The following is a 57,671-nucleotide window of genomic DNA, read 5'->3' on the forward strand; positions in this document are numbered from 1 at the left end:
GCGGGTACGACACTTGAATCGATACGATTTGATTGGCACCTTACAAAAAGCTTATTCCGAAAATGGTATTCATTTTTCGGGAAAGAATAAGAAGAACTTGAGAGAAAAAGCGAATATTCGTGTGGTTAAATTCTTTAAGCTTGAAGAGATTTCATCGGGAATTTTCTTGGATAAGAAAGAACGGTTTCATGCGTATATTGAATTACCTGAACATTTTGAATGGGAAGCCTTTGATGATTTAAGCAACCGGGTGAAGTACAACTGGGAAGGCAGTAAGTTTGATGCAGCAGTAGGAGCTTTCTATCATCAGGGACGGTTGCGCGAATTTGTGCGTATTTACAGTAACAAGTTGTCCTTGGATTACTTGGAACAGATCAAAAAGCTGTATTATGAGAAAATGAAATAATTGAGTGATTCGATAACTATAAGCGGAAGTGTTTCTTCCGCTTTTTTTTGACTCTTTTTATCCATACTGTCCTGTCCCGTGCTGAAAATGATGTGTACGCGCACATTCTCCTTCAGAAGTTTAATTTTTACGGTCTTTTTTCCCTATCTTGGTCCTCTTTAAAGCCTGAATGTTTTTGCAGGATAGGTAGTTGGATGTTTTAAGTCATTTGCATTATACTCCATAAGTACTGAACAAGTTTATTGAACAAAGGTGGGCAAGGAGTCGCGCGAATGTCTGAAATAAAGGCTTCCTGTTTATGTGGGCGCCAACATATTTGGTGACGAGCAGGAAATTGGATTTTGGGAAATTAGAAATGTAGCGTTAAGCTAGTTTAGTTTTAAAGATATTGGGATTTTCCTGCCTGTGAGGTAGGTATTGAATGCAAACGAAATAAATAATTTTAATGAGATGAAGAAGGTATTGAGTCTTTTTATGGTTACCCTTGTTTGTCTTTCTTCTTTGAAAGCACAAGATCTAGGAGTACATCAGCAATCGAAAACTTATGAGTGGCCAGCTAATCCTGAAGTTCGGGAAAAGTTGGATCAATGGCAAGATCAGAAATTTGGAATGATCATTCACTGGGGCTTGTATGCTGTTCCAGGGATTATTGAATCTTGGGGCTTGTGTTCTGAAGATTGGATCAACCGCCCAGACAGTATGACTTACAATGGCTATAAAAGCTGGTACTGGGGACTGAAAGATGAGTTCAATCCAGTTAACTTTGATCCGGAGAAATGGGCCGAGGCTGCTGATCAGGCGGGGATGAAGTACTTGGTTTTTACCACCAAGCATCATGATGGTTTCAGTATGTTCGACACCAAACAGACCGATTTTAAAATTACAGCCGGACCTTTTGCCAATCATCCTAAAGCTAATGTGGCAAAGTATGTTTTTGAAGCTTTTCGCAATAAAGGTTTTATGATTGGTGCTTACTTTTCGAAGCCGGACTGGCATTCTCAGGATTTTTGGTGGGATAAGTATGCCACGGCAAACCGGAATGTGAACTATGATATTCGAAAACATCCTGAACGTTGGAACAGCTTTAAGCAATTTACGTTTAACCAGATTAGTGAATTGATGCATGATTATGGCAAAATTGATATTCTTTGGTTAGATGGTGGTTGGGTGCGTCCGCGCGAAACAGTTAATGAAGAAGTACTTTCCTGGGGAGCACCCATTCCGGAATGGGACCAAAAAGTTGATATGCCAGCGATTGCAGCTATGGCCCGTAAAGCTCAGCCAGGAATTTTAATGGTTGATCGTACGGTTCATGGGCCATACGAAAACTATCAAACTCCTGAGCGAAGTATTCCTCAGACTCAGTTGCCTTACCCATGGGAAAGCTGTATTACTCTGGGAAACAATTGGGGACATGTACCGAATGAGCGATTAAAATCACCCGATCGAGTGGTTCATGATTTGATTGAAATTGTGGCTAAAGGTGGAAGCTTGCTGTTAGGCGTTGGCCCAAAACCTGATGGAACAATTGACGCCGAAGTGGTAAAGCGTCTTCAAGCTGTTGGTGAATGGATGAATCAGAACGGAAAAGCGATTTATGGAACCCGGATAACCGAGCACTACCAGGATGGAGAAGTATTCTTCACTAAAGGAAAAAAGGGCGAACACTATGCTTTGGCCCGTATTGCAGAAGGTGAAGCTTTGCCAGAAACGGTAAGCTGGACCGGTAATCTTCCTGCTAAAGGAACAAAGATGACCTTGGTGGCTACCGGACAGCGCGTGAGATGGAAGAAGGATGGCGACCAAGTGGTTGTGAGTGTTCCTAAAGCTTTCCGGAAGAAACACAAAACATATCCGGCCTTGGCTTTTTCTTTTCAGTCTAACGACTAAATTTTTACGACTACTTAATAACTACGAATAAAGAATGATGAAGAAGTATTTGGTGACCATTTTGTTGTTGGTTGCATCGGTTGGCGTATTTGGTCAATCGATTTGGGAAGGCTATGAGCATCTTTTTACTCCGGCTCGCCATTATGTGGTGTATAAAGCAAAAAGTCCAATTGTAATTGACGGGAAAGCGGATGAACGAAGCTGGGTAAAAGCAGAATGGAGTGCTGATTTTGCAGATATTGAAGGAGACAAGAAGCCGCTGCCTTTGCATGAAACACGATTGAAAATGTTATGGGATGAGAATTACCTATACATTTTTGTAGAATTGGAAGAACCTCATGTTTGGGCTTATTACAATGAACGGGACCTGATTGTGTATCATGAAAATGATTTCGAGGTGTTTATTGATCCGGATGGCAATGCGCATGACTATTTTGAATTTGAAGTTAATGCAGCCAATACGTTGTTTGATCTGTTCATGCCAAAGTCGTACCGTAACGGAGGAAGACCTTTTGTAATCTATGATGCATTAGGCTTTGAAAGCCAGGTTTCTATTGAGGGAACGTTGAACAAGCCTGATGATGTTGATCAGAAATGGAGTGTTGAAATGAAAATTCCTTTTGCTGACCTAAGAACTGGGGTGACCACGGATGTCCCAACGGAAGGAAAGCAATGGCGGATTAATTTTTCCCGGGTACAGTGGCAAACCAAATTAGTTGATGGAAAGTACACTCGCTTGGTGGACGAATCGACCGGACGTTTGGTGCCCGAGTATAATTGGGTTTGGAGTCCGCAGGGAATTATTAGCATGCACGCTCCTGAAAGGTATGGTTTTATCCAGTTTACCGAAAAGGCAGCCGGAAGTCGCAAAGTAGACTTTCTGCCAGAAGTGGATCAGTTGCTGGTAGATTATACCTGGTTGATTTACTACAAACAAAAAACGTTTAAACAAAAGCACGGGCGCTATGCATCAAGCCCAGAGGAACTCGGCTTGAAAGCTGAATTGCCTGACGGAAAGAGTGGAACTGCGAAAGTGGAAGTTTGGTCAACTGTACATCAGTTTTCTGCGAAGGTTACGGGAAGCAAGGGGCAGTCTTTTTTCGTAAATGACAACGGTCTTTTTCAACGTAAAAATCCGTAACTTGATCGACCAAAGGGGTTTTGAATCATTATAAAACAGGGATACATGAAGAAAAGAGAGTTTATCAAATCATCATTACTTGCAGGAGCAGGAATTCTGAGCTACACAGGTTCTTCGGCATTATCTGTGAAAAAAGAGCAAAAGCAGACTGGTTATAAGCATTGGGTATGGGAACGCCCAAGAAAAGATGACGATGAGCAAATGCTTCTGAAGAAATACCAAGGCTTTTTCGACGCTGGCGTTCGGGGTATGTTCTTCGAACAGGATAGCGAGAAGCATTTTAAAATGGCCAAAAAGGCAGGGTTGGAAGCTCATCGTTGGATGTGGACCACCAATAGAGGTGAGAAATCCTTACTTGACGCTCATCCTGAATGGTATGCGATTAGCCGGACGGGCGAATCGTGCGCGACAAATCCTCCTTATGTGAACTATTATCGTTGGCTTTGTCCTTCGAAAAAAGAGGTTCAGGAGTATTTAAAAGAGCAGGTGAAAGACATTCTGAATAAGGATTATGTAGATGGAATTCACCTGGACTACGTGCGTTATTGCGATGTGATTTTGCCTGTTAATCTGTGGAAAAATTACGATATCGTTCAGCAGAAAGAGTTGCCTGAATATGATTTCTGCTACTGCGAAACTTGCCGTTCGAACTATAAAGCTGCTCATGGAGTTGATCCGCTTGATATTGAATATCCAGACCAAAGTTTATCGTGGCGGAATTATCGTTATGAGCAGATCAATAATTTGGTGAATCAATTGGCTGAAGTGGCCAATAAGCATCGGAAACCAATTACTGCAGCCGTATTCCCAACACCGGAAGTGGCCCGTCGCATCGTACGTCAGGACTGGACCAATTGGAATCTCAACGGGATTTGCCCAATGATTTATCATGGGTTTTACAAGGAAAATGTTTCTTGGATTGGTGAGGCCGTGAAGGAAGGTGTTCACTTCTTATGCGGACGGTTCCCGCTTTATGCTGGCCTATTTCTACCTGATTTTAAAGATAAGAAAGAGCTCCGTGAAGGAATTCAATACGCTTTGGATAATGGGGCTGAAGGAGTCTCATTATTTGGAAATATCGATGAAGAAACGCTGGCAGTTTTGAAAGGCTTTCGAAAATAGAAGTCGAATCAATTAGAATTGTATGAACCTTAGATAGAAGAGAGTACTCCTTGGTGAGTGCTCTCTTTTTTGCTTAATGGTCTTGGTATTGAATGTCTGATGGTCTGAAATTCCAACGATTTGTAATTAACAGTTGAGTTAATAAATCCGGTCGGTTAACGTACAGACTTTTTTGAATTGCTTAGCTGAGCCATCCGGATGATGGAGTTCGAGCAAAACAATGTACAGGCCAATGGGTGAGCGGCTGCCGTTGGCTTGTTTCCCATCCCAGATCCATTGGCCTTGAATGGCGGCAGGTTCGTTACGCAGAAGGTGATTGATCGGTAGACCATTTGAATCAAAAATCCGCAGGTTAGCCAGGTAGCCTACTTTATCCAATTGATAGTTAATTTGTAATAAGTCATTGTAGCCATCTTCATTGGGAGAGAATGCTTTTGGTTCCAACTGAAACGTCGTGGTTTTCACCGGAGAATTAGCAGACATGGCATTTTCAAAGCCGGGAGAAGCCAGCTGATGGCCATTCTTTCCCGATGTCCAGTTGCTTGGTTCTAAGGCGGATTCTTCAAATGAAATACGCTCGAGTGAGATTCCTTCTTCTTCAATGAGCAGTGGATGATGCATCTTTTCGGTGTAGTGCATTTCATCAAGCACCTGCATGGAGTCATTGAGAAGAACCACTTCTCCTGAGCTGTTATTTAGGGCCGGCATTTTGGTGACATCCAGAAAGCAAGAAACGCAAGTGGTTGAATAAAAGTTGAGAACCTGTTCTTGGTTTTCGCTGACAGCCAAGTAGGTATTGGGTGGAAATAATATGGGTTCCGAGCTGAGTTGTACGATCGTTTTTAGATTTTGCTGATCATCCCGATTGGCGATAAATAAATGGTCAAGCCGGATTTCTTTAGACGATTGATTGTAAAGTTCAACAAAATCAACACCTTCATCAAAAGGATTAGAAAGGACTTCATTGATTAGGAGATCTCCGGTTTCGGCCAGCTGATTCGGATCAACTTTTTCTGGTTCGTCACTCCAGACCCGAATGGCGTCTACAATAACTTTGTCGGAGGCATAGCTACTGTTGAGATGAATAATTAGCCGGATTGAATCTCCTTGAAGCTGGCTTTGGCTGACTACAGATTCTCCCCAATTCCCCTGGCTTAGACCATTGTTTTCAAAAAGCTTCTTTTCTCCTTGATCTAGCTGGTAAAAGGCCTCGACATATTTACGTTCGGGGTTATTGCCACTTCCTGTCTCTTTCGCTATCAATTCGCAGTTGACTGCTGTATAGCTGGCAATCGAAATCCAAGGTGATTGCCAAACTGCTTCGCCATCGCAGTCCAAAGCTTCTAATCGTCCGCCCGAAGTGCCAACTGTTTTGACATAATCCTTCTCGGATGTAAAGCTACATGCTTCTGCATCAAGCTGCCATTCAGTTGTTGGTGGCAGATGACTATGGATTGTAATGCCATCAGAGTCTCCCCAGAATCCAATTCCAGGGGTATTAAATTCTTCTTCCCAGATGGTTGTCCCTGGATTGTTAATTGTTAAGAAATTCAAAAGCAAAAAAAGAAAAACGCTATTTAGACCCCACATTGTGTGAAAAATTAAAAGCAAACTACTAATTTTGCGGACTTTATAGTATGTTCTGAGAGAATGTATTTAGTGTATTGAAATTAACAAAATTAATTAAATTATGAAAGTTGCAGTTGTTGGTGCAAGTGGTGCTGTAGGTCAAGAGTTTCTACAGGTCTTGGCTGAGCGTAATTTCCCACTCGATGAGTTAGTTTTATTTGGATCGGCACGTAGTGCCGGTAAAGAGTTCGAATTTAAAGGAAAGAAACTGACTGTAAAGGAACTGAAACACAATGATGACTTTAAAGATATTGATATTGCTTTAACATCGGCTGGTGGTTCTATTTCTAAGGAGTTTGCAGCAACAATCACAAAATATGGTGCTGTGATGATTGATAATTCCAGTGCTTTCCGTTATGATGATGATGTGCCTTTGGTAGTTCCTGAAGTAAATGCTGAAGACTCAAAAAATCGTCCGCGTAACATCATTGCCAATCCAAACTGTTCTACGATTCAGATGGTTGTTGCTTTGAAGCCGATTGAGAACCTGTCGAAGATTACCAAAGTACAGGTAGCTACTTATCAGGCAGCCAGTGGGGCTGGAGCACAGGGAATTGCAGAATTGGAGGAGCAAACCCGTCAGCTTGCAAATAACGAAGATCCAACTGTGGATAAGTTTCAGTATCAGTTGGCTATGAATGTCATTCCTCATATTGATGTATTTCTGGATAATGACTATACTAAAGAGGAAATGAAAATGAACTGGGAAACCAAGAAGATTATGCATACAGATACCGAAGTTAGTGCTACCTGTGTGCGTGTGCCTGTTGCCCGTTCACACTCTGAAGCGATTTGGCTCGAAACCGAAGATGAGTTAACGATCGAGCAAGTCCGAAAAGCGTTCAATGATTTTGATGGTTTGACGGTGATCGATAACCCTCAAAACAAAGAATATCCAATGCCATTGTTTGTTTCTGGAAAAGATGATGTTTATGTTGGACGTTTGCGTAAAGATCTAACAAATCCAAAAGGAATTACGTTTTGGTGCGTTGGCGATCAAATCAAAAAAGGTGCTGCCTTGAATGCTGTTCAGATTGCTGAGTGGTTGATTGCCAATGGTGAAGTTAAAAAATAGTACGCCCCACCATATCAACAAAAACGAAAAATCCCGAGGCAGTTGTCTCGGGATTTTTTTATACGAGTTAAAGGCTATTCTTCTTCATCATCTGGCTTGGTCCAGTCAATGTCGTATAAGAAATCGTTGTATGGAAAGCGAGTTACATGGATTTGTTTCACCTCTTCATACAAGGTCTTTTTGAACTCTTCAACATTGTCTTTTTCTGTAGCCGAAATGAATAGTGAAGGAGTATTGTTTTTGCCCATCCAGCTATTCTTTAATTCCTCAAGCGAAAGGTTCTCTCGCGTTCTGGGACTTAAATCATCATCATCTTTTTTGATGTATTGGAAGGCATCAATCTTGTTAAATACGTAGATGGTTGGCTTTTCGCCGGTCTCAATTTCAGAAAGCGTGGCATTTACGGTTTCAATTTGTTCTTCAAAGCCTGGATGTGAAATATCAACCACATGAACCAGGACATCAGCTTCGCGCACCTCATCAAGTGTCGATTTGAATGACTCAACAAGTCCGTGTGGTAGCTTTCGAATAAAACCAACTGTGTCGGCCAACAGGAATGGAAGGTTGCCAATGACCATTTTCCGGACAGTGGTATCCAGTGTGGCAAAAAGCTTGTTTTCAGCAAAAACTTCTGATTTTGCCAGCATATTCATAATCGTTGATTTGCCTACGTTGGTATAACCTACCAAGGCAACACGAACGAGTTTTCCTCTGTTTTTTCGTTGTGTGGCTTTCTGTTTGTCAATCTTTTGAAGCTGAATTTTAAGTCGAGCAATCTTATCTAAAATAATCCGACGGTCCGTTTCAATCTGGGTTTCCCCCGGACCACGCATACCAATTCCTCCTCGCTGTCGTTCCAGGTGGGTCCACATTCTGGTCAGGCGAGGTAACATGTATTGGTATTGTGCAAGTTCAACCTGAGTTTTTGCGTGAGCTGTTTTAGCTCGTTTGGCAAAAATATCTAGGATGAGGTTGGTTCGGTCAAGCACTTTGCACTCCAAACTTCGTTCAATGTTTCGGAGTTGCGTTGGGCTTAACTCATCGTCAAAAATCACTGTGTCAACTTCATGAACTTTAATGAAATTTTGAATTTCAATCAACTTTCCAGATCCCACAAAAGTGGCAGGATTAGGAACATCAAGTCGTTGGAAAAAGTGTTTTTTAACTTTGGCGCCAGCAGTATCAGCCAGAAATTCCAGCTCATCCAGATACTCTTGGGCTTGCCGTTCATCTTGCTCCTGGTTGATTAGTCCTACTAAAACAGCGGTTTCTTGTACTTTGGCGGTTTCTATCATTCAGTTTTTCAAGTTAATCCATAAAAAAACCTGGCCCCGAAGAAACGGAACCAGGAATTTTGGTCTATTAAAAATCGTTATTGTAATACAAAGCTAATTGGAACCGTGTAAGATACTCTTACTGGTTTTCCTCTTTGTTTTCCAGGTTTCCATTTTGGAAGGTTGTTTACGACTCGAAGGGCTTCTTTGTCCAACGAAGCATCAACACCACGAGCAATACGTGCATTTTGTACACTTCCGTCTTTATCTACAACGAAATTTACGTATACTTTTCCTTGGATACCATTTTCCTGAGCAATTACAGGATATTTAATGGCGTTGGCAATAAATTTACGCAAAGCTAATTCACCACCAGGGAATTCAGGCATGTCTTCTACAATAAAGAAAACTTGTCCTTCTTCTTCCTCCTCTTCTTCTTCTTGAATTACAGGAGCTACGTCAATAACAGTCTCATCGTCTGCTTCCGTATCTTGAATTTCCAGTTCGTCCTCGATCTCAACATCATCTTCAACGATGTTAAGCACCTCAACAACCTTTGGTGGTGGTGGCGGTGGTGGTGGTTTTACTTCTTCTTGACGGGTAATAGGGATAATCTCATCTTCCACTTCCTGCTCAGCCACAGTACCTAATGACGCGGCTTGTTCTACTTTCGTAGTCCATTCAAAGGCAAGCAAGCAAAGACCTAGAGCTACCACTAACCCTATCTGAACAAAAATATTTCTTTTGCTCTCAAGATCGGCTTTCGGTGATTTCTTTAGTTCCATAATTCAGTTTTAGAAGTTTTATTCTGTCCAAAAACAATTTTTTCATTTGAGGGCTTAAAGATAGAAAATAATCTTCAAAATCAAGAGTTGAAATCTTAAATTATTCTTGGCCCGTTATGAAATAGCGTTTATTGTAAAACAAAGCTGATTGGTACGTTGTAGGATACGCGAACCGCCTTACCTCCTTGTTTACCAGGCCGCCAATGGGGCATCTTGTTAACCACGCGCAATGCTTCTTTATCGAGCGCTGGGTCAACCCCTCGAACCACGCGTGCGTCGCTTACTTGGCCATTTGAGTTGACAATAAAATTGACAAAGACTTTTCCTTGTATGCCATTTTCTTGGGCAACAACAGGATAGTTTACGGTGTTTCCAAGAAACTTTACCAAGGCTTCCATGCCTCCCGGGAATTCAGGCCATTCGTCCGGGAAAAAGATGACCGGATCAGCTTCAGTATGCTTATCATCTTCCCGGTTCGCAATTAGTTCGTCGACATTAATACCTTCATCTGTTACTTCTGTATCAAAAATATCAAGGTCCTCATCTTCTATTTCAGTATTGTTGTCAACGACATCAAATTCCAAAACAGTTTGGATGGGAGGGGGAAGTTCTTTTTTTTCTTCCTTGGTTAGTGGGATAATGATTTCATTAGGAACTTCCCATTGGACTTCGGCAAGCTCTTCGACTGGCTTGACATGCGTTTTCCACGAAAAGGCAAACAAGACTGAACTAAGGGCTAAGACCAGCCCAAAACTTAGAAATAATGAACGTTTGTTTTCCAGATTGGCTTTTTCTGTTTTTTTAGTTTCCATGACTTTAAGTTTAAAAAGTGAATGATTAATTCAATGGCTAAACCTTGAAACACAAAAACTAAACCAAAAAAGGAGAGCAAGATGTTAAATGAAATAGAAAGAGAGACTATACAATTGTATTGCTACTGTATTAATATTGTCTGAAAGCTAGGACATCCGTAGAAATGAACCGGTTTTTATACCTTATTAATTAGCGTTGATTTTTTACAAAATTACTGGGTGTTTCTCCGGTGACTTCTTTAAAAACCCGGTAAAAAGTTGATCGGCCTTTAAAACCGGAATCAACGCCAACCGATTCAAGTGAGTAGCTTGATGGAAGTTCTTCGAGAAGTTTGATGCTATGATTGATACGATGACGGTTGACAAAGTCATAGAAATTTTTGTAGCCGGCATTTTTTATGATCGAAGTAATTTTGTACTTCGCAATTCCAAGTTCGTCGGATAGCTTTTGAAGGGTAAGGTCCTTTTCTAAATAGAGTTGCCGCTGGTTGAACTGTTCTAAAAAGCGATCGTTTTTCGGCAAACAGTCTTCGGGGGCTAATTCATTTTGCTCATTGCGAACTGTTTTCTTTTGGATAGACGACAGGCTTTCTCCAATAAATGAAATATCGGGTTGAATAAGCGAGTGGACAAAGAAGTAAAAACCGAAAAAGATTAAATAGAGAAATGATATAATAAACATGAGCTGGTTGGTGTATAGCCCAAAAAGGTCAATTCCGGCAAAGATGCACTCAATCCCAAAAATTACGGCAGTTTGTCCAATCCATTTAAGGTTTCGGTTATTAATTTCGGAAACCTCGTTACGCATGGCAACCGAATACTGTTTGTAGAGGAAATAGATTAGAAAGGTGTAAACAAATGCCTGGGTAAATCCAATGATCCGGGCACTAACCGATAGTAAATTGTAATAGAAATTGTTTTCAATAAACATCTCCATGTAACGGGTGCTCTCATAATCAATTCCGTACATAATTTCTTTGGAATGATTAGGAGCCACAGCTAAACTAAGAATAAGTTCTGCGAGTGTCGGAAGCAGATGCAAATACTCACTTTTTTTAAGCCTCTTGTCCGGATCTCGGAGTTTTTTGAGGTATAAATAATAGAGTGGAAGCAGGGAAACTTTTAATGGCGCGGTAATATAGGCAGCATAAGTAATATCTAAATGAAAGAAAAAGAGGACTGGGGGTAAAACATGTGCGGCCTTAATCATGAAGTTGATATACAAGTAAGAAAGGCCTTTCTTCTTAAGCTTTTTGGAGACGTAAAATAGAATGATTGAAAAAGAAAAATAGAGAATGAATATGATGAAAAGTATCGCTGTTTGAGCGTTCATTTAAGTTTGTTTTTGTCAGGTTTGGTCGCATATTCCTTCCTTTTGCTTAAGGAATATGCCAAAAATAATTATAAAGACAGTTAATCAAGGTGGTAAAGGGCTATAGTTATAAACAAAAGGCTTGTGAATACTGCACTAGATCGCTTTTCATTTCTTGACTAAGAGTTCTATCCCGCTATTGCGATCCAGTCTTTATTTCGATGTAGTGAACAAAAAATTGATGAAATCAGGATGTCTTTCGATTTAGTGAGACTAGCTTAATGAACTTAGGGTCACGAGATAATTAGAATTAGTCTTTCCTTTACAATAAGTAATCACAAGGGGTATGGTTTGCATGCTCAAAAGTCTAATTTATCAGTTTGCTATGGAAAATTTAGGGAAAAGAACGTTTATGAAAAATGCTGAAAAGTTATTTTTCTACTTGCTTTTAGTTGTTGTTTTAGCTCCTTCTTGTAAGGAGGAAGATGAGCCTACCGAAACTAAGCCACAACTAAAATTCATTTCGGAAGAATATAAACCATTTAATTATATCGAAAACTCGCTTCCTGCAGGATTGGCTCCGGAACTATTAAATGAGATTTGCAGTCAATTGAACCTGGATTGCGAAATCAATTTCATGAGTTGGGAAGAAGGCTATCGCGAAACATTACAGACTGATAATGCCGTGCTCTTTTCAACAGCTTTAAATGCTAAGCGTAAAGATCAGTTTAAATGGGCTGGTCCAATCGCATCGCTCGACTGGAACTTTTATGCTGCAGTGCCAAATTCCATTAGCATAAGCAATCTGGAAGAGGCTAAGTCAGTCAGCACAATTGGAGTTATTGCCGATTATGCCATCGAAGAGTATTTGGTTGAGCAAGGATTTACGAACCTGCAATATTGTGTCGATATAAATGAGGCAATCGAAAAATTATTGAGTGGGGAGATTAATCTCTTTCCATCCAACACTTATGCAATTAATTCTGCATTGGAAAAAGCGGGGGAGTCGGTTTATGCGGTCACCTCAGAGTTTACGATACAAACAGAGTTGCTCTATTTTGCTTTTAATAAAGGTGTTTCGGATAATATGGTTTACAATTTTCAGGATGCGATTAACCGCTGTAAACTGAATGGCGTACTGAAAAACCTAAGTCAAAAGTATTTAAATAAGTCTGAATTCCCTGATTTTGTGCAGGTTTATACCGAGGCATATCCTCCACTTACCTTCATGGATAAGAATGGTGAAGTTACAGGTTATGGAACGGATATCGTGAAAGAGATTATGAAACGAAATGGCGTGAACTTTCCGATTAAATTAACATCGTGGAGAAATGGTTATCAACTGGCTCTTAATAATCCTTGGGTGTGTTTGTTTACAATGGACCGAACACCGACTCGAGAAAATAGCTTTCAATGGGTAGGACCAATAGGAACCAACACGACCTGGATTTATACGAAGGATGGTGCTAACCTAACAATTGAGTCCCTTGAGGATGCCAGAAAATTAGAGGCGCTAGGAACAGTTAGCTCTTGGTTTTCCACCCAACATTTGCAAGAACAGGGATTTACAAACTTGGTTTACGAAAGCGATCCAAAGGTGTTAACAGAGAAGTTGATGAGTGGACAGATCGATGCTTTTGTATGCACTGATATTACTTTCCCGGATATTCTGAAGGACTTGGGCTACACTTACGAAGATGTTAGACCAAGCTTTTCTGTAATGGCTTCTGATTTTTACGTTACCTTCTCCAATGGTACTCCTCCGGTAATTGCTCAGCAAGCGCAGGCAACTTTCGAAGCAATGAAAGCTGATGGCACTTACCAAGCGATTCAACAAAAATGGTTTTCCGAAATCAATAACGACTGAGTTAGATGACTAATTTAATACCCAGAGAAATGAGACGTTTTATAGAAGTTTGGTTGGTGATGGTTGCTGTTGTTTTTCTTTTTTCTGCATGTGAGAAAGATGATGAAGATCTTAGTAAAACCAATAGAATTGAAGAGCAGCTAACAGCCAATGAAAATATGACTGCAGATGATTTGGGGGAGTTGGGTGTTAGTTTGCTTAAGTTGCATGATGGCGTTGATCCTAAATCAGTGACTGCCGAAACCGATGCGTTTGACTTTATTGAAACAGTTGCTGTTGATCCGGATGGGGTGTTCACTTTTAGTGATTTGCCCAATGGCAATTATATGATCGCATTAACTGAAGGGTTTGTTTTTCCAGATGAAGGCTTGGTTTCTCTTTCTTTAACAGGGGGGATGGTTGCTGAGCTTGAAAGTCGTGACAGGCTCCATTGTTAAGCTTTTTGATGAAGATATTCGTGATTATATCGAAGACTTTTCACAAGGGGCCTTTATTCCGGGAAGTTTCTATCGCTCGATGGAAGAAGGGAAAGCAGCTTTCTTAAGGAATGAAGAAGTCATGACGGGCAAAAAGGTGTCAACTACTTTGTTGAATGTGGCAATAGAAAAAGAAAAGGCTTATTGGGAAAACAAAGAGTAGTCATGCAAAAACCGTATCGATTTTAAAAGAATGGAGGTTGAAAGCAAGACTTTCTTCAATCGAATTTGAAAATTGTGTATTGGCATTGCTTTGTGGATTAAAAATATTTATATATTTGCCATCGCTTATGGGGGATTAGCTCAGTTGGCTAGAGCGCTTGACTGGCAGTCAAGAGGTCACCAGTTCGACTCTGGTATTCTCCACAAGATTTGAAGCTGTACTCTTTAGTGCAGCTTTTTTTATTACTCTCTTTTAAAACAACTACCGCTTAAGTTTGCCGTTGGCTGTTCTGGGTAACTGATCAATAAAGCGAACCAGCTTTGGTTGTTCGTACTTGGAAAGGTGTTGCTCACAAGTTTTTTTGATGGCTTGCTCCAATAGCGAATCAGCTTTCCCTTCAATCATGAGAATGAGTTGCTGTCCCAAAATTTCATGAGGAAGCGAGGAAATAAAAAAGGGCTGAGAGATAAAAGGCTCGAGTTTCTTTTCCAGCTGTTCTGGCGAGAACTTGATGCCTCCTGAAATGATAACATGATCTGCTCGTCCTAGAATCCGAAAAGATTTGTTGTCTTTTAGCTCTGCCAGATCTGTCGTTTGCAGAAATTTGTGCTCCAACCCGGGCATGTGTATTTGTAAACAAGCTTGTTCCGATAAAGCGACAGATATTCCTTCAAGACAATAGTAATAAGACGAAAGTGTATTACCATTGAGTTTGCGCAGTGCGATGTGGGTGGCTGTTTCCGTCATGGCATAGCTGGAATAGCATGCTGTATTTATAGTTTGCAGCTTTTCTTCCAGTTCCTGGGGAACGGCCGAACCTCCAATTAACAAATAATCCAGGTGCCAACTTTCTCGCGGGAGTTGCAAGACTTTATGCACTTGGTTAACTACCATGGCTGCAAACTTAAATTTTGTATTTTGAAGGATGCTGAAATCGCTGGCTGGATCAATTGCAATAAGGTCTAGTTTCCCGAGCAAGGCTCGTACTAGCATCAACTTGCCGGCGATATAGCGACTCGGTAAGCAGTGAAGCACTTGGTCCCCTTCTTGTAAATTGAAGAAATGAATGGTGCGCAGTGCACTGGCCGCCACAAACTCTTTCTTTAACTGAATAGATTTTGGAGTTCCCGTACTTCCTGATGTTTGGACCTTGATTACGGAAGATGAATTGTACCATTCTTTTATAAACTCAAGCCATTCTGCCTCCCAACTTTCGTTTTTTGAAGAAGTTGTCAGCAACGAATCAATACTTGTTCGCTGACCATTGAGTGTGATATGACTTGGGAAGAGTTCCACTTTACTTGGTTTGTGAATTTTGATTGGCTGTAAAAGAACCTGCTTCTGATGGTTTGGCAACAACTTTATTCGGATTAAAGAAAAGTTTCTCGCCCCAGATGAAGAGCGGTGAATCGATGTTGTTGGTGAAAAGTTGTCCGGTCCCCAAACCCTGGTGGGTGCTGACTTTTTTGGAAAAAGTCCATTGGGCGATGGCATTCAGTCCAACGTTTGATTCTAGGTAGGAGGTAATCCACCAACCAACATTGGCTTTTTTTGCCAGTTCAATCCACTCGTCACATCCCGAAAAGCCGCCGTGGAGCGATGGTTTTAGAATGATGAATTGGGGCCGAATGGTTTCCAGCAGTGTTTTTTTCTGCTCAATTTGATTGATCCCAATCAAATCCTCATCAAGTGCAATGGGGATGGGCGTCTTTTGGCAAAGCTCAGCCATTCGATCCCATTGTCCGGCAGCAATTGGTTGTTCTATGGAGTGAAGCTTTTGTTGCGCAAGTTGTTCCAAGTAGTCGAGGGCATTACTGAAGGGGAAAGCCCCATTCGCATCAACCCTTAAGGTTAGTGATTGAGGAGCATGTTGTTCCCGAATTGCCTTAATAAGCTCCAATTCCTGGTTGAAGTTAAGTGCTCCAATTTTTAGTTTGATGCAACGAAAGCCCGCTTGCAGTTTCTCCTGAATCTGTGTTTGCATGAACGAAAGATCTCCCATCCAAATCAAGCCATTGATGGGGATTCCCTGTTCTCCGCGAGTAAATTCAGAAGGAAACAAGAGCTGTTTGCCGCCCGTTTGCATGTCCAGTAAAGCCGTCTCGAATGCAAACCGAACTGACGGAAGTTCAGTCAATAACTCGGGATGGCGTTGATAGTGTTCGGGAGCCTTACAAATTTCATTTAAAATAGTTTCTACTTCCTCAGGCGTTTCTTTGCTTAAGCCGGGAAGTGGCGCACATTCGCCAATGCCAGTCGAGTGGGCATTTTTCAAAAAGAGATACCAAACGGGGCGGGTTTTATAAACGCCTCGTGAGGTTCCGGCTGGCCGTTTAAACTGAAGTTGATATTGAATGTAGCTGGCGATCATGATACTGCAAGTATGAGTCCGAGGCAAAAAAGCAGGGTGAAGGCGAGCGTTGATAAAGACAGCCGTTTTAGAAACGGGTCAAGTGCACGCGCTTCTTTTATTTTGAGAATTTTATTCAAATCGATAACGAAAAATGGCAGTGCAAGCAAAAACAACCATTGCCAGATTGATTGTTGTTGGTGAATGGTAAAAATGATCACTGTTAGCCAGCCCCATAAAATCATTGCGAGATGATAAATCCGGCTGTTACGAACTCCCATTCGTACGGGCAGCGTAATTTTTCCAGATTGCCGGTCATTCTCAATATCACGCATGTTGTTGAGATTGAGGACACCCGTGCTGAAAAAGCCCATGCTGATCGCTGGGAGTAACGTAGCGGTTTCAAAATAACTGGCATTGAGGTAAAAAACGCCAATAACAGGCAACAGTCCGAAAAAGAGAAATACGGCTAAATCGCCGAGGCCAACATAACCGTATGATTTTTTCCCAGCTGTGTAGAAGTAGGCAGCAACAAGGGAAAGCACGCCTAGACCAATGAAAACGACAAAGGCTGTTTTGGACTGCTGCCAGGTTCCGAAATAAACCAGCAAGAGTCCTAGAATAAAGCTCAGTCCGCCAATAAGTAGCATGCCTGATTTCATCTCTTTTTGGGTGATTTCGCCACTTTGCATGGTGCGGGTTGGACCCAGTCGGAATTCGTTGTCAGTTCCACGCTGGTTATCTCCGTAATCATTTGCAAAGTTGGAGAACACCTGGATCAGTGTTGCCGTTAGGATGGCCAGTACGGCTACTACCGTATTGAATGCACCGTAAAACCAAGCCAAGCCGCATCCCATTAAAATACCTGCCAGAGCTAGTGGTAGCGTTCGGGGGCGGGCTGCTTTGATCCAACTTTTTGTTGTTGCCATAATCAGAGTTCAAAGTTCGGAATGGTCTGAGAATCTATACGTCCGAAAAAATTGTACAATGTTAGATAATCCAAATAGGCTTACCGAAACGTGAAATACTTCTCGGTAAGCTTATCCGTCCTTAAAATCAAGGGAATTTGGGGTATTTGCCAAAGTCTGGTTTGCGTTTTTCAAGGAAGGCATGTTTGCCCTCTTGCGCTTCTTCGGTTAAATAATAAAGCAGGGTCGCATTTCCTGCAAATTCCTGAATTCCAATTTGTCCATCCAGTTCAGCATTAAGCCCTAACTTAAGCATCCGCAGAGCTAGCGGGCTGTGCTCTTGCATTTTTTGTGCCCAGGCAACAACTTCGTCTTCCAATTGGTCAAATGGAACAACCTTGTTGACCAAGCCCATTTCTAAGGCTTCCTGTGCAGAGTACTGACGACACATGAACCAAATCTCGCGAGCTTTTTTCTGCCCGACAATGCTAGCCAGGTAAGATGATCCCAGACCGGCATCGAAACTACCTACTTTGGGGCCGGTTTGACCGAAGATGGCATTTTCGCTGGCGATGCTAATATCGCATACCACATGCAAAACATGACCTCCACCAATTGCAAAGCCATTGACCATTGCAATAACAGGTTTAGGCATGCTGCGGATTTGTTTTTGAACTTCCAAAATGTTGAGGCGTGGAATTCCATTTTCATCGATATACCCGCCAGTGCCTTTTACATTTTGATCGCCACCGGAGCAAAATGCTTTATCGCCTGCACCTGTCAGTACAATCACATTGATGCGGTTGTCTTCCCGGCAAATGTTCAGTGCATCGCTAATGTTGTTCACCGTAGTTGGGCGAAAGGCATTACGCACCTGTTCGCGGTTGATGGTGATCTTCCCGATTCCATCGTAGTAATCGAAGAAAATGTCTTCATATTCTTTAATGGTTTCCCATTGTCTTGTTGTGCTCATCGTATTTCGTTTTAGTTATTTCTTTTTATAATGAAAATGAACCGCTTTTGTTTATCTCCAATCAGAGACTGTCGTTTCATCCTTTATGGTGGCTATTGCTTTACCGCCTGAAACAATGCTCTGAACGTTTGGCTGTTTTTTTCTGAATCAGTAAAAATCTCCAGTAAAACAGCTTGTTGTTGATTGGGAGCATAGAGTTCTGTTAAAGCTTGAGTCACTTCTATTTCGTTTTCTGCGCGCAGGTAGTTTAAGCCGAAAGCCTGTGCAATTCCTTTGGCTTCAAAGGAATGTTCAGTCAGAAAATGTTCTTTGAAAGCAGGTGAATGATCAGGGCCTTTGATCAAACCAAAAATATTTCCCCCTCGATTGTTGATAACAATTATTCGTAAGTTGTTCGAAATGTATTTGTTCCAGAGTGCATTGGAATCGTAGAAGAACGACAGATCGCCCAGAATGACCGTATTCAATTGATTGGTGGTTGAGGCAAATCCAACAGCTGTTGATAAGGAGCCATCGATACCGCTGGTACCACGATTTCCAAAAAAGAATGCATCGGTAGGCGCTTGACAAATGAGGGCATAGCGCACGGGTGAGCTATTCCCCAAGTGGACATACGAATTGGGCGGGATAAACTGCCGAATTTGATCAAATACTCTCAGATCGGTATAATCAGTTTGGTTGATAAATTGATCCCGAATTTGATTGACCTGTTTCTCTTTTTCTTGCCAACGAAGCTGATAGCTGTTTGACTTTTCCGATACTGTCGGAGTCAATTGCTCTAAAAAATCAGAGGCATCAAGCGGTAACACCTGTGTAAGCGATTGGTACGTATCGAAATGATCTGTGTTTAGACTTAAATGCCAATGCTCCTGAGGTTTATTGTTTCGTAAGAACTGTTTTAAGGATTTGGAAACAAATTGTCCGCCAAAGCTGATGAGCAAGTCTGGTTGAAAATCAGCAGTATTCTCATTTAGCAAACCAGTCATGAGTAAATCGATGCTGCTGCAAAAAGCTGGATCATTCAAATTGGCAAGGTGCTCTTTCAGAACGACGGCTCCTGTCTTTTTTGCCAATTCGCTAAGCTGGTTTTCAAGCCCGGGATTGGGAGTCTGTTGCCCTGCAAGTATCAGAATCTTTTTGGCTTGATTGAATGAATTGGCGAGCTTTTCGATCGCTTGGTCCGCAAGCCTTAGATTCATTAAAGGAAGCTCAATTGGCTTGACCGATGGCAGAGGTTCGTCTTCCAGATCATGCAAAGGTTCTTCCAAAGGCACATTAATATGCACTGGAGCAGGCGTTCCCTGAATGGCCACATTCAGGTATTCATTGATCTCGCGAGCGGCATACCACAATTCGTTATCCGATTCGCCCAGCGGCAAGCTGATGGATTTCCGGGTAAAATTCTGGTAAATATTTTCCTGGCGAATACACTGACTTTCGGCTTGATCAATCCAATAATCGGGACGATCGGCTGTTAGCACAACGAGTGGAACCTGTAGGTAAAAGGCTTCAGCAATGGCTGGAGCATAGTTCAAAGTTGCGGTTCCCGAGCTGCAAACAAGGGCTACTGGTTTTTGCAAGGCCTGAGACAGGCCTAGTGCAAAGTAAGCCGCACTGCGTTCGTCAACGATGTTGCGGCAATTGAATAAGCCGCAGCCAACCAAGGTGTGGGTGATTGGTCCATTGCGCGATCCGGGAGAGATGACAATGTCATTAACTCCTTTCTCATTAAGCAGGCTGACCAATTGTTGAATATGCTTTTTGGTAGAGATCATTTTTTTTGAACAGCTTCAATGGCCGATAGTAAAGTACCAGCTTTGTTGATGGTTTCTTCCCATTCATCTTCCGGAACTGAGCGGGAAGTAATTCCTCCCCCTGAGTAGAGAACATAGTTCTCGGGAGTGATTTCCATGCAGCGCAAATTTACAAATAATCTGACGGATTCGTTCAATCGCCAAGGGCCTAAATAACCGGTATAGTAGCGGCGGTCGTGCTGCTCAATCTTCGAAATAAATTTGTCGGCTCTACTTTTTGGATAACCGCAAACAGCCGGTGTTGGGTGCAGGTCAGCAACAAAATCACCGAGCTTATGGGCCAACTTTTTGGCTGCAAAACGAAAGCTGGTCATTAAGTGAGCAACCTTCCCACTTTCTAAGGTTTCGGGACCTTGAGTGGTGTAAGGGTGAATGTTGAAACGATAGAAAACATCCAGCAAGTAGCGCGAAACAAAAGCTTGTTCTTCAATTTCTTTGGTGTGCCAGCTGTAGTCTGAATCTGATCTTCGAGATTGGGTTCCTGCCAGCGAAACCGTTTCAATTGTTTTACCCTCCGATTTTAGCAGAACTTCAGGAGTTGCTCCCATCCAAAGACCGGCCTGTGGCAGGTTTACCAAATAGACCATGGCATTAGGCGTTTGCTGGAGCAGCTGCATGTAAAGGCTTCCGAGCGATTCATCACCCCGGGCGTGAGGGATGAGCCGAGAAACAATAACTTTGGAGAGCTTGCTGGTGCTAATGGTTTCAATGGTCGTTTCAATCGACTTCAGGTAATCATCCTTTTGAATGATTATGTGTTTGGGCTGTGTTTGTTGAGCTGTTTTTTGCATTGTTAGCTGATCCACATCGATGCTTAGAATGGACTCTACGCCTTTCTGATAAATTCCCGGTTTCAACAAAACCAAGGGCTTATCTTCTTCAATGTGGTAAGGGGCAAAAACAAAACCCTCCTGCCCGTTTAATTTGTTTAACTGACTTGGATAAATCATGTCTTCCTGGTCAGTCAGTAATATTTCAGGAGTGTTACTTCCGGGTAGTGCCCATACGGCAAACGAGCAATTTTTAGCAAGGAGTTTGTCCAGAAGATGGGCAAGTTTTTCAGTATCAGTCATTCCGCTTTACAATCATATTCGTCACTCTGGCTGTCGAAATCAGCCTTCCTTCTTCATTGGTTATATCAACATTCCAAACATGCGTCTGGTTGCCTTCATGAATGATTTTTGCAACGCCTAAAGCTTTTCCTTTTTTCAAACTTCCGGTATGGCTGCCCGTAACTTGAATTCCCCGAACATCATAGCTTTTAAAATCAACAAGCAACATACTTCCCAATCCGGCTAGTGTTTCGGCCAGTGCCAGGTTCGCTCCTCCATGAAGCAGCCCATCGGGACGGCAATTTTTTTCGCTTAGTTCCATGGTGCCTTCAATGGTTCGAGGCTCAATCTTGGTGAATTCAATGCCCAAGCTTCCCAGTAAGCTATTCTGTGTGGTTTGGTTGATTAGTTCAAGTGGTGTTTCCGCAGTAAGTAAGCTAAAATCCATAACGTATGTATCCTAAAAAGTAAAACCTTAAAAATAGGATTTACTTTTGAATAAACAGCTCAATTTTGCTTTCCATTTCAAAGGGCCCTGGTTTGAGCTTTCCAGCTACAACTTATCCCTTCAAGCTGATGGCTATGTGTTTTGTCGGCGATACGCTTTTTTCATTCGTAGGCCGCTAATGGATAAATCTTCAGGTGGTGCATCGTTTCCCGGACTCAAGTAAAATAAGCGGGATTCGTGTTTTTGAAGTGTAATTGTCATTTGACTTAAATTCCCGAGTCCGCGACTTTCACCCAAATCCCATTCAAATACCCAAATGTTGTTTTCCTCGTTGATCTCAGAAAAAGAGAAGGTTTCAGTAACAGTTTCGTCTGTATCATTAAAAATAAGTAGTCCCCAAGCCTTGGGAGAACGGTAGCGACGGAGGGCTACCTTGCATGTTTTATCTTTGCCCCAATAAGGGAAAGTTGCACTTTGCGGGCGTTCCTGTGGAAGTAACAGACGCCAGGTTTCCAGCTGTTTTTCAGAGAGTGTCGAAAAACGGTCGGATGTGCTAACGACACCTCCTAAAATACCAATCCATTGGGCAAGGCTTTGTTGTTCAGTGCTGGTAAGTTCGCAATTTACATCGCGCAATGAAATAACGTCGGGATCGTTTTGCCAAAAGACATTGTTGAAATATTGCGAGTTATAGCTTTCCTGAAGTAGATTGCCCACGCCTGAATCGGTCCATTCGCAGTTGATACTGCTGGCAATTCGCATACCATCAACATAGCCAATCATTGGCGCATAAGGAGCTGTTCCTGTCAGCCAGAAACTGCCGGCACCAATTTCTTCGCGGATAATGTTCAGCACCTCAGTAAATATTTGTACGGAGGTTTTGGTCTTGTCATAACGATCAATTCCAACCGTTGGCTTCAGTCCCCAGTCCATAAACTCTGTTTTGTAGAAAGTGAAGCCCATCTTACGGAACGAGCGAAAGACTTTTTGAATGTATCGTTGTACATCGGGGTGACTGCCGTCAAGTGCATAATGCTTGCCTTCGGGGAAGGTCCATTCCGGAATTGGATTGCCTTCCATATCGCGGATCAGCCAGTTTTTATGTCGTTTAAAAAGTTTACTTTCTTCACTCACCATAAAGGGGGCGACCAAAATCCCGGCGCGGTAGCGACGTTGAAAAATTTCTCGGGCTGCCGCTTCCATCCCTTTGGGCCATTTGTCGTTGGCATCCAGCCAATCGCCATGAATACAATAACCATCATTGATCAGGATGGTGTCCAATAATATGGTTGGTTCAATGGTATCCAACGAGGTTAGCAGCTCGGTGAGCTTTTCGTGGCTGAAGTCGTGTTGGTATTCGTTGTATGAATCCCAATGATAACTGGTCTTTGAATCTTTTCGGGCTTCCAAACTTTCCGAAATATTCCAGGCAAGGTGCTGCAAGGTTTCGTATGACTTGTTGCCGTAAAAAACATAGATGTCCGGAAGTTTGATGAAATCGTCCTTTAGCGGGATGTTTTCAGTGACAAAACCGGTTTCAAATAAGACGGGTTCAACATCGGCATAGCGATCCATCAATCCCCGGCGGTGAGGACGGTTGTAAACCGTACTTTTTTGAATGAAGTCGCGGTGTTCATAGGCGCCAAAAGCGAGGGTGTCATTGGTGTCCGAAATCAGAGCGGTGGTCAGGTAGGAATCGTAGGACCAAGCCTGTTCTCCTAAATTATTCCCATACTCTTCGAATCGAGGTTTTTGAAATTCATACAAGCCTGATGGGCCACCAAAACCTTGTCCTTGACGGAAGAAATGCTTCACCCCGTTGATCACGGCTTCACCTAGCGGACAGAAAGAATAGGGCGCTTGTTGCATCCCTGAAAGTTCAGATCCAATTGAGATTGAGCCTGAGTTAACCTTCAAGTCCAGCATAACGAATCCTCGGTCTAATTCATAAATGATTCGTTTTCCTTTTGGCGAATCACCCATGAAGGTATTTCGCACAAAAATGCTTTGTCCGTCAATTGTTGGTCGACAATTTTTTAGGTGAATACTTCCGGCGATCAAATCAAACGTACCATCGTTGTGGAGAATCCATTGTGGTTTCCCAATCTTAAAGCGATTTCGATCAGCAGAGCTGGGGAACTCCTGTGCTGTTGATAAATAGGGAATTGTTAATAATGAGCCAATGCCTGTACCCACCAATTTTAGAAAATCCCTTCTTTCAATGGTTCTCTTGCTCATAGATGTAGTTATTGATTAGATAGATTGGGTGTAAATTTAACAAGTTTTAACAATTTTCAGGCGAAATACTTAAAAACTTCATTTTCGCTAATAAATTGTCTGGTAGCCTATTGAAATGTGATGTGTTGTACAATAGGCTTCTGATTAATATTTCGACTGCCAATTATAGCTTAAAAGCAATTAGTCCATGATTTGGTTTAGCTGTTTGATCACTTTTAGCTGTTTTTTTTCGGGCAGTAGCCGAATCCGGGTTTTGTGATCACCATTTTCCAGAATGATTTTGTGGTTGTTACCTCTTTTTCGGATCGCTGCACCACTTGCAGTCCAAGGATCATGCTCTCCATAGATGAGCCAGATATTTTGGGCTTTATGTTTCAGGAAATCTGCTAATTCATTAGAGCTTTTGGCTGAATAGACTGGCTTGCTTCCAGGGGGAATCATGTACTGATTGACGTAATTGGCTGTGGACTGAATCACTAACCAATCTTTTAATGCAGAGGTGTCGTAACCGTAGTAGCCCAATTCGGCTGCTGCTTGATAAAAGAATGCCCGAAAAGAAGCAGCTCCTTCATGAGAGAAATAGCTAGGGGGGCTAATGTTGGTTAGGTAATTAAAGAGGTCTTCAGCAGAAGCATCGGCCGGTGGAATGTCAGAGCAGGAGCTGCCCCATTGCCAAAATGAAAAGGCATACTCAAGTACCAAATAGTCCAGTACTTCATTCAAATTCATGGGGAAGGTAAACTGATGGGCTTTGGCATAATTATTTAAGAGTGGAATGATCTGTTTCCTCTTTTGCAAAACCTGTCGTTGGAATGCATGAATTCGCTGGCGGCATGAATCTGGCCCCACTTCTTGTAAAAAGGGTTCGTGGCGACCATCTTCTACTCCGAAGTTGAGCGGAGCAACATAGGCTACGGTAGCATCAACATCATTTGGAAAGAAGGCCCGATGAAAAAGAGCTGTTTGCCCTCCTTTACTAATCCCGGTATTTAGCCATTTGCCTGCATAAAACTTCTTAAAGAGCTGAACGATGTGATGATGATCATTTGCTGCATTTTCAACCGTCAAAAATTGCCAGTTGATCGGAGCAGGAACGGATTGACCAAAATAACGATGCTCAACACAGATTTGATTGGCGCTAAGAAATGAGCTTAACTCATTGACATGGTTGGGCAAGGCAGCATAGTCAGCCGCATAGCCTTCGGTTATAAAAACCACAGGACGATCGACAGCTTTGTGGTTTACAAAAATGCGCTGCAAGAAAAATCCGTTCGCCGTATCTTTATAATTTAAGGGTTGGCGAATACTGATTTGGTACGTTTCAGAAAAGAAGGTTGGTCCTTGAAGTGTATCGATGGATTTAACTTCAGGTTGATTTTTTAAAAAATCAATCAGGCTTTGTCCTGCGGAAGAAAAGGACAAGAACAGAGATAAGATCCCGACCAGAAAGGCGCGGAATAAAATGATGCGACTTAACATGGCGTATTTTTTTTGCTTAAAAATAACTCTTTTCATGGAGAAAGCCGCTTTCCCTGAATTAATGGGCGTTTTCGGTTGTTTTGAATTGTGATGAGCTCCTAACTGATATTGAATCAGCTCCTAATGTAAAGAAACTATTAAGAGTGAAGGCCTAGTTTCTCAAAAAAGCATGCCGTAAAATATATTGAGATATTTTTGTCTGAAAATAATTACATCGATTTATCGATTGATTATTGCGGGAAAGGAGTGAAGTTATGAAGCAATTATTTTGTCCAATTTCTACAGAACGAGTTAACGAGCATGTACCAAGGGTAACAGCATTGTATGTTGTTTTGACAGTAGCCTTGGGGATGGTGTTCAGTTCTCTGGCGGTAATTGCTTTTGTAGCTGCTGACTTTTTCATTCGGGCATTTACAAAATTGAGATTCAGCCCGCTGAGCTGTGCTGCTTATTGGACCGTGGAATTGTTAAAAATTCAGGCAAAGCCAATTGATAAAGCTCCAAAAGTATTTGCGGCTCGCATGGGATTTGTGATGTCTTTGATGATTGCTGTTTTGATGGGGCTGAACTTTCCTGTAGCAGCGTTGTTTGTAGCAGGCATTTTACTCTTTTTTGCAAGTTTGGAATTTGCCTTTGCTTTTTGTGCGGGATGTACCATTTACACCTACTTGGTTTTACCGCTGTATAAAAATTGATTTCTCGACAATTAATAATTAATAGTTTTTTCTCGGAGCCGGCTTTATGCCGGTTTTTTTATGCCTAAAATCGTCGCATCAATTCTTGGGTAACGGTTTCTTTTCTTCGTCTGGAGATTTGGATGATATCGCCATTCGACATGAGTAAGCGTCCACCATCGTTTTTGAGGTAGCTCTGCACATGGTTAAGGTTGACCAAGTGTGTTTTATGCGCGCGAATGAAATGGTATTCTTTTAAAAGCTCTTCAAATTCGACGAGTGTTTTTGCCACCAGCAGGGGCTTTCGGTTTTCAAAAAATAAGTGGGTGTAGTTGCTCTCCCCCTGACAGCGAATAATGGACTTGACTTCTATAAATTCGATGCGGTCAGCGGTTGGCAAGCCAATTCGCGGATTCTGTGGGTGTTGAGAATTGTAACGAAGCTGGTTGATTTGTTCGGCGGAGCGCTTTTGGTGGATGCGTTCGCTCACTTTATGTACGGCCTGCGTTAGCTCGTTGAGATTGATGGGTTTGAGGATGTAGTCGGCAGCCGAAAAACGAATGGCTTTGATGGCATAATTGTCGTAGGCTGTTACAAAAATAACTTCGAAGGTGAAGTTCTGAAAATGTTCCAGCAGTTGGAAGCCATTGGCACCCGGCATCTCAATATCCAGAAAAATAAGCTGTGGGTTGGTGCGTTCAATCAGTGGAATAGCTGATGCAACTGAAGTTGCTTCTCCGGCCAAATCAATTTGCGGACAATGGGTGTGAAGCAAGCCGGATAGGTTTTCACGACCACTTTTTTCATCATCAATCAGTATGGCTGTAATGGGACTCATAGTTCTTCGGGAATGGTAATTTCAACACGCGTTCCTTGTCGGTTTTCCTGACTGAGATCAACAAGCCGGAACGTGTACTGTCCGCCGTATTTCTCCGCCATTAGTTTTAAGCGTTCTTCGTTCAAATTTAGCCCAATTCCATTCGAGTTGGACTTTATTTGGCTCGATTTTTTTAATCCAATGCCATTGTCTTCCATGTTTATCTGAATCATTGTTCCCAGATTTTTAACTTCAACTTTCAGTTTCCGAACTCCTTGCAGGTGTTGTAGTCCATGCAGAATGGCATTTTCGGCAAGCGGCTGCAAAATTAGCGAAGGCACCATAAAATGATTTTGATCGATGCTTTCATCAACGACTTGCTCAAATTCAAAGTTGAACCGCAGCTGTTCCAGCTTGATGTATTGGTTGAGGGTTTCCAATTCTTCCGCTAAGCTCAATTCTTCCTGCTGCGAGTTTTTGAGTACTTTGCGTATTAACCCGGCAAAGTCGGATAAATATAAATGGGCCTCGCGGCCCTGGTTTTTTTGAATGAGATTTTGAACAGAATTCAAACTATTGAAAAGGAAGTGCGGGTTCATTTGTGCCCTGATGGCTGAGAGCTGTAGCTCTTGAAGTCGTTTTTCCTGTTTTTGTTTTCGGAGTTTGGTCCGCATTCGCGCTTTGAATATGAGAAAAGCCACCAAAGCCAGCAACATGGTTCCGCCCATGAACCAGATGATACCGAAAAGTGTGGATTTGCTGGGTTCTTTTTGTTTCAGAGGCTGCTCAAGAGCCTTTTCGATGTAATGGTCGATTTGATATGGGTCGGCTGCATATTCAACTAAATCCCCGTTTCGGTCAAAAACCATGAGAAAGTAATTGGAGGGATAAACACTGAATAATTGACTTAACTTGGTTTTTTGATCGAAATAGAACAAGTGGGTCGCTGTTGAATTTCGGGTTTTTGTTTGTTCTTTCCATACATCCCAGCCGAGCTTTCCATCGTTAATGATAATTGCCTTTAAGTCAGAATATTTGTCGGTAATCTGATCCAGTCTATATTGGGGGTAGGAGTAATTTTCACTGGATGTGAAGCAAATAACACAGGCTTTTTTCCCAAGAAATTTCTGCATCGAAACCGTGTCGCCTGATGCTGTTAAGAATATTTGTTTCTTGAATATTTCACCACTTAGCAATTGTTTGGTGGATTTGAAGTTTTCAGTTGTTTTGCGATTCAATAAGGTGTCGTTACTGACGGAAATAATTTCGTCCAACACCTTTTTATACTTTGAAATTAGATGTGGTGTGTTTTTCTGGTTGAAATGTGGGGAGGAACGGATGAGTAAAGCTTTCTCCCGAATTAAGGCAGATCCGGCCAAAGGCAGATTTAAAAATGAACTTTGTTGAAGGATGTCGGCTGAGGTGGAAATACCTTTCGGATAGCCTGAGGGAAGTTGCTTCTGTTCTGATATATGGTAAGTGAATCTAAAATTATCGTAGAATTTGTTTCCCGCAAAAGCTGATACTCCATTTCTTGAAAAATAGCCGTACTCTTCATAATGTTCAGAAGGATTGACCTGAGCAATTCGTTCATTTAGTTGTTGAATCAGTTCTTTGTCGTCAGGCGTATGGATGTTTGTATTATTGATATAGCGGTAAAAATTAAGAATACCACAGGCAAGTGAAATCTTTAACATTTCAGTTTCATGCGTGAGGTAGTTCCTGAAATGCGCCGAGACCCCTTCAGGAAAATCGTCATCGACTAATTCTTCCGAAAAAATAAAACGGGTTAGGGCATGTGGGATCGTTGTCTTTTTATTTTGTTGAAATTCCAGAATAAAGGGCATGATTATTCCTTGGTGGCTTGCATTGACATTGAGAATCGAATCGAAATTCTGGGTTAAAAACGTATTTTCCAATGCCCGGTTGTGGCGAAATTGGTAGCTGGAGTTTTCAGCTTCACCCAATAAATCAAATTTGATCGAATCGCCAGGTTCAGCATAAATAACTTTAAAGGTGGTATTCATGATTCGGGCGGTGTCTTCAATATAGGATAAGAAAATGAAACTATTTCTGGTTAGTGGAATGTCAATCGCAAAATGATTGTTTTCATCTAATGTGGCTTTATGGATATCGTATTTAACTCCGAACGGGGCATTGAGAACTTTAAAAAATAATGCTTTTCGTTGAGGATGCTCAATGAATCCGCTGATGTTTGCCTGGGGGGAATAGTCACTTGAATTTTTAATTAGGCGAAAAGATTTCTCTTCAATTTTTGTTCCTAGAATATGTTGGGAATTTGGAAACAAAACAGGTACGTATGATCGAAAAACAGACTCAGTGATCAGTCCATTTTTCCTGTTGATTTTAAGACTTGCCTCGTATTCGTGAATCTGATGATCCTTTTTGTACGGACGATGTTTTGAAATTTTGATATAGTCGTTCGTTAAATCAATAAGGTAGTCTTTTTGATTGATCAAAGCTGAGTCTTTCGAAGAAATGGCTGCATTGTTAAATCGAAGCAGGTAATCTTCGACAATGCTTTTTAGTGGATTGATCCATAAGGAATCAATGGATTCTTTTTGAGTGGCTATTTCTTCATCCTGAAATATTTTTTGCTTAAGTAGTTCAAGAATTGTTTTATCCATGAAGCTGTTGTCAATGAACTTCAGCGTGTTATTGGTCAAGTCTAGTTTCATTTTTATTGTTAGATCTTGCAAAACATCACAGATAATTTTAGGAAAATATGTTTGATCTAGCTCGTCCGACGGCGGAAACATGGAATCGAAATGTATTGCAGGTTTTTTGTTTGTATAGTAATTGGCAATGAATCGCTTGAGCTGCATGTTGATGGCAAGCTGGTTTTCATTGATTTGTTTGCCGACGGCAAGTTCAATTTCATATTGTTTTTCCAATTCAAATAGGAGGTGATTTTGATTTGTTTTTGATTTGTTTATTTCATCCTCGAATTCACGAATTGTGCAGTTAAAGAGGAGTGTTTGCCCTTCCTTCAGTTTTAATTGGAGTTTTTCTTGGGCTTGACTTGCGATGAAAAGCAGAAAAAAGAACAGGCTTAGGGAAATTTTACGAGCTGTTTTCATTGTACTGATTTATTGTTTTCATCAAATGTTGAGAAAACAATGAAAGATACAAATACCATTTTAGTTAACGGTATGTATGATTGATTAAACGGCAAGTAAAATTGTCAATTGCTAAATAGTTTCAGTAAGAAAACTTCTTGTTCCTTGAAGTATGCCAATTTGGTCCATTAATTTTTCAACTCTCTTTCTTTGATAGCTAAAAATCGAACAATCTATTAGTCCTTGGTTTTGAGGGAGAAAGAACAAGAAAATCCTTGACTTCCTTTAAAAGTTGAGGAAAAATCAAGGATTTTCGTTTGGACTAAAGTTTAGTCGTTAGTTTATCTAGCTAGCTCATCATCCCATCAGGATGTTGTAGCCAGTTGTCTTTTCGCTTAAATTGAACCGGGTTGCCAGTAATTTCTTTGGCAAAGGTTTTTAAATCCTGCCCCGAGAAGTTCCCGGAGGTCATAATCAATAAGTTTGTTTGGTCCCATTGCTTTGCTCGTAGTTCGGCAAACAACAGCTCCGGATCAGTATAAACGTGCAAGCCTTCCTGGGCAAATGCGTCAAAAACTTCCTGCTCACTGATTGGAGTCAGGCGCTTGTGTTCTATTGTTTTGGGGTTGAAAAATACCAATGCTTCATCTGCTTCTTGCATGCAGCCCTTGTAGTGAGGGAGAAACTCTTTTTTTAGCGAACTGTAGGTGTGAAGTTCCATCACGGCAACGAGTTTTCGATCGTTAAATTGTTGTTTGACAGCCGAGGTGGTTGCCTTTAGCTTTGATGGCGAATGGGCAAAATCGTAGTACACCGTACAGTGTTTATTTTCAGAAAGGATTTCGAGTCGTCGGGCAGCCCCTTTAAATGAAACCATGGCCCGGTAAAACTGCTCATCGCTGATGCCAATTTTAGAGCAGATGAGCTGGGCTCCGGCAATGTTTTGCACGTTGTGCTTGCCAAACACCTGAAGTCTGATTTGACGCTCACCATACGAGAGGTAGCTTACGCCATCATCAATGATTGATGGGTGCTCCTTGTAAGGGTAAAGCGTGATATCGGGTCTTGCTTGGGCTGCAATGGCTTGCAGGTTTTCGTCCCCTTCAAAATAAATGAGTGACCCATTGGGCTCGATTTGTTTGGCAAACTCCCGAAATTGCTCCACGTAATTGTCGAAAGTCGGAAAAACATTGATGTGATCCCAGGCAATCCCGCTGAGTAAAGCAACATGCGGATGATACAGATGAAATTTGGGACGACGGTCAATGGGCGATGATAGGTATTCGTCCCCTTCAAAAACGGCAATTTTGGTATCTTCTTTCAAGGAAACCATTGTGTCGAAACCATCAAGATTGGCACCTACCATGTAGTCAAAGTCAATTTGGCTGGTTTTTAAAACATGCATAACCATTGAGGTGATACTTGTTTTTCCATGTGAACCGCCAATAACTACGCGGGTTTTATCTTTGGTTTGCTCGTACAGGTATTCCGGGTACGAATAAATCTTGATTCCCAATTCTTTTGCTCGTTGCAATTCGGGGTTGTCCGGATGGGCGTGCATGCCTAAAATGATAGCATCAATATCGGGACTGAGCTGATCCGGATTCCAGCCATCTTTTTCTGGCAACAAACCATACTGGTTGAGCCGACTTTTTGAGGGCTCAAATATTTCATCATCACTTCCGGTGATTTGGTATCCTTTTTTATGTAGGGCAATAGCCAGGTTGTGCATGGCACTTCCTCCGATAGCTATAAAATGAATGCGCATAAGGTTTTGATTTTTGAAAACGAAGGTTAAAAATAAATAAAGTCGTTCAACTAATTGGGCTTTCCCTTGAATTTGTTGAATTTTGGCTTTCTTTCAATTTCTGTATTTTTGACTTTCTAGGAGCTAATTCAATGAATCAGAAGCGAAATAAAAAACAGGTATTGAGTCTTTTATGGCGCCGAGTAAGGACGTGCTTAGCGCTAGCTGTGTCAACGTTTTTATTAACTCGTTTGGCTTCTGCATTTCCGAATGCAACGGAGCAGTTTTATGCCCGCGGACTTTATCCGGTTATTGCAAGTGTGTTGTCGTGGATAAGCCAGTGGGTGCCATTTTCGTTGGACGACCTGTTGTATGTCTTGCTGATTGTCGTGGGCTTGGTAAGCTTGATGGGAATGTTGTTTCGCCGAGTCAAATGGTATTCGGTCGTTGCCCTGTGGGTGAATACCTTGGCTGCAATGTATATGTTGTTTTACTGGCTGTGGGGATTCAACTATTTCCGACCAGAGATGAACGAACGCTTGCAGGTGCAGGAAAGTGTACCGGATCGAACCGCTTTTTTGAAGGTGATGGATCAGTTGGTTGAGGGTACGAATTCATCGCATATTGCTTTTAATACGCTGAGTGTTCAGCAGGTCGATTCTTTGGTGGAGAGCTCTTATGCGCTTTTGTCACCGCTCTTGCGGTTGAACTATCCGGCAGGAGTACGGGCTCCAAAGCCCATTACCTTCAGTCACTTTTTTGCTCAGGCAACCATTTCCGGTTACTATGGGCCGTTCTTTAGTGAAGTGCATTTAAACGATTATTTATTACCTGTGGAATATCCTATGGTGTTGGCGCATGAAAAGGCGCATCAGTTGGGGATTACCAGCGAGGCTGAGGCCAATTTTTACGCATGGATGGTTTGCGCGCAGAGCGGTGACCGTTATTTGCAATACAGTGCAAACTTGTACGTGTTGCGCTATTTTGTTTACGAAGGTTATCAGCTGGAAGGGGCCGATACAATTCTGAAAAGGATTAATCCGGAGGTTCGGGCAGATTTTAAACGAATTCGGGAGCATTGGCTAGGCTTGCGGGATGAGAAGATTGATCATTACGCATTGAAAGTGAACGATGCGTATCTGAAAACCAATCAGGTTGAAAAGGGAATTGAAGATTATACGGGCGTTGTTAAGCTGGTGATGGATTTTTCGATGGATGAAGAAGCGAACAAGCGTTTGGAAAATCTGTTAACCAATTAAGTTTCCAATCAAAGAAATTTTATGGACGATTAAATGAAGAAACCAATGAATACGAAGATAATACCAATACATGCCGGACATTTTTCATGCGATGGAGGTGCGCTGTTCAGTGTAATTCCAAAACCACTTTGGTCGAAAGTTTACCCGGCGGATGAAAATAATGTGACGCGTTTAACCATGCGCTGTTTGCTGGTTGATCAAGGTGAGCGGCGGATTTTGATTGAAGCAGGCGTGGGGGAGCATTATCCAGAGAAAGTGCAACGAAACAATGGGCATGAAGAGACAGATGCTCTGCCTCAGTCGCTGGCTCAGCATGGCTATACTCCGGCAGATATCACCGATGTGGTGTTTACGCACTTGCATTGGGATCATTGCAATGGGGCTGTGGTGAGAGAGCATGGAACACTAAAGCTGCTCTTTCCGAATGCGACCCATTGGTGTAGTAAGACGCAGTGGGAGCACAGCCAAATTTCGAATGCACGGGAGTGTACGGCTTATTATCCTGAGATTTTGAACTTCCTCAAAGAAGAGGGAAACATGCAGTTGGTGGAGAATGAGGGCAAGTTGTTTCCAGGCTTTGAGGTCCGGCTGTTTGACGGCCATACCCCCGGACAGTTAATTCCTTTGGTTGATTGTGCTGGTAAAACCTATGTTTATACAGCAGACTTGATTCCCACAACTGCTCATATTCCGGTTATTTGGTTGGCTTCATACGATTTATTTCCAGTAAGTTCGATGGAGGAGAAAGAGCGCTTATTAAAAGAAGTTGCTGAAAAAGACTATGTCTTGTTTTTTGAGCATGACTTTTATACCCAATGTGCCACTGTGGCTTGGACTGACCGTGGCCCGAAATTAAAAGAAACTTTCGATTTGTAGTCGGCTTCGGGGTTCCCTTCGGGCCTCTACGCTTTGTTTGAAAGGTTTAACGTTTGATTAGATTTGAAGTTTGGGATGCAAAATCAACAAACCACAAAGACTCCGAGGTTGAGCCTTTAGTCTAGGCTTTTGCAACCGTTAATTGTAGTTTGTTGATCATCAATTCTGCTAGTCTGAACATCTAAAAATCCTTTCTAAGCCTTTGCCTTCCAGTCTCACATCCCCGTTCTCCCCTTGGCTCTTTGCGCTCTGCACCTTGCACTCCGCTATTTCTTCCGAACCCCAATTCCAGCATCATTTGTCAGTTGGTAGTTTGGTGCGTTAAATGCAGGACCGTCCTTGAATGGCTCTTTTTCTGGATCCAAGTGAGGATCGAGATCAATAAATTGGAAGCCTCCTAATCCTGCCGCAAAATGAACAGAGGTGGAAAGCCCCAACTTGCTTTCGAGCATGCAGCCAATCATCAGGCCAATATTGGCACTTCGGGCAATGGCTGCAATATCGAGCGCTTCAATCAAGCCTGACTTCATGAGTTTGATGTTGATTAAGTCAGCACATCCTGTACGGGCAACAGCCAGAGCATCAGCACTGGTAAATACGGTTTCATCAGCAGCTACCGGCACAGATGTATTTTCTTTAACCAGCTTCATGCCTTGTAAATCGTGTTTCACCACTGGTTGTTCAAATAGCTCAGGACGAATGTCATTTTTCTCCAGTACTTCTAAAAAATGAATGGCTTCGCTGGGCGTATAACCTTGGTTAGCATCCAGCATGATGCGGCAATCCGGGGCGCCTTCTTTTATTGCGAGCAGTCGGTTGACATCGTCTTTTAGGCTTTTCCCGACTTTAGTTTTTAGGGTTTTGTAGCCTTGTTGCGCCAGTTTCTGCGCATTCTCACGGGCTGTGATTGGCGCAACAATGTCGATGGTGTAATCGGTTTCAATTTGATGTTCAGCTCCTCCCCAAAACTGAAAGAGTGGAATTTCAAGCGTTTTGGTGTAAGCGTCGAGCAAGGCCATTTCAATGGCACACCGGGCCGTGGCTTGAGCCCAAAAGACGTTCTTCAACTGTTTGGATAGCTGTCGGTAGTCCGAAGCTTTTTGCCCAATCAAAAATGGCTTGCAACTGGTTAATGTGGCTAGGGCCGTTGCCTGATTTTCGCCATTGATGGGTTCCAGCGGAGCTGCTTCTCCATAGCCTTGAACCCCATTTTCAAGCTGAATGGTGACAAGCACATTTTCAATGTTGTGTTTTGCCCCAATGGCAATGGTAAAAGGAGCTTCAAGTGGAATGTTGAGTGGCTCAATGGATACGTGGGTTATTTTAGTTGCGTCCATGGTGTTCTTTCCATTTTTTAAGTGTTGATAGTAAGTAATCCAATTGTTCTTCTGAATGATCGATCGACAGGGCTAAGCGCAAGATTGCTTGATCGGCTTTTACCGGGTAGTTGACAACCGGCGCGATGATCTGGTTTGCTTTTAGAAAGTCGGAAAGCTGTTGGGCTTCTGTAGCGTGTTCAAAAAACAAGGGAACAATGGGGGTTGTGATTTCATTGGTTGTGTAGCCTAAGGCTGCAATAGCTGCTTTGAGTTGGCTGGCTTTTGCTAACAACTTGGAATGAAGGTCAGGGTGTTTCTCTAAAAATTGCAGCGAAGCAATACCGGCAGCAGCTAGCGCTGGAGGTAAAGCGGTTGATGCTCCATAGAAAGCTGACTTTTCACGAATGGGACTAATTAGCTGATGAGAGCCAGCAACGAATCCTCCGTAAGAACCAAAAGCTTTGCTCATGGTCTCAGACTGAAATAGCCCCGGGGCGTTGTGCAGTCCAAAATGTTCGGGGGTGCCACGACCATGTTTCCCCAGGATACCTGTTGCGTGGGCATCATCAACCAAAACAAGCGCTTGGTGCTTTTGTGCCAGTGCATAGATTTCATCCAAGGGGGCAATATCGCCGGTAAGCGCAAAAATACCATCGGTGGCAATTAAAATGTTCTGTTGTTTAAAGTCGTTTAGCAGGCTTTCCAGTTGCTTCATATTACCATGTTTGTAGTTGGCAATTTCCTGGATGGTTGGTGGAATTCCTTCCAGAATACTGGAGTGAGTCATTGAGTCGGTGATGACTACAGTAATCTCGTTTTTTAGCTGATCCATCAATAGCTTGTTGCCTAGATAGCCTGAAGCAAAAACGATTGCGTCATCCTGTCCTTTAAACTGGGCGAGTTGTTTTTCTAATTGAAGATGAATATCAGTTGTACCGGTGGTTCGGCGCGATGCAGCAACGTTGGTCCCATATTTTTTTAGTGCTTCGCAGGCAGCAGCGATCACTTCAGGACGATTAGCCATTCCCAGGTAGTTGTTGCCTGCAAAATAGTGGTATGAGGTACGCTCGATGGTAATATACGAGCCGACGCTTCCTTCGAGTATGATCATTAAGTTTAATTAAAGGTTTTAGTTTGGGCTTGTCAGAGCTGTCTTAAGACCAGTTTACTAACAAATGGTTAGATCAAAAATAGGAAACGAGGACGGAAATTGAAACTTTCAAACAAGAGAATATTTAAAATAATTTTCAAGCACTATCTCAGTTGAACTTGTTGAAAAAGGATGCTTCCCCAGCCATCAATATATAGGTTCAGTTTGTTGTTGTCGAGATGGTAACTTGTTACTTGAGGGAGCATTTCTACGAGCTTTTGGGAGAACTTACTATCGCAGCAGATCTTTGTACATCCGGCCGATTGGAAAACGATCTTGGAATGCGAAAGCTGGGCGATTTGACCATTGCACTGGTTGTGATCTAATTTTAATTGATAGCTGTTGGGTGATTCAATATTTAATAGAATTTTGTTCCCATCGATTTTGGGATAGTAAAAAGATTCGATTGAAATAAACTCTTTTGCTTCCCAAGCATGGAAGATGTCCTGTGTTTGTGCTGGTTCATCTTTGCAAGAATGATTAAACAAGGGGATGAGAAGTAGCCATAAATAACGCATCATCTTTATTGGTTTTTAATAAGATGAAGATAAGGGATTTGGGTTGCGCGGGCGTGTCACAAATAGCCAAATTCGTTGAACCAGGCAACGGCATCGCTTATGGCTTTGTCAATCGGTGTTTGCGGAAGTTGTAGTTCGTTGACAGCCTTGGCGGCGGTGTAGTAATTGTCGGTTGTTAGCAAGCGAGCATTGGTGGCGTTTAGTTTGGCGGGTTTCCCGGTTAGTTGTTCCCAGAAAGAACCGATGTTTCCAGCTCCTGTAACGACAGTTTGAGTAAGCTTTATCAACTGTTTGGGATAGTCCGTGACTTGCTTCATGCTTGCAAAAAATTCTTCGTAGCTTAAGTTCTCATTCCCCATTAAATAACAGTGCCCGGCTTGTCCACGAACGATGGCATGAAGAATCCCGGTAGCCACATCTTCTACATGAACAAAGTTTTTTCCTCCCGGAGGCGCAAAGAAAACGGATTTGGGATAGGCCATTAAGAGAAGTTGCCCGGAACTGGGTTTAGCATCGAACTTTCCGAGCATAAAGGTTGGGTTAACCACAGTTGCAGGAAAGTGATGCTTTCGTTGAAAGTTGAGGACCAATTGCTGTGCTTCGTATTTGCTTCGCATATAGCCCGATTGGTATTGGACCTTTTGGAATGCCGAGTTTTCATCTCCAGGGCTTTGCTTGCTTCCGGGGCCGAAGGCATTGGCTGATCCCACAAAAATAAACTGTTCAATGCCGGCTGTTTTACTTTCTTCCAGCATGATTTGGGTCCCCGCTACATTGGTTTGGTAATAGTGCTCGTAGGCTGAAGGCCATTGGGCTGTATTGGCTGCAACATGGACAACTACAGAGCAGGATGTTAACGCTTGGCGCAGGTCACCGCGATTCGTAAAATGACCTCGAATGATTTCGGCATCCGTGCCCTCCAGTGAAAGTGTATTGCTGTTTGGTCGAACAAATGCTTTTACACTATAGTTAGCTTGCAATAGTTTTCTGGTCAGGTTGCTGCCAAGAAGACTGTTGGCTCCGGTTATCAGTACCTTCATGTTGCTGGGGCTTTTTCTTTTTGAAATCTCTTTTAAAAATCTGGGTTCCTACAAAAATTCTAAAATCCACAGGAACTAAGCGAATAAAAAAGGCGTTGAACCGGTTCATAAAACCAGGGATGATAACTGTTTTCCTTTTCAGCATTTTTCGAATGGCAATTCGGGCTGTCTCTTCGGGCGTCATAATCGATAGCTTGACATACGAACTTTGTCCGCTGATTCGCTTGGTGACATCAGAATTGGTCATGATTGGCCCTGGATAAAGAACGCTTACGCTTACCTGTGTTCCTTTTAACTCGGCGCCGAGACCTCTTGAAAAATGATGGATAAAAGCTTTGGTTGCCGGGTAAATTGTTTTGTAAGGAACTGGGGAGAAAGCTGCCAGGCTTGAAACATTTAAAATATGTGCTGGCGCATGTTTTTTCAAACTGGGGAGTAAAAGTCGTGTCAACAGCGTCGTTGCACGAATATTGAGCTGGATCATATTATCAAGGTAATCCAGCGTGCTATCGGTGAATAGTTTGGTTCCTCCTGTGCCTGCATTATTAATTAGGATGTTAACCGAGAAATTGTCTATGACCCATTTGGCAAAGTTAACAGCAGCCTGTCGATCAGTTAAGTCTGTTTCCTTGCAGAACACATTGACTTGGTAGGTGTTTTTAAGTACTTCGCATAAAGATGCTAAGTTTTCATTGGGGAGTGCTACCAAAATCAGATTCATTTTACGGTGGGCACATTCTTCAGCGAAAGCTTTGCCTAAGCCTGTGCTGGCTCCGGTGATTAAAGTATATAAGTTGTTGTGTTTGCTCATCTTGATTCTTTTTTTTGAATGGTATAGAACCATCGTTCTTAAGATTGCTTCAAGCTTGTCGATTGTATCAAAGCCATTTTTATTTAGCTGGCTCTCTTGTTTACGATACAAAAAGCAGGCAAGTTTAGTTTGGGTGTAGGTTGGCAGGTCGGTAGGTCGTTTTAACCGATTGATAGTGGAGTCGTTGCCGTTTTGTAGCGGCAAGTGTTTTGCGCTATGGCTAAACGGGTCAAGTATTCCACATTGTAGACAAGGCTACACGTTTAGAAGTATAAAGGTAGGAGAATTCTATCGGAATCTATGGCTTTATTGAAGAAATGCATTTTTTGTTGCAACGCGAGGAGGTATGATTTACAATTTAAACTAGTTTCTTGGCAACTCAACTGATTGTTCTTACAATATAGATCAGATCGTTTGCTTGTATTTATTATTAATTGTTGTTTTGTTTCTGTAATCAGTTTTAAAAATCCGATGTCTGTCAAACATAGCATGTTCAATACAACAAAACGAGATTATTTCATCACTGAGTTGGTGTTGGGATTTTTAATGATCAATGGGCTGCATTTTCTGATCAAGAATTACGACAGTTCGTTTGATGGTATTTGGGATTATAGTCGCCGGGGAATTTATTTCCACGTGTTTTTTGTGGTTGTCGGAGCGTTTTTTTGGCGCTTGGGCTTATGGCTGGCTAACAAAATAAAGCCATCGGCTTTTGCGAAACTGAATCGATGGATGCGGACCATTTTGGGGGCTATCCTATTTGCAGCTTATGGTGTGGTGGTGGCCATCAGTTTTGGGCGGATTTATTACGAGCTGTTCTATCGGCTGACCAAGCAGGAATTGATGTGGAAAGACTACAAAATCTTTGATCCGGATTTTTCACTGATTGTTCTGATTTTCTATTTTTTTATCGCTGCGGTGATTAATTTAGTTTACTATTTCCGAAATTGGAAAGAAGCTGAGCTGACGGCAGAGCGGTTGAAAAAGGAGAATATTCAATCGAAGTTTGAAGTATTGAAAAATCAGATTGATCCTCATTTCTTTTTCAATAGCTTGAGTGTACTGACTTCCTTAGTTTACAAGGATCCAAACCTTTCAGCTGAATACATTACGCAACTTTCAAAAATGTATCGCTATATTTTAGAAGGGAAGAACCAAAGTCTGGCTTCGGTGGGCGACGAGTTGAAATTTTTGAAATCGTACATTTTCCTAATTAATGTGAGGTACAACGAGAATATTCGTTTTGAACTTGACTTAAAGAATGACTTAAAAAGCTCGGTTTATCTGCCTAAGAATTCACTGCAGATGTTGGTTGAGAATGCCATTAAACACAATCGGTTTGATGATGAAAATCCGTTGGTGGTGAGCGTATTTGCAGAAGAAAATTGCATTACGGTGAGAAATAATAAAAGCAAACGGGATTTAATCGAGAGTTCTTCGAAAATAGGATTGGAGAATATAAAGAAGCGGTATGAATTGATTGGCAATTACGAATTGCAGGTTGAAGAAACCGATGAAACATTTACTGTAAAACTTCCAAAGTTATCGCAAAGTGAAGCTGGATATTTTGATATTTGAAGATGAGCAATTAAGCGCAGAGCGCTTGGAGCAGTTACTTGCTCGCCTGGATCAAAACCTTGAGGTGGTTGAGGTGTTGAGCTCGGTTAAGCAAGGAGTGGCTTGGTTTAAGTCGAATCCAAATCCTGACCTGATTTTGATGGACATTCACCTGACTGACGGATCGTGCTTCGAGCTTTTCAATGAAGTGGTGATTGATGTTCCGGTGATTTTTACCACAGCTTATGACGAGTATGCCATAAAAGCATTTAAGGTAAATAGCGTGGATTACATTTTGAAACCAATTGATTTTGAAGAGTTAGTTGCGGCTTTTGAGAAGTTTAATAAATACCGGAGCCAACAACCGCAGGTACAAAGTCAGCTCATTCAAACTTTGTATGAGCAAATCAGTCGGGAAGGGAAGTACAAGCAGCGTTTTTTGGTTAAGCTAGGGGAGCAGCTCAAGCGAATCGAAAGTAAGGATATTGCTTATTTCTTTTTTGAAGATGGTTTGGTTTGGGCCAATAGCAAATCGAACCTTAAGTTGCCGATGGATTATTCGCTGGAGCAGTTGGAGCAAATGCTTGATCCACGGGACTTTTTTCGGATCAACAGAAAAATGTTAATCAAACTTGAATCTGTAGAGAAAATTCATACTTATTACAATAGCCGGTTAAAATTGGTTCTTCAGCCCGATATGGGGAAAGACATCATTGTCAGTCGCGAACGGGTGAATGATTTTAAAGAGTGGATTGGATGATTCGACTTCGTATCAGGAATGATTAGAAGCTGAAGAGTGGAATCGGTAGCACGTTACCAAATTTAAATACAGAGATTTATTCTTGCAAAGGCAAAAAATGGCCTGATGTGAGCAGGGATTGATTTGCTTAAAAATGACATTCAGAAAACAATTATTCAAACAATTAAACAATGGTCAGAAAACTAGTTATTCTTTTAATTCTTTTAGGTGCCCAGGCAAGTTCCTGGGCACAGGAAGGGCAGGTTGTTCGTGGTGAGGTGGTTGATGCTGTTACCCAGGCCCCACTGCCCGGAGCATCGGTTGTCGTACTGAACAGTGATCCTCAATTGGGGACCATTACGGATGAACATGGTAAATTTCGCTTGTGGGATATTCAGCCTGGGCGTTACGATTTGTTAGTGAGCTTTATTGGGTATGAAAACTATTTGTTTCGGGAGGTGCTTGTAGGCTCCGGTAAAGAGGTTGTCTTGAAAGCTGCTTTGCAGGAGTTAACGGAGCAGTTGGAGGAGGTGAAAATTGTTGCCCGAACGTCAAAAGAGCAGCCGTTGAATACGATGGCTACTATTAGTGCACGCCAGTTAAGTGTTGAAGAAGCAAACAGGTACGCGGGAGGCTATGACGATCCTGCCCGTTTGGCTGGTTCGTTTGCCGGTGTGGCCTCCGAAATTGGCAACAATGGGATTGTAGTTCGAGGGAACTCTCCTCGTAACCTACTGTGGCGTATGGAGGGCGTTGAAATTGCCAATCCAACGCACTTTGCCAATGTGATTGCTTTTGGAGCTGGAGGGATAACTGCGCTGTCCAGTCACATGTTAGCCAATTCGGACTTTTATACCGGAGCTTTCCCCGCGGAGTATGGTAATGCCTTGTCCGGAGTTTTTGATATCCGGCTTCGAAATGGAAACAATGAAACTTATGAACACGCTTTTAAGGCAGGTGTTACCGGACTCGACTTTTCTTCGGAAGGACCACTGAAAAAAGGCGGGGCATCTTACTTGTTTAACTACCGCTATTCAACCTATGCTTTGCTGGGATCGCTGATTCCGGAAGAAGCGGGCGATATTGGTTACCAGGATTTTTCATTTAAACTGAATTTTCCGACGAAACGAATGGGGAACTTTACCCTTTGGGGAATTGGTGCTTTGGACGACCAGGAACGAGAGCCTCTGAAGGATCAGTCGGAGTGGGAAACAGTGCAGGACAAGGAAGGTTATGCTTTGGATTTGGCAACAGGAGCTATTGGCTTAACGCACAAAATGTTGTTTAATCAAACCACTTATTTGCATACTACTTTGGCTGCTTCGGGCAATCGTATCGAAACGGTATATGATGAGTTGGACGAAGGAATGGACCTTCAGCCTAAAGAACGAGTGAATAACAACACCTCGAAATATACTTTTACCAGTACGCTAAATCATAAATTTGGTGTTCATCATGCCAACCGGACGGGGGTGGTGGTTAATCGGCACCATTACAATGTCGATAATCGGGAGGCAGCTGTTCTGGGGCAACCATTGGTGGCCTTTGCCAACGAAGAGGGCGATGCTTCTTCTGTGCAAGCCTATTCGCAGTCCATGGTTAACCTGTCAACCCAAGTAAAGCTGAATCTGGGGGTACATCTGCATTATTTTAGTTTGAATGATGAGGTGAGCGTAGAGCCTCGAGTTGGCTTGAAGTGGCAGTTTAATCCCAATCAGTCATTAGGTTTTGCCTATGGTTTAAATAGTCGCATCGAGATGATTGGCTTTTACATGGCGCGTCAACAAACGGACAATGGCATTATTCAGCCCAATAAAGATTTGAAAATGACGAAAGCTCACCACGGGGGATTAGCCTACGACATCAACCTGAATCGAAACACTCGTCTAAAAATTGAACCATATTTTCAGTATTTGTATGATGTGCCGGTTGTTCCGGATAGTTATTTCTCATTGCAAAACCTGGAAATGGATTGGTTTTTCAACGAAACCTTGGTGAATGATGGAACAGGAACTAACCTTGGCGTTGATTTTACTTTGGAGCACTTCCTGACCAACGGCTTTTACTACCTGGCAACAGCGTCGCTATTCGATTCAAAGTATAAAGGAGGCGATGGCATTGAGCGTAACAGCTTGTACAATAAGAATTATTTGCTGAACCTTTTGGCAGGTAAGGAATGGCAGTTGGGGAAGAACGATGCCAACACCTTAAGTTTAAATGGACGAATGACCTGGATGGGAGGCGATCGCTACACGCCTTTGCTTGTGGACGAGTCGATGGAAAGTGGGGAGTTAACCTACGACTACTCGCGTGCATATACCAAACAGGAAGATCCGGCTTTGGTGGTTTCATTCAGCCTGTCATATCGGAAGAATAAACCAAAGCATGCAAGTATCTGGTCTTTCCATCTGCTAAATGCTTTGGGCAACGAGGAATACCGTGATTATGAGTTTAATCTGCAGAATGGGCGTCCAGAAAAGCAGTTCGATCGCATTGTCGTACCTAATTTGAGTTATAAGATTGAGTTTTAGTGAATTATTAATGGTTGCTGAAAGAAATAAGGCATGATTTTTATCATGCCTTATTTATACTGGGTAAAAATAGCACTCAAATTCGATGTATCTAAATTCATTCATATGTAAATGCCTGAAAATCAAAACCTGATATTTGTTACTTAAAGGTTAAAAACTTGCGATTTTTTGAGTAGTCCTTATGTAAAAAGGTTAATTTTGCAGCCTGATTTTCTTAACAGTTACATTATGGCAGAAAAATATATCAAATTATTTAACGAGTTTCCTCCTGTCAGTACTGAGGCATGGAAAGAAAAAGTAGTTGCCGATTTAAAAGGCGCTGACTTTGACCGTAAATTGGTTTGGAGGACTAATGAAGGCTTTTCCGTTCAGCCTTACTACAGGCAGGAAGACCTGGAGCAATTAAATTACCTGGATACACTTCCGGGTGAGTTTCCTTATGTACGTGGAACAAAAACGAATAATAACGACTGGTATGTTCGTCAAAATATCCTCGTCGAAGATTTAGAAGAGGCCAACAAAAAGGCTTTGGATGTTTTGATGAAAGGCGTAACCTCTTTGGGTTTCGTTTTTAAGGGATGTAACCAAGTTACCAAGGAAGATCTAGCCGTGTTGTTGAACAACGTTTGCCTGGAATCCATTGAAGTTAACCTGATTGCCAGCTGCTGTACATGCGAATTGGCAGAAGCTTTTGCTGCTTATGTGTTGGCAGGCAAGTGGGATCCGAAAAACGTTGTGGCATCAGTTGCTTACGATCCATTCGGTAATTACCTGCTTTATGGCCGCTTCAAAAAAGGTCTTGATCATGTAAAAGGTCAAGCCAAGAACCTGATTGAAAAATCAGCTGAATTGCCACAATATCGCGCATTGGCGGTTAACGGTAAAAACTATGGAAATGCTGGTGCCTCAGTGGTGCAAGAGTTGGCATTTTCGTTGGCACAGGGAGCTGAATACCTTTCCGTTTTAACCGACGAAGGTGTGGCTATTGATGCTGTTGCTAAAAACATGAAATTCAACTTGAGCGTTAGTGCCAACTACTTCATGGAAATTGCGAAATTCCGTGCAGGGCGCATGTTGTGGGCTCAAATTGTAAAAGCTTACGAACCCAAGAATGAAGAAGCTTGCCAAATGCAGGTACATGCAGAAACTGGAAGCTGGAACAAAACATTCTATGATCCTTACGTAAACATGCTGCGTACGCAAACCGAAGCGATGAGTGCTGCTTTGGGTGGAGCCGATTCAATTACGGTGTTGCCCTTCAACGCGATTTACGAAGAATCAACGACATTCTCTGACCGCATTGCTCGCAACCAACAATTATTGTTGAAAGAAGAATCTCACTTCGACAAGATTGTTGACCCGGGTGCCGGTTCATACTACATTGAAGAACTGACAGCTTCGATTGCTGATGAAGCATGGAAGTTGTTCCTTGAAATTCAAGAAAAAGGTGGTTTCCTTGCTGCGGCTAAAGAAGGTTTCGTTCAAGGAAAAGTGAAGGAAATGGCTACCAAGCGTGACCTGAATATTGCGACTCGTCGCGAGAACTTGTTAGGAATTAATCAATTCCCGAACTTCACCGAGCGCTTAGAAAAAGCCGACTCAGTAGAAGAAGCATTGAGCCCAATGGATCTGACTGCTGAAGATGCTGAAATTGAAACCATCAAACCTTATCGTGGAGCCCAGGCTTTTGAAGCTGTTCGTGTGGCAACCGATAAATACTCAAAAGATAACAAACGTCCGTTGGCTTTCATGTTGACAATTGGTAACCTGAACTTCCGCAAAGCACGTGCTCAGTTTGCATGTAACTTCTTTGCCGTGGCTGGTTACGAAGTAAAAGACAACAACGGATTTGCTACGGTTGAAGAAGGTATTGCTGCTGCCAAAGAAGCTGGTGCCAATATCGTAGTGATCTGTAGTTCTGATGATGAATATGCTGAATTAGCTCCTGCAGCTTTTGATCTGATTGAGGATGATGCCATTTTCGTTGTTGCTGGCGCACCTGCTTGCACTGACGAGTTAAAAGCCAAAGGCATTGAAAACTTCATCCATGTGAGAAGTAATGTGCTGGAAGACCTGAAAGGATATCAAGCTAAATTGGGAATCAAATAGGTCAATAGATATTAAGACATCAGACTTTAGACAATAGACATTCAGGATGCATAACTATAAGGAAATAAAGATTTGGCAAAGGGCAAGGATTCTTGTAAAAGAGGTGTACCTAGTAACCAAAAAATTTCCGTCTGAAGAACTTTATGGATTAACTTCTCAAACACGGCGAGCTGTAGTTTCGGTAATGTTGAATATTGCAGAAGGAGCTGGACGAGGAACCGATAAAGACTTCAGTCATTTTCTGGATATGGCTAAAGGCTCTTTGTTTGAAGTTGAATCGTTGATTATTCTTGCTTCTGATCTTGAGTATATTACTGAGAATACCAAAGAAGAAATCTTAGCTAAAACTTCAGAGATTATCAAGATGCTAATCGCTTTTCAGAGAAATCTGTTTAATGTCTAAAATCTAAAGTCTAAGATCTAGTGTCTAAAATCTAAAATCTTAAAAACATGAAGCCAAATTTTAAAAATATAAACATTAAAGAAGCACAGGCAAAAGCAGATGCTAAGGCGTGGGCTGCTCAAAATAAAATTTCGAAAGACTGGATGACCCCGGAGCAAATCCCGGTAAAACCAGTTTACACTAAAGACGATTTGGAAGGCATGGAGCATTTGAATTATGCTGCCGGTTTGCCTCCATTCCTTCGCGGGCCTTACTCTGCGATGTACGCGATGCGCCCATGGACCATCCGTCAGTATGCCGGGTTTTCTACCGCTGAAGAGTCTAACGCATTTTACCGTCGTAACCTGGCCGCTGGTCAGAAAGGGCTTTCAGTAGCTTTTGACTTGGCCACACACCGTGGATACGACTCGGATCACCCACGGGTAGTTGGTGATGTTGGTAAAGCAGGGGTAGCGATCGATTCGATCCTGGATATGAAAATCCTGTTCGATCAAATCCCATTGGATAAGATGTCTGTTTCAATGACCATGAATGGAGCGGTACTTCCAGTAATGGCTTTCTACATTGTTACTGCATTGGAACAAGGTGCCAGCATGGATCAATTGGCTGGAACCATTCAGAATGATATTCTGAAGGAATTTATGGTTCGTAATACCTACATCTACCCACCAGAATTCTCAATGAAAGCAATTGCTGACATCTTTGAGTTCACATCTCAAAAGATGCCTAAATTCAACTCAATCTCTATTTCGGGTTACCACATGCAAGAAGCTGGTGCGACTGCCGATATTGAAATGGCCTACACCCTTGCTGATGGATTGGACTACATTCGTACAGGAATGAAAGCGGGCTTGGATGTGGATGCATTTGCGCCTCGTTTGTCTTTCTTCTGGGCAATTGGAATGAATCACTTCATGGAGATTGCTAAAATGCGCGCTGCTCGTATGATTTGGGCTAAATTGGTGAAACAATTCAATCCTAAAAATCCAAAGTCGATGGCACTGCGTACGCACTCGCAAACTTCTGGTTGGTCGTTGACTGAGCAAGATCCATTCAACAACGTAGGTCGTACTGCTATCGAAGCAATGGGTGCTGCATTAGGACATACCCAGTCGTTGCACACCAACGCCTTGGATGAAGCTATTGCGTTGCCAACTGACTTCTCTGCGCGTATTGCACGTAACACTCAGTTGTACATTCAACAAGAAACAGAGATTTGTCGGGGAGCTGACCCATGGGCTGGTTCTTATTATGTAGAAGCTTTGACTAATGACTTGGCTCAAAGCGCCTGGAAATTGATTGAGGAAGTTGAAAAACTGGGCGGTATGGCGAAAGCAATCGAAACCGGTGTTCCAAAAATGCGTATTGAGGAAGCTGCTGCACGTGCTCAGGGACGTATCGATAGCAACGCTCAAACAATTGTTGGGGTGAATAAGTACCGTTTGGAAAAAGAAGATCCAATCGATATCTTGGAAATCGACAACACTGCCGTTCGTCAATCGCAAATTGAGCGTTTGCAGAAACTGCGCGCCGAGCGTAACGACGAAGAGGTACAACAAGCATTGCATGCCATTACCAAATGTGCCGAAACAGGTGAAGGCAACTTGCTTGATCTCTCGATTAAAGCAGCACAAAAACGTGCTTCATTGGGTGAAATTTCAGATGCCTGCGAATCAGTCGTAGGACGTTATAAAGCTGTAATTAGAACTATTTCAGGCGTGTACTCATCAGAAAGTAAGCAAGATAAAACCTTCCTGGACGCACAAGATTTGGCGAAGAAATTTGCCGAGCTGGAAGGCCGTCAGCCACGGATCATGATTGCCAAAATGGGGCAGGATGGTCACGACCGTGGAGCAAAAGTAGTAGCAACCGGTTATGCCGATCTTGGCTTTGACGTAGATATGGGACCTCTGTTCCAAACTCCGGAAGAAGCTGCTAAGCAAGCGGTTGAAAACGACGTACACGTGATGGGAGTTTCTTCTTTGGCTGCAGGCCACAAAACTTTGGTTCCTGCTGTAATCGAAGAGCTTAAAAAACTGGGGCGCGAAGACATCATGGTTATTGCTGGTGGTGTGATTCCTGCTCAGGATTACCAATGTTTGTATGATGCAGGTGTCGTTGCCATTTTTGGTCCTGGTACCAGCGTGTCTGCTGCAGGTAAGAAAATCCTGGAGATTTTGATCTCAGCTCACGAAGAATAGAAAGCTGACTGTTATTGGGCAGGTGACTCCGAGTCACCTGTTCAATTCACCATATAAAAAGCCATTTCCGCAAGGGAGTGGCTTTTTTTATTTTACTGGGTGGTAGTCTCAAATTGGAGCGTAGTGTTTACCTGATTCTATTACGCTATTCTTTAAAAAGGACCTTTCTTTAGATGTTTTGTTAGCTTATTCTGGGTTAAATTCAAAGACCCCAATTGCTTTTAAATTTTCAATGACTATGAGAAGAAATCGATAGTAATTTTGATGGGTTATCCATGAATATTCAGAAGAAACTATATTGGCAACAATGCATTCATTTTCGTCCTTAGCTATTTTGAATGATAAAGAAGGACGATTTGGCTCAAAATGCCATGATTGTTGAGAGTCTTCGTCTATCGTTTTTAGTGATAGCAAAGGGAGGAGGTGTTTAATATGTCTGTTAATTAATTGGTTTGTTGTGTTCTTTTTTAGGCATGAAGCTTTTTCTATTGCTTCATATAGTGCTTCATAATTTTTGCCAAAAATATCATATAAGAAATCAAGAACTTGAATAAAAACAAATTCATAGTTCCTTGAGAAAAGTGGATTCCAAAAACTAACAGTATATGGATCCTTGAAATTAGTTCTGTTTTTATCTATGTTTTCGATGACTCTGTGATTTATGGCATTTGCATTGATGAGATCTATAAAGATTGGTTTGATGAAGGTTAATATTTGATCCTGGCTACCTCCTTTTTGAGGGGAACTATTCTCGTATGATTTAAATATTTGATCAACATAGTCTAATACGATTTTATTTTTATTAAAATGATAAACTTGAGAAGAGTAGAACTTATCAATATATCCACTGAAATCAACACCTTTTCCATATTTGTGGGCAAATATTTTTCGAATATTTTCGATATCACATACAAAGATTATCTTGTCAAATCCAAACTTGTTGTCAGGAATATTTTCTTCATTGCTCGAATAGTATTTTGCTTGATCAAAGTGAGCACTAAAAACGTTGAATAAACGAAATATGTGCTCTGGGTCAAGGCGGTCAAGGTCGTCAATAATCAATACTTTTTTCAAGTTTTCTTGATTTGTATCTTTTTTTGAAATTTCCTCTAGTTTCCAAGAAATGTATTGGGACGCATTGTCATATTCGAGAAGGAAATTTGCTTGTGTCTCATTTTGAAAGTCAAATAGCTTTGTTAGTTCATCTGTTTGCTTGATATTTTCTAATCCTTCTTTGTATGCTGTTATCAATTCTCCAATTTTTTCAAAGCTGTCAACAGTTGTTTGAATTTTCGGAATTAATTTGAGGAGATTACTTAAAGTTGAGAATCCATAGTCACGAAAAAAAAACTTAGTGTATTCTCCTTTTGTTAATTTGAATTCTTTTTCAATCTCAAATTCCGGAAACAGAATCAATTGATAAAGAATGTCATATTTTATCAATTTAAATACATCTTCATTGGAGAGCAAAGAATAATTGACAGGTCTTAGAAATATTGGTAGATATCCTTTATTCTCCTTTCTGAAGAACTTATCAAGGAAATAAGTTTTTCCAATTCCGAATGGTCCTGAAAATATAATTCGTTTGTTAGATTCCGGAGTCAGGAATTCGTTGAAATCTGCTTTTATTGCATCGATAGGAATAGTTAGTTTTTGCTCTGTCATTTTTTCTTTAAAATTACAAAACATTATAATAACCATTAAAAAAGCAGAATCAGCGAAATACTTGCGTCATCCCGAATTTATTTCGGGATCTGCTTGCTTATACCTGATGTCTTTTTAATGGTACTTAGAGATGCCGAAACAAGTCCGGCAAGACGCTTAAATTGCAGGGGTATTTATCCTGAACTTGTTTCAGGATCTACTTGCGAATCTCTACCGTGTTTTCTATGATACGAATTGCGTCTTTATCTGTCCGAAAGAAGCAGCTTCCCATCTTGTTCTATAAACCAACTGGCGGACAAATCTTTCATTTCAGGGTTGTCTTCTCGAATCAAATTGATTTTCCAGTCACGATGCCAATTTTTAAGTTGCTTTTCCCGATTGATGCATTCGTTCATGCCTTCTATTTTCTCATAATACATCAAATCAGTCAGGTTGTACTTTTTGGTAAAGGCCGATCCTATTCCCGTTTTGTGTTCGAGTATCCGTCGTTTAATATCGGAAGTAACTCCAATGTAGAAGGTTGTTCGATTTTTGTTCGACAGGATATAAACGAAGCCTTTATGCATGCTGTCAATTTTGTTAGCTAAAGGTAAGAATTTCGGAAGAGAACGTTTTGTATTTAGTTAACAGATGCCGAAACAAGTTCGGCAAGACGCTTAATGGCAGGGGAATCGGTCTTGGCAAAAGCGTTATCCTGAATTCGTTTTAGGATATGGAGGTGTAAAAAGAACTTTTGAAGATTGAGAAGGTACTGCAATAAGTTTGGCAAGATCGTTTTAGAACTGGAATGGTTAAAGGGGGGGAGCGTCGTAAAGTTTAGAGCAAAAAAAATGCGGTTTCTTTTGGATAACCGCATTGGAAAAAAAGTTTATGACTTTCTTAGTTTACTGCTAAATTATAATCGTAAACTTCATCTCCTGAGGCCAGTACCACCTGGTAGTCTCCTGTTGTCAATTTAGAAAGATCAAGTCCTTCGTTTACAGAGAAAGAATTTTCCAATGCTTTGCTGTAAACAAGTTCCCCTTTGGTGTAAATGTACAAGCTTGTTTTCTCTCCTTGGTGGTTCAAGTATGCAACACGCAAGATGTCGTCTTTGAATGAGAAAAATGGAGCAGCCAACGTTTTTTCTTTACCGACATTGATAACACCATGATCAATAGAGAATTCACGCTCGCCAGAGATGTTGTCAAGGCTTACAACTAGTTTGTAGCTACCATTTTCCAAGTTTGAAAAATCGTACACTTTGCGGTAGTCAGCCATCCCTCCATCAGTTTCTTTGAAATAAACAACAGCGCCTTGTTCGTCTTCAATACTGATCTGGAACTTGCTCTCGGCATTGTTTGAAATAGCAACGACTGCGCGATCTGCTTTTAAAGGCAAGATGTTTACACGCAGATTTCCGCTTGCCATAGCGATGTTTGCAATAACTGTTAAAGCAACCATCATGGTAATTGTTCTGAATGTTTTCATAGTTTTGAATTTTTAAATGTTCGTAATGAATTACAGTTACAAATGTAGTATGTTTTAAAACATATGCTGTAAAACATACGTTAAGGGTAGGTTAATTTTGTATTGTGTCGTTGATTGATAAATCTAATGGGGATTAGACCTTCTTTATTGCTTATAAATAAAGAGTTTGATAAGAATTGGATGTGCTTGTCAAATATCTTGCCAAAAAATAATTATGAATATTATTTTTACTTGAAATGCGACTGGTCTTGGAAGAGCAAGCTTCAAGACTTATCTTGTTGAGTCTTTTAAATACGCTCTTAATTATTTAAAGAAAAATAAACTCGAATTAGAAACAGAATACCGTAAGTTGAAGGCGCTCTTCTGATTAAAATAGTGGGTGCGAGTTTACTGTTTTGAGCTAGCTTGGTGGGGCAAGCGAGTTAGGATGCTCTGAATAGGCGTGCTTGTTTAGAAGCGTTTTTTTTGAACCGGTATTAAAATGAGCTGTTAGAAATGGAAATTAAAATATTGCAGTTACTGGACGGAGCCCGGAAAGCAGAGGGGCTGACTGTTATTATTGATGTGTTTAGGGCTTTTTCAGTTGCCTGTTATGCTTTTGATCAAGGGGTAAGTAAGATTTATCCGGTTGGGCAAATTGATTTAGCTTATGGTTTAAAAGAGAAACATCCAGATTATATTCTGGTGGGGGAACGTCACGAGCAGAAGCCGGAAGGTTTTGACTACGGTAATTCGCCTTCGCAAATTCGGAGGGACCGTTTGGATGGGAAAGTAATGGTGCATACGACCAGTAGCGGAACGCAGGGCATTGTAAATGCCACCAAGGCTGATGAACTAATTACTGGGAGTTTTGTCAATGCAGGAGCCATTATTCGCTACATCCGTCAGCAACAGCCTCAGAAGTTGTCGTTGGTTTGCATGGGTTATGCATGCCAGCACCCCACAGATGAGGATACTTTTTTGGCGGAATACATCAAAGCCTGTTTGGAAGGTGAGTCGGTAGATTTTCCTCAGATGGTTGAAAGGCTTCGGGCAGGAGCGGGAGCTCGTTTTTTTGCTCCGGAGAAACAGGCCTGGGCGCCACAGGCCGATTTCGATCTTTGCCTGGATTTGGATCGTTTTGATTTTGTTTTGCAGGTGAAACAAGAGGGCGATTTGTTTTATCTGCAAAAAGCTGTGGTTTAGAATAAGAGCAGAAGCTGTTGTGATTGGAAGGAGCAATAAATACAACAAGAGTGAGATAGCAAGTTCCTTCTGAAAGATTTAATTATACGCGTTCCCTGTTTGATGGAGTAGTTCAGGCAGGCATGAGTTGCCATTGAAAATAGAAAATATAGACAGATGAAAAAGTACAATTTTGATGAATTGGTTGATCGTACAAATACCAATTGTATAAAATATGATGGGCGTCAGATGTTTTTTGGAACCGAGGATGTGCTGCCTCTTTGGGTGGCCGATATGGATTTCAAAACGCCCGATTTTATTATTAATGCGCTAAAGGAGCGCTTGGAGCATGAAGTTTTAGGCTACACCTTCCGAGATGATTCTTATGCGGAGTCAATTACCAATTGGCTGGAGAAGCGCCATGCTTGGAAAGTGGAAAAGGAATGGTTGTCATTCAGTCCTGGAGTTGTTGCCGGATTGACTTTGGCGATTGAGGCTTTTTCAAAGCCAGGAGACGAAGTGATTGTGCAGCCTCCGGTTTATTTCCCGTTTTTTGATTCGGTGAAAGGAACAGGCCGGAAGATGGTTGAGAATCCGCTAAAACTTGAAAATGGGCGCTATACTTTTGATTTGGAAGATTTGAAACAAAAGATTACGTCCGAGACAAAATTGCTCTTACTGTGTAATCCTCAAAATCCTGGAGGAATGGTTTGGACTCGGGAAGAGTTGGAAGCTTTGACTGCGATCTGTCTTGAAAACAAGGTTCTGATCATCTCGGATGAAATTCACTCAGACTTGGTTTTTGAAGGGCATAAGCATATTCCTTTGCCAACGATTTCAGAAGAGGTTGCTCAGTCTTGTGTTGTTTGCATGGCTGGAAGTAAGACTTTTAATATTGCCGGCTTGACCACTTCTTTTGTCGTGATTCCGAACAAGCGATTGCTTGCGCGCTACGAGCGAGAGTTGAAGGTTCCGCATTTGCATATGGGGAACATTTTTGGCTCAGTAGCTTTGGAGACGGCTTATCGTGAAGGTGAAGCTTGGTTGGAACAGATGTTGGTTTACCTGCAAGAAAATATGCAGCTGGTAAGAACTTACTTAAAAGGAAATCTTCCTCAAGTTGTTCCGATGGAGCCAGAAGCAACCTACTTGGTGTGGTTAGATTTCAATGCTTTAGGATTGTCTGATGAGGAGTTGAATGAGCGTTTGTTGAAGGCAGGTGTTGGGTTAAACCGAGGTGTTCAATTTGGAAAGCAGGGAAGCGGTTATATGCGAATCAATATTGGTTGTCAGCGGTCTACTTTGTTGCAAGCCTTAGAGCGCATAAAAGCTGCATTTGCTTAAGACTATTCTAGTAATTTGATAAAATCCATTGAGCCATTTCTGTTGTGTTTTGCTCTTGCATGCAGCGGAAATGGCTTTTTGGACATTGATGACGTCCAATTTTTGAACAAGGCTGGCATTTTAAGCCGGGAACACGTTGTTGTTGTGAAGCCGGGTGAGCCAAATAGGGAGTCATTCCCAACTCGGGGGTTGTGCTGCCCCAGATCGATAGAATTTTCTTTTTGAAGGCAGCGGCAATGTGCATCAAGCCGGTGTCGTTGGCGATAACCAGACGTGCTTGCTTGACGATCGAGGCCGATTGGTTGATGCTTAGTTTTCCACATAGGTTGAGGACCTTGCCTTTCGTTTGTTGTTCAATAAGCTCAGCCATTGGTCGTTCATTCTTTCCTCCCAATATAATGTAGGGGACTTCAGCCTGGCTGATTGTTTCCAAATGCTTATCAGCGGGTAAACGTTTGGTAAAATAAGTCCCTGCAATGGCTATTGCAACATAACCTTTATGGAAATCTTTCGGTAATTGTTTTAAATCAAATTCATCTTCTTCTGGAATAAAATGATCAAGTCCCTTTTTGTCGTTTTTAATGCCAAGAGGGGCAATTGCATCAAACATTCGATCTACAATGTGGATGTTTGGTAATATGTTGATTTTTAGCTTGATTAATAGCCATTTTTTAATGTTGAGTTTTCTCAGGGTGTAAGCCGGTTTGCGCAGGTGTTGCTTGACATATTGACTCCTGATGTTGTGATGTAGATCAATGATGTAGTCAAACTTTTCCTGCTGCAGCTGCTGAACGATTTCATTCAGGTTGGAATTGTACAGGTGGAGTTTGTCGATGTAAGGATTTGCACGAACGAGATCTTTGTGCTTTTCCTTCGTTAAAAAGTGTACTTCAGCGTTTTCGGTTTGTTGTTTTAAACACCGAATAATCGGGCTTGTTAAGACAATGTCCCCGATTGAGCTGAGCCGTATGATAAGTAGTTTAGGAGTCAAGTGTAAAAGTAAATACCCTGAATGATTTCTATTCAGGGTATTGTTATATTATAGGTTCATTTTAAGCTGATTCAGCCAATACAATAATCTTGTTGCTTTTGGTTTCAACAACACCGCCATCCACATCAAAGAAATGAATTTGTTTGTCTTTGTCCACCACTTTTATTGTGCCTTTCTCAAGGGTTGAAATGATGGGGGCGTGATTTTCAAGAATCTCAAATGATCCTTTGGCTCCCGGTAGTTTTACCAAGGAAATCTCACCGGTGTATATTTTCTTTGAAGGAGTTATGATCTCAATAAACATGGTCACATTGATTTATATTAGGCCTCTGCTTCTGCTAGCATTTTCTCACCTTTTGCAATCGCTTCTTCAATGGTTCCAACAAGGTTGAAGGCAGATTCCGGATATTGATCCACCTCGCCATTCATAATCATATTGAATCCTTTGATGGTGTCTTCGATGGATACCAATTTCCCTTTCAGTCCAGTAAATTGTTCAGCAACAAAGAATGGTTGAGAAAGGAAACGTTGCACTCGGCGTGCACGATGCACAACAAGCTTGTCGTCTTCTGACAGTTCATCCATTCCAAGGATCGCAATAATGTCCTGAAGTTCTTTGTATCGTTGCAGAATTTCTTTAACACGTTGGGCACAATTGTAATGTTCCTGGCCAACAATATCGGCTGTAAGGATCCGTGACGAAGAGTCCAGCGGATCAACAGCGGGGTAAATTCCAAGCTCTGAAATTTTCCGGCTCAATACCGTGGTCGCATCCAAGTGGGCAAAAGTGGTTGCCGGTGCTGGGTCGGTCAAGTCATCAGCAGGTACATACACTGCCTGTACGGAGGTAATTGATCCATTTTTGGTTGATGTAATACGTTCTTGCATCACTCCCATTTCAGTTGCCAACGTTGGCTGGTAACCTACCGCAGAAGGCATACGCCCTAAAAGCGCAGAAACTTCAGATCCGGCCTGAGTGAAACGGAAAATATTATCAACGAAGAATAGGATATCGCGTCCTCCAGCACTGCTAGACTCATCTCCATCTCTCAAGCTTTCAGCAATGGTTAGTCCTGAGAGAGCAACACGAGCACGTGCACCAGGGGGTTCGTTCATTTGTCCAAATACCAAGGCCAGCTTCGATTTTTTGAGGGCTTCCGGATCTACTTTTGACAAGTCCCAGTTGCCTTCTTCCATCGATTTGCGGAATTCGTCACCGTAGTCAACAATTTTTGCTTCAATCATCTCGCGAAGCAAGTCGTTTCCTTCACGGGTGCGCTCTCCAACCCCGGCAAATACTGAAAGTCCGCTGTGCGCCAAGGCGATGTTGTTGATCAGCTCTTGGATCAAAACGGTTTTTCCTACACCAGCACCTCCAAATAAGCCAATCTTACCTCCTTTAGCATAAGGCTCAATCAGGTCGATGACTTTAATCCCAGTAAAAAGAACTTCAGTTTCGGTGGTCAGATCTTCATACTTGGGTGGTTCGTTGTGAATGTTCAGCCCTTGTTTGGGAAGATTTTCCATTCCATCTACAGCATCGCCCGTTACGTTAAGCAAACGGCCAAGAGCGATTTCTCCTTTAGGCATTGTGATTGGCAAGCCTGTTGCAATAACCTCCATTCCTCGCTTAATCCCGTCTGTTGAATCCATTGAGATGGCACGAACAGAGTTTTCTCCAATATGTTGTTGGCACTCAACAACTAATTTGGAATTGTCATTGCGAACAATTTCCAGGGCATCATAAATTTTTGGAAGCTCGCTACCTTCCTGGTCGAAACTAATATCAACTACAGGTCCAATAACCTGTATGACTTTCCCAGTATTTTGACTCATGATAAAAAGTTTACATCTGTGGAGCCGGAATTTACAAAAACCAGCTTAATTGAACAAATTTTAGAACTTTAATATTCAAGGTTGTAATAACCAAGAATAGCAAACGTTTCAGGCTTGTTAATGTTCACGTTTTAGGATCGTTTTTGCCAATAAAATCAGAGGCTCTTTTCTTTCACTTGCTACTTCAATTGCCTGTATTTCATTCAGTGCTTTTTGGTAGTACGTTTCTGCCAATTGCTCACTGATTTCTTTCAGATTCAGATCTGTGTAGATGGTACGTACGGCATCGATTTTTTCTTTCGGATCAAAATCGTCTTTTTCAATCCAGTATTGAAGCGCTTGCTTTTGTTTAGGAGAAGCTATCTCGAGTGCTTTTAGTAATAAGAATGTTTTTTTGTTGGCGACAATATCTCCACCGATTTTCTTGCCAAACTTTTCTTGGTCAGCAAAAACATCGAGCAGGTCATCTTGCAGTTGGAAGGCTAAGCCCATGTTGATGCCAAAACGGTAGAGTCGATCAGCATTGTCTGAGTCTGTCCCTCCAAGTAAAGCCCCCATTTTTAAGCTGCCGGCAATAAGCACGGCCGTTTTCAGGCGGATCATTTTGAGGTACTCGTCAATGCTCACATCTTGACGGTGTTCAAAATCCATATCGTATTGCTGGCCTTCGCATACTTCCATGGCTGTTTTTGAGAAAAGCTGAGTGACCTCTTGGATTGCCGGGTGGTTGATTTTTAATAGGTACTGATAGGCCATGATTGACATGGCATCGCCAGAAAGAATGGCAACATTCTCATTGTATTTTTTATGAACGGCGGGTTGGTTTCGGCGAATGTCCGCATGGTCCATAATGTCGTCATGCAGCAAGGTGAAGTTGTGAAAAACTTCAACCGCAACGGCTGCGTTCAGCATGTTTTTAATATCGCCGCTAAATAGATCACAAGCCATCAAGAGCATGGCCGGTCGTAGTCGTTTCCCACCCATGTTTAAGGTGTAGGTAATCGGTTCGTACAAATTCACCGGCTCGGTAATCGCAATCGCGCTGGCTTCTTCGGCCAGCTTGTCGATCACCAATTGTTGCAGTTCTTGGATGGAGTGCATTGGCTTCATGCTTTTTCGTCTTTAGAATTGGTTGATTTTTCGATCTCAAGTTCAT

49 protein-coding genes and 1 tRNA gene (2 of these 50 running past the window's edge) are annotated in these 57,671 nt (G+C 41.9%); 20 read left to right on the forward strand and 30 right to left on the reverse strand.

The window, feature by feature from the left end; genetic code table 11:
- The 4 genes from BM156_RS03970 to BM156_RS03985 all read left to right on the forward strand — a co-directional run.
- Window positions 1-406, forward strand: the 3' portion of a protein-coding gene (locus BM156_RS03970) for a hypothetical protein (protein ID WP_093918509.1). 299 nt of this gene lie to the left of the window's left edge; 406 of the gene's 705 nt are visible here — the last part of the coding sequence; its start codon lies off the left edge, out of view; its stop codon occupies window positions 404-406.
- 450 nt (window positions 407-856) lie between these two features.
- Window positions 857-2,296, forward strand: coding sequence for an alpha-L-fucosidase (locus BM156_RS03975; RefSeq protein ID WP_093918510.1), 1,440 nt, complete (start codon window positions 857-859; stop codon window positions 2,294-2,296).
- Between the two features lie 34 nt (window positions 2,297-2,330).
- A complete protein-coding gene (locus tag BM156_RS03980; protein WP_093918511.1) occupies window positions 2,331-3,437 on the forward strand; it encodes a carbohydrate-binding family 9-like protein in 1,107 nt (368 codons plus the stop codon).
- 45 nt (window positions 3,438-3,482) lie between these two features.
- Window positions 3,483-4,559: a family 10 glycosylhydrolase gene (locus BM156_RS03985; protein ID WP_093918512.1), complete on the forward strand. Its 1,077-nt coding sequence runs from the start codon at window positions 3,483-3,485 to the stop codon at window positions 4,557-4,559.
- A gap of 138 nt (window positions 4,560-4,697) precedes the next feature.
- Here the strand turns inward: BM156_RS03985 and BM156_RS03990 are convergent, their stop codons facing one another.
- Window positions 4,698-6,149 carry a T9SS type B sorting domain-containing protein gene (locus BM156_RS03990; protein WP_093918513.1) on the reverse strand — a complete coding sequence of 484 codons (1,452 nt, stop codon included), beginning with the start codon at window positions 6,147-6,149 and terminating at the stop codon, window positions 4,698-4,700.
- Between the two features lie 100 nt (window positions 6,150-6,249).
- Between BM156_RS03990 and BM156_RS03995 the strand changes: the two genes are divergently transcribed.
- Complete coding sequence (locus tag BM156_RS03995; RefSeq protein ID WP_093918514.1) at window positions 6,250-7,263, forward strand: aspartate-semialdehyde dehydrogenase; 1,014 nt, start codon at window positions 6,250-6,252, stop codon at window positions 7,261-7,263.
- Window positions 7,264-7,337: 74 nt separating this feature from the next.
- On the opposite strand, the gene hflX is transcribed toward BM156_RS03995, so the two are convergent.
- From hflX to BM156_RS04015, 4 genes are all read right to left on the reverse strand, one after another.
- Window positions 7,338-8,558 (reverse strand): GTPase HflX, encoded by a 1,221-nt coding sequence (hflX, locus tag BM156_RS04000; protein ID WP_093918515.1) that lies wholly within the window; start codon window positions 8,556-8,558, stop codon window positions 7,338-7,340.
- Window positions 8,559-8,635: 77 nt separating this feature from the next.
- Window positions 8,636-9,322: an energy transducer TonB gene (locus tag BM156_RS04005; RefSeq protein ID WP_093918516.1), complete on the reverse strand. Its 687-nt coding sequence runs from the start codon at window positions 9,320-9,322 to the stop codon at window positions 8,636-8,638.
- Window positions 9,323-9,450: 128 nt separating this feature from the next.
- Window positions 9,451-10,134 (reverse strand): energy transducer TonB, encoded by a 684-nt coding sequence (locus tag BM156_RS04010; protein ID WP_093918517.1) that lies wholly within the window; start codon window positions 10,132-10,134, stop codon window positions 9,451-9,453.
- Window positions 10,135-10,324: 190 nt separating this feature from the next.
- Window positions 10,325-11,467, reverse strand: coding sequence for a helix-turn-helix domain-containing protein (locus BM156_RS04015; protein WP_093918518.1), 1,143 nt, complete (start codon window positions 11,465-11,467; stop codon window positions 10,325-10,327).
- A 391-nt stretch (window positions 11,468-11,858) separates the two neighbouring features.
- Here BM156_RS04015 and BM156_RS04020 point away from each other — a divergent pair, with 391 nt between their 5' ends.
- The 4 genes from BM156_RS04020 (at window position 11,859) to BM156_RS04035 (ending at window position 14,155) form a co-directional block, all read left to right on the forward strand.
- On the forward strand, window positions 11,859-13,313 hold the full coding sequence (locus BM156_RS04020) for a substrate-binding periplasmic protein (RefSeq protein ID WP_170846851.1): 1,455 nt from the start codon (window positions 11,859-11,861) through the stop codon (window positions 13,311-13,313).
- A gap of 29 nt (window positions 13,314-13,342) precedes the next feature.
- Window positions 13,343-13,750 carry a peptidase associated/transthyretin-like domain-containing protein gene (locus BM156_RS04025; protein ID WP_093918520.1) on the forward strand — a complete coding sequence of 136 codons (408 nt, stop codon included), beginning with the start codon at window positions 13,343-13,345 and terminating at the stop codon, window positions 13,748-13,750.
- Window positions 13,731-13,952, forward strand: a complete 222-nt coding sequence (locus tag BM156_RS04030) for a hypothetical protein (RefSeq protein ID WP_093918521.1) — start codon at window positions 13,731-13,733, stop codon at window positions 13,950-13,952. Before BM156_RS04025 ends, BM156_RS04030 begins: the two co-directional genes overlap by 20 nt.
- Window positions 13,953-14,081: 129 nt before the next feature.
- Window positions 14,082-14,155: transfer RNA gene (locus tag BM156_RS04035), tRNA-Ala, on the forward strand.
- A 58-nt stretch (window positions 14,156-14,213) separates the two neighbouring features.
- Here BM156_RS04035 and BM156_RS04040 read toward each other — a convergent pair.
- The 9 genes from BM156_RS04040 to BM156_RS04080 form a co-directional block, all read right to left on the reverse strand.
- On the reverse strand, window positions 14,214-15,248 hold the full coding sequence (locus BM156_RS04040) for an AMP-binding protein (protein WP_212733403.1): 1,035 nt from the start codon (window positions 15,246-15,248) through the stop codon (window positions 14,214-14,216).
- Window position 15,249: 1 nt separating this feature from the next.
- Entirely contained in the window at window positions 15,250-16,323 is a 1,074-nt protein-coding gene (menC, locus tag BM156_RS04045; RefSeq protein ID WP_093918522.1) for an o-succinylbenzoate synthase, read from the reverse strand.
- The gene (locus tag BM156_RS04050) at window positions 16,320-17,231 is read right to left on the reverse strand and encodes a 1,4-dihydroxy-2-naphthoate polyprenyltransferase (RefSeq protein WP_093918523.1); all 912 of its coding nucleotides are present in this window, start codon (window positions 17,229-17,231) and stop codon (window positions 16,320-16,322) included. The genes menC and BM156_RS04050 overlap by 4 nt, the downstream gene beginning before the upstream one ends.
- A 127-nt stretch (window positions 17,232-17,358) precedes the next feature.
- Window positions 17,359-18,183, reverse strand: a complete 825-nt coding sequence (gene menB / locus BM156_RS04055) for a 1,4-dihydroxy-2-naphthoyl-CoA synthase (protein WP_093918524.1) — start codon at window positions 18,181-18,183, stop codon at window positions 17,359-17,361.
- A 92-nt stretch (window positions 18,184-18,275) separates the two neighbouring features.
- Window positions 18,276-19,958 carry a 2-succinyl-5-enolpyruvyl-6-hydroxy-3-cyclohexene-1-carboxylic-acid synthase gene (gene menD / locus BM156_RS04060; protein WP_093918525.1) on the reverse strand — a complete coding sequence of 561 codons (1,683 nt, stop codon included), beginning with the start codon at window positions 19,956-19,958 and terminating at the stop codon, window positions 18,276-18,278.
- Window positions 19,955-21,070 (reverse strand): chorismate-binding protein, encoded by a 1,116-nt coding sequence (locus tag BM156_RS04065; protein ID WP_093918526.1) that lies wholly within the window; start codon window positions 21,068-21,070, stop codon window positions 19,955-19,957. The genes menD and BM156_RS04065 overlap by 4 nt, the downstream gene beginning before the upstream one ends.
- Window positions 21,063-21,497 (reverse strand): PaaI family thioesterase, encoded by a 435-nt coding sequence (locus BM156_RS04070; protein ID WP_093918527.1) that lies wholly within the window; start codon window positions 21,495-21,497, stop codon window positions 21,063-21,065. Before BM156_RS04070 ends, BM156_RS04065 begins: the two co-directional genes overlap by 8 nt.
- Window positions 21,498-21,629: 132 nt before the next feature.
- Entirely contained in the window at window positions 21,630-23,735 is a 2,106-nt protein-coding gene (locus tag BM156_RS04075) for a glycoside hydrolase family 36 protein (protein ID WP_093918528.1), read from the reverse strand.
- Between the two features lie 180 nt (window positions 23,736-23,915).
- Window positions 23,916-25,250, reverse strand: coding sequence for a S28 family serine protease (locus tag BM156_RS04080; RefSeq protein WP_093918529.1), 1,335 nt, complete (start codon window positions 25,248-25,250; stop codon window positions 23,916-23,918).
- A gap of 218 nt (window positions 25,251-25,468) precedes the next feature.
- Between BM156_RS04080 and BM156_RS04085 the strand changes: the two genes are divergently transcribed.
- On the forward strand, window positions 25,469-25,909 hold the full coding sequence (locus tag BM156_RS04085) for a DUF4395 domain-containing protein (protein WP_139218206.1): 441 nt from the start codon (window positions 25,469-25,471) through the stop codon (window positions 25,907-25,909).
- 64 nt (window positions 25,910-25,973) lie between these two features.
- On the opposite strand, the gene BM156_RS04090 is transcribed toward BM156_RS04085, so the two are convergent.
- The 3 genes from BM156_RS04090 to BM156_RS04100 form a co-directional block, all read right to left on the reverse strand.
- Entirely contained in the window at window positions 25,974-26,726 is a 753-nt protein-coding gene (locus tag BM156_RS04090) for a LytR/AlgR family response regulator transcription factor (RefSeq protein WP_093918531.1), read from the reverse strand.
- Complete coding sequence (locus tag BM156_RS04095; protein WP_093918532.1) at window positions 26,723-29,806, reverse strand: sensor histidine kinase; 3,084 nt, start codon at window positions 29,804-29,806, stop codon at window positions 26,723-26,725. Before BM156_RS04095 ends, BM156_RS04090 begins: the two co-directional genes overlap by 4 nt.
- 328 nt (window positions 29,807-30,134) lie before the next feature.
- A complete protein-coding gene (locus tag BM156_RS04100) occupies window positions 30,135-31,553 on the reverse strand; it encodes a UDP-N-acetylmuramate--L-alanine ligase (protein ID WP_093918533.1) in 1,419 nt (472 codons plus the stop codon).
- Between the two features lie 131 nt (window positions 31,554-31,684).
- On the opposite strand from BM156_RS04100, the gene BM156_RS04105 reads away from it, so the two are divergent.
- On the forward strand, window positions 31,685-32,791 hold the full coding sequence (locus tag BM156_RS04105) for a DUF3810 domain-containing protein (protein ID WP_093918534.1): 1,107 nt from the start codon (window positions 31,685-31,687) through the stop codon (window positions 32,789-32,791).
- Window positions 32,792-32,836: 45 nt separating this feature from the next.
- A complete protein-coding gene (locus BM156_RS04110) occupies window positions 32,837-33,667 on the forward strand; it encodes an MBL fold metallo-hydrolase (RefSeq protein ID WP_170846852.1) in 831 nt (276 codons plus the stop codon).
- 266 nt (window positions 33,668-33,933) lie between these two features.
- On the opposite strand, the gene BM156_RS04115 is transcribed toward BM156_RS04110, so the two are convergent.
- From BM156_RS04115 to BM156_RS04135, 5 genes are all read right to left on the reverse strand, one after another.
- Window positions 33,934-35,004, reverse strand: coding sequence for a dipeptide epimerase (locus tag BM156_RS04115; RefSeq protein WP_093918536.1), 1,071 nt, complete (start codon window positions 35,002-35,004; stop codon window positions 33,934-33,936).
- Window positions 34,991-36,097, reverse strand: a complete 1,107-nt coding sequence (locus tag BM156_RS04120) for an aminotransferase class I/II-fold pyridoxal phosphate-dependent enzyme (protein ID WP_093918537.1) — start codon at window positions 36,095-36,097, stop codon at window positions 34,991-34,993. The genes BM156_RS04115 and BM156_RS04120 overlap by 14 nt, the downstream gene beginning before the upstream one ends.
- 143 nt (window positions 36,098-36,240) lie before the next feature.
- A complete protein-coding gene (locus BM156_RS04125) occupies window positions 36,241-36,657 on the reverse strand; it encodes an META domain-containing protein (protein ID WP_093918538.1) in 417 nt (138 codons plus the stop codon).
- Between the two features lie 53 nt (window positions 36,658-36,710).
- Window positions 36,711-37,694 (reverse strand): NAD-dependent epimerase/dehydratase family protein, encoded by a 984-nt coding sequence (locus BM156_RS04130; RefSeq protein WP_093918539.1) that lies wholly within the window; start codon window positions 37,692-37,694, stop codon window positions 36,711-36,713.
- Window positions 37,624-38,505, reverse strand: coding sequence for an SDR family NAD(P)-dependent oxidoreductase (locus BM156_RS04135; protein ID WP_170846853.1), 882 nt, complete (start codon window positions 38,503-38,505; stop codon window positions 37,624-37,626). The genes BM156_RS04130 and BM156_RS04135 overlap by 71 nt, the downstream gene beginning before the upstream one ends.
- Window positions 38,506-38,994: 489 nt before the next feature.
- Between BM156_RS04135 and BM156_RS04140 the strand changes: the two genes are divergently transcribed.
- From BM156_RS04140 to scpA, 6 genes are all read left to right on the forward strand, one after another.
- A complete protein-coding gene (locus BM156_RS04140; RefSeq protein WP_170846854.1) occupies window positions 38,995-40,083 on the forward strand; it encodes a sensor histidine kinase in 1,089 nt (362 codons plus the stop codon).
- The gene (locus tag BM156_RS04145; RefSeq protein WP_212733404.1) at window positions 40,058-40,822 is read left to right on the forward strand and encodes a LytR/AlgR family response regulator transcription factor; all 765 of its coding nucleotides are present in this window, start codon (window positions 40,058-40,060) and stop codon (window positions 40,820-40,822) included. The genes BM156_RS04140 and BM156_RS04145 overlap by 26 nt, the downstream gene beginning before the upstream one ends.
- 170 nt (window positions 40,823-40,992) lie before the next feature.
- Window positions 40,993-43,332 carry a TonB-dependent receptor gene (locus BM156_RS04150; RefSeq protein WP_093918542.1) on the forward strand — a complete coding sequence of 780 codons (2,340 nt, stop codon included), beginning with the start codon at window positions 40,993-40,995 and terminating at the stop codon, window positions 43,330-43,332.
- Window positions 43,333-43,560: 228 nt separating this feature from the next.
- Window positions 43,561-45,441 (forward strand): methylmalonyl-CoA mutase family protein, encoded by a 1,881-nt coding sequence (locus tag BM156_RS04155; RefSeq protein WP_093918692.1) that lies wholly within the window; start codon window positions 43,561-43,563, stop codon window positions 45,439-45,441.
- Between the two features lie 46 nt (window positions 45,442-45,487).
- Window positions 45,488-45,844, forward strand: coding sequence for a four helix bundle protein (locus BM156_RS04160; RefSeq protein WP_093918543.1), 357 nt, complete (start codon window positions 45,488-45,490; stop codon window positions 45,842-45,844).
- A 47-nt stretch (window positions 45,845-45,891) separates the two neighbouring features.
- Window positions 45,892-48,045 carry a methylmalonyl-CoA mutase gene (scpA, locus tag BM156_RS04165; protein WP_093918544.1) on the forward strand — a complete coding sequence of 718 codons (2,154 nt, stop codon included), beginning with the start codon at window positions 45,892-45,894 and terminating at the stop codon, window positions 48,043-48,045.
- A gap of 186 nt (window positions 48,046-48,231) precedes the next feature.
- On the opposite strand, the gene BM156_RS04170 is transcribed toward scpA, so the two are convergent.
- The 3 genes from BM156_RS04170 to BM156_RS04185 all read right to left on the reverse strand — a co-directional run bounded on the left by BM156_RS04170 (window position 48,232) and on the right by BM156_RS04185 (window position 51,180).
- Entirely contained in the window at window positions 48,232-49,710 is a 1,479-nt protein-coding gene (locus tag BM156_RS04170; protein WP_093918545.1) for a P-loop NTPase fold protein, read from the reverse strand.
- Between the two features lie 242 nt (window positions 49,711-49,952).
- On the reverse strand, window positions 49,953-50,276 hold the full coding sequence (locus tag BM156_RS04175; RefSeq protein WP_093918546.1) for a GIY-YIG nuclease family protein: 324 nt from the start codon (window positions 50,274-50,276) through the stop codon (window positions 49,953-49,955).
- 313 nt (window positions 50,277-50,589) lie between these two features.
- Window positions 50,590-51,180, reverse strand: a complete 591-nt coding sequence (locus BM156_RS04185; RefSeq protein WP_093918548.1) for a hypothetical protein — start codon at window positions 51,178-51,180, stop codon at window positions 50,590-50,592.
- Between the two features lie 495 nt (window positions 51,181-51,675).
- On the opposite strand from BM156_RS04185, the gene BM156_RS04190 reads away from it, so the two are divergent.
- Both BM156_RS04190 and BM156_RS04195 read left to right on the forward strand, forming a co-directional pair.
- Window positions 51,676-52,365 (forward strand): 2-phosphosulfolactate phosphatase, encoded by a 690-nt coding sequence (locus BM156_RS04190; RefSeq protein ID WP_093918549.1) that lies wholly within the window; start codon window positions 51,676-51,678, stop codon window positions 52,363-52,365.
- Window positions 52,366-52,521: 156 nt separating this feature from the next.
- Window positions 52,522-53,688: a MalY/PatB family protein gene (locus tag BM156_RS04195; RefSeq protein ID WP_093918550.1), complete on the forward strand. Its 1,167-nt coding sequence runs from the start codon at window positions 52,522-52,524 to the stop codon at window positions 53,686-53,688.
- 7 nt (window positions 53,689-53,695) lie between these two features.
- Here BM156_RS04195 and BM156_RS04200 read toward each other — a convergent pair whose 3' ends face one another.
- From BM156_RS04200 to BM156_RS04220, 5 genes are all read right to left on the reverse strand, one after another.
- On the reverse strand, window positions 53,696-54,679 hold the full coding sequence (locus BM156_RS04200) for a glycosyltransferase family 9 protein (protein WP_093918551.1): 984 nt from the start codon (window positions 54,677-54,679) through the stop codon (window positions 53,696-53,698).
- Window positions 54,680-54,740: 61 nt separating this feature from the next.
- On the reverse strand, window positions 54,741-54,983 hold the full coding sequence (gene atpC, locus BM156_RS04205; RefSeq protein ID WP_093918552.1) for an ATP synthase F1 subunit epsilon: 243 nt from the start codon (window positions 54,981-54,983) through the stop codon (window positions 54,741-54,743).
- Between the two features lie 17 nt (window positions 54,984-55,000).
- Window positions 55,001-56,515, reverse strand: a complete 1,515-nt coding sequence (gene atpD / locus BM156_RS04210; RefSeq protein ID WP_093918553.1) for a F0F1 ATP synthase subunit beta — start codon at window positions 56,513-56,515, stop codon at window positions 55,001-55,003.
- A gap of 117 nt (window positions 56,516-56,632) precedes the next feature.
- Complete coding sequence (locus BM156_RS04215) at window positions 56,633-57,625, reverse strand: polyprenyl synthetase family protein (RefSeq protein WP_212733405.1); 993 nt, start codon at window positions 57,623-57,625, stop codon at window positions 56,633-56,635.
- A protein-coding gene (locus tag BM156_RS04220; protein WP_093918554.1) for an efflux RND transporter permease subunit crosses the window boundary here: on the reverse strand, window positions 57,622-57,671 show its end. It continues 2,368 nt past the right edge of the window; only the last 50 of its 2,418 coding nucleotides appear in the window; its start codon lies beyond the right edge, outside the window; it ends in the stop codon at window positions 57,622-57,624. The genes BM156_RS04215 and BM156_RS04220 overlap by 4 nt, the downstream gene beginning before the upstream one ends.

Source organism: Sunxiuqinia elliptica, assembly GCF_900113005.1.
GTDB classification, from domain to species: Bacteria; Bacteroidota; Bacteroidia; order Bacteroidales; family Prolixibacteraceae; genus Sunxiuqinia; species Sunxiuqinia elliptica.

What these genes read in the sequence shown, in the direction of transcription:
- BM156_RS03975 (WP_093918510.1), top strand. Translation starts at nt 857, where the DNA reads ATGAAGAAGGTATTGAGTCTTTTTATGGTTACCCTTGTTTGTCTTTCT.
- BM156_RS03980 (WP_093918511.1), top strand. Translation starts at nt 2,331, where the DNA reads ATGATGAAGAAGTATTTGGTGACCATTTTGTTGTTGGTTGCATCGGTT.
- BM156_RS03985 (WP_093918512.1), top strand. Translation starts at nt 3,483, where the DNA reads ATGAAGAAAAGAGAGTTTATCAAATCATCATTACTTGCAGGAGCAGGA.
- BM156_RS03990 (WP_093918513.1), bottom strand. Translation starts at nt 6,149, where the DNA reads ATGTGGGGTCTAAATAGCGTTTTTCTTTTTTTGCTTTTGAATTTCTTA.
- BM156_RS03995 (WP_093918514.1), top strand. Translation starts at nt 6,250, where the DNA reads ATGAAAGTTGCAGTTGTTGGTGCAAGTGGTGCTGTAGGTCAAGAGTTT.
- hflX (WP_093918515.1), bottom strand. Translation starts at nt 8,558, where the DNA reads ATGATAGAAACCGCCAAAGTACAAGAAACCGCTGTTTTAGTAGGACTA.
- BM156_RS04005 (WP_093918516.1), bottom strand. Translation starts at nt 9,322, where the DNA reads ATGGAACTAAAGAAATCACCGAAAGCCGATCTTGAGAGCAAAAGAAAT.
- BM156_RS04010 (WP_093918517.1), bottom strand. Translation starts at nt 10,134, where the DNA reads ATGGAAACTAAAAAAACAGAAAAAGCCAATCTGGAAAACAAACGTTCA.
- BM156_RS04015 (WP_093918518.1), bottom strand. Translation starts at nt 11,467, where the DNA reads ATGAACGCTCAAACAGCGATACTTTTCATCATATTCATTCTCTATTTT.
- BM156_RS04020 (WP_170846851.1), top strand. Translation starts at nt 11,859, where the DNA reads ATGAAAAATGCTGAAAAGTTATTTTTCTACTTGCTTTTAGTTGTTGTT.
- BM156_RS04025 (WP_093918520.1), top strand. Translation starts at nt 13,343, where the DNA reads ATGAGACGTTTTATAGAAGTTTGGTTGGTGATGGTTGCTGTTGTTTTT.
- menC (WP_093918522.1), bottom strand. Translation starts at nt 16,323, where the DNA reads ATGATCGCCAGCTACATTCAATATCAACTTCAGTTTAAACGGCCAGCC.
- BM156_RS04050 (WP_093918523.1), bottom strand. Translation starts at nt 17,231, where the DNA reads ATGGCAACAACAAAAAGTTGGATCAAAGCAGCCCGCCCCCGAACGCTA.
- menB (WP_093918524.1), bottom strand. Translation starts at nt 18,183, where the DNA reads ATGAGCACAACAAGACAATGGGAAACCATTAAAGAATATGAAGACATT.
- menD (WP_093918525.1), bottom strand. Translation starts at nt 19,958, where the DNA reads ATGATCTCTACCAAAAAGCATATTCAACAATTGGTCAGCCTGCTTAAT.
- BM156_RS04065 (WP_093918526.1), bottom strand. Translation starts at nt 21,070, where the DNA reads ATGACTGATACTGAAAAACTTGCCCATCTTCTGGACAAACTCCTTGCT.
- BM156_RS04070 (WP_093918527.1), bottom strand. Translation starts at nt 21,497, where the DNA reads ATGGATTTTAGCTTACTTACTGCGGAAACACCACTTGAACTAATCAAC.
- BM156_RS04075 (WP_093918528.1), bottom strand. Translation starts at nt 23,735, where the DNA reads ATGAGCAAGAGAACCATTGAAAGAAGGGATTTTCTAAAATTGGTGGGT.
- BM156_RS04080 (WP_093918529.1), bottom strand. Translation starts at nt 25,250, where the DNA reads ATGAAAAGAGTTATTTTTAAGCAAAAAAAATACGCCATGTTAAGTCGC.
- BM156_RS04085 (WP_139218206.1), top strand. Translation starts at nt 25,469, where the DNA reads ATGAAGCAATTATTTTGTCCAATTTCTACAGAACGAGTTAACGAGCAT.
- BM156_RS04090 (WP_093918531.1), bottom strand. Translation starts at nt 26,726, where the DNA reads ATGAGTCCCATTACAGCCATACTGATTGATGATGAAAAAAGTGGTCGT.
- BM156_RS04095 (WP_093918532.1), bottom strand. Translation starts at nt 29,806, where the DNA reads ATGAAAACAGCTCGTAAAATTTCCCTAAGCCTGTTCTTTTTTCTGCTT.
- BM156_RS04100 (WP_093918533.1), bottom strand. Translation starts at nt 31,553, where the DNA reads ATGCGCATTCATTTTATAGCTATCGGAGGAAGTGCCATGCACAACCTG.
- BM156_RS04105 (WP_093918534.1), top strand. Translation starts at nt 31,685, where the DNA reads ATGAATCAGAAGCGAAATAAAAAACAGGTATTGAGTCTTTTATGGCGC.
- BM156_RS04110 (WP_170846852.1), top strand. Translation starts at nt 32,837, where the DNA reads ATGAATACGAAGATAATACCAATACATGCCGGACATTTTTCATGCGAT.
- BM156_RS04115 (WP_093918536.1), bottom strand. Translation starts at nt 35,004, where the DNA reads ATGGACGCAACTAAAATAACCCACGTATCCATTGAGCCACTCAACATT.
- BM156_RS04120 (WP_093918537.1), bottom strand. Translation starts at nt 36,097, where the DNA reads ATGATCATACTCGAAGGAAGCGTCGGCTCGTATATTACCATCGAGCGT.
- BM156_RS04125 (WP_093918538.1), bottom strand. Translation starts at nt 36,657, where the DNA reads ATGATGCGTTATTTATGGCTACTTCTCATCCCCTTGTTTAATCATTCT.
- BM156_RS04130 (WP_093918539.1), bottom strand. Translation starts at nt 37,694, where the DNA reads ATGAAGGTACTGATAACCGGAGCCAACAGTCTTCTTGGCAGCAACCTG.
- BM156_RS04135 (WP_170846853.1), bottom strand. Translation starts at nt 38,505, where the DNA reads ATGAGCAAACACAACAACTTATATACTTTAATCACCGGAGCCAGCACA.
- BM156_RS04140 (WP_170846854.1), top strand. Translation starts at nt 38,995, where the DNA reads ATGTTCAATACAACAAAACGAGATTATTTCATCACTGAGTTGGTGTTG.
- BM156_RS04150 (WP_093918542.1), top strand. Translation starts at nt 40,993, where the DNA reads ATGGTCAGAAAACTAGTTATTCTTTTAATTCTTTTAGGTGCCCAGGCA.
- BM156_RS04155 (WP_093918692.1), top strand. Translation starts at nt 43,561, where the DNA reads ATGGCAGAAAAATATATCAAATTATTTAACGAGTTTCCTCCTGTCAGT.
- BM156_RS04160 (WP_093918543.1), top strand. Translation starts at nt 45,488, where the DNA reads ATGCATAACTATAAGGAAATAAAGATTTGGCAAAGGGCAAGGATTCTT.
- scpA (WP_093918544.1), top strand. Translation starts at nt 45,892, where the DNA reads ATGAAGCCAAATTTTAAAAATATAAACATTAAAGAAGCACAGGCAAAA.
- BM156_RS04170 (WP_093918545.1), bottom strand. Translation starts at nt 49,710, where the DNA reads ATGACAGAGCAAAAACTAACTATTCCTATCGATGCAATAAAAGCAGAT.
- BM156_RS04175 (WP_093918546.1), bottom strand. Translation starts at nt 50,276, where the DNA reads ATGCATAAAGGCTTCGTTTATATCCTGTCGAACAAAAATCGAACAACC.
- BM156_RS04185 (WP_093918548.1), bottom strand. Translation starts at nt 51,180, where the DNA reads ATGAAAACATTCAGAACAATTACCATGATGGTTGCTTTAACAGTTATT.
- BM156_RS04190 (WP_093918549.1), top strand. Translation starts at nt 51,676, where the DNA reads ATGGAAATTAAAATATTGCAGTTACTGGACGGAGCCCGGAAAGCAGAG.
- BM156_RS04195 (WP_093918550.1), top strand. Translation starts at nt 52,522, where the DNA reads ATGAAAAAGTACAATTTTGATGAATTGGTTGATCGTACAAATACCAAT.
- atpC (WP_093918552.1), bottom strand. Translation starts at nt 54,983, where the DNA reads ATGTTTATTGAGATCATAACTCCTTCAAAGAAAATATACACCGGTGAG.
- atpD (WP_093918553.1), bottom strand. Translation starts at nt 56,515, where the DNA reads ATGAGTCAAAATACTGGGAAAGTCATACAGGTTATTGGACCTGTAGTT.
- BM156_RS04215 (WP_212733405.1), bottom strand. Translation starts at nt 57,625, where the DNA reads ATGAAGCCAATGCACTCCATCCAAGAACTGCAACAATTGGTGATCGAC.